Source organism: Ensifer sp. EB106-03-01-XG145, from assembly GCF_058792075.1.
In genome coordinates this window covers 343,688-396,065 of record NZ_JBYTEC010000004.1, presented here as the reverse complement: position 1 = coordinate 396,065, position 52,378 = coordinate 343,688, and the positions used below count along the sequence as shown (strand labels likewise).

Here is a 52,378-nt window from a genome sequence, read left to right as displayed (position 1 = left end):
TGAGCTCATTTGACGGCCCGTAGATCAACCTCAGATCGCTGCAACTGAAAAAGCCATGGGGCGTGGACGTCGCATACATTCCATCTGGTCGATCAGGCGCGCGGTGCGCTCGGAACGCTTTCCGCGAAGCTCCCGCCTCAGCTTTTCGATCGCCAGCTCCAGTTTGGCGATCAACGCCTCGCTGTCGGACAACATCGCCTGCGCATTGGCGGCTTGCGCCACCGCGATGTCTCGCTCGGCGACGACGGTATCGCGCTCGGCAACAACGACGTCACGTTCAGCCTGTAACATCTCACGCTCGGAAAGCAGCGCCAGATAGGCGCTCGCAAGGTCCGCAGGAAGATCCACAGGCTTCGAGGTCATGAAGCCAGTCGATCAGATTCATTCAATATTTTCAATGCAATAATGCTATCCGACCCGTGTCGGACGCCAGGTTTCCTGCGGATTGCGCCAGTCGATCCCGGACAACAGATAGGACAATTGCGCCGGTGAGATCGCGACCGCCCCGCCCTCCATGTTCAGCCAGATAAACCGGCCCTTCTCCAGCCGCCGGGTAAAAAGGCAGGCGCCCAGACCATCATGCCAGATGATCTTCAAAATATCCGATCTGCGCCCCCGGAAGACGAAGAGATGCCCTGACAACGGATCATGCTGCAGAACCTCTTGCACCCGAAGCGCCAGAGAGGGAAAGCCACAGCGCATGTCCGTATACCCCGTCGAAAGCCAGACCTTGACCCCTGTTCCCATCGGAAACGGATTCATCGCAGCGCCTCCAGGCCGCGCAGGATCCGAAGCAGCGCTTCAACGTCGACATCGCGGTCCACGATCACACGACGACCGTTGGCGCTGACAACCTCCATCCGGCCGGCGTTCGGCAATGACCCTGCTGCCGGCTCTACCTCTGGAACAAGCAGCGCCGGCACAAAGCCGCCCACAGGCGAAGCAACATCCAGTTGCCACGCTCGTGCGAGCCGGCGCCATTCATATAACTGCGAACGCGATATTCCATGTCGCCGCGCCGTCGTCGCACACAAGCCAGGTTCCGAATAGCTCTCCGCGACAATCTGCAGCTTCATCTCTTTGCTGAAGCGTCGCCGCCGGCCGCAATCGATAATCTCAAGTCGTTCCATTCCGCACTGTCCGTATTGACGTCAATAAGGACAGTCAGTGCCAAATCCGACAATTCCTACAAGGCGGCCCACCTCGGATGCGTACATTAGATGTCGCCCCCTCGAGGCTGTAGGGACTTTTTTTTGGAGCGGGCTAGAGCAGATCCTGCGATCGATGAATCGATTGTGAAGTGACGGCGCAGGCCGAAGCTGATTCAACATCCACTTTGGAGAGGTGGATGATGGCACGAGCCTTGAGCGATGATCTTCGATTGCGGGTATTGAAAGATGCGCTATGGGACGCAGTCGGCGCCTTGCTACCCCGGTTCACCCCTGGAGAATGCGCCAACTACTTCAGAGCTGCAGGATATGACCCGGATTGAACAGGATCTGCTCTAGACGGGACAAACGAATTCGTCGCCCGACTAAAATTTGAAGCGATTCCTCTTCCCGTGCACACGCGCTTCACCTTTCCCTATCGTGAGGGTATTCTAATAAATCATCGAGCAGGGCTAGCTATCATCTTTCCTCTCTCGCATTTTCCGCATCGAAAAGAGAAGGCTCCTATGATTTATGAAGAAGCGATGGCGACGGCTGAGATGGCGCAACACGAAATCCAGACCCTCCTCCACGACTATCTCGTGGCTGGCATAGTCAGCCGGGTGACGACTAGTTCACTCTGCGAGGCGCGGCCCGGAAATTTTCTTGCGGGCGTCAGAGTACATTTGTCCGTGGGAGGCAGGGAAGCGAGGTGCGTCTCTGGGGTAGTCAGAGGTAAAACACATCACCTTTCTTTGGCAGGCATACGCGTCACGATCCAGTCACGGGCATATCAAGGCAACGTATCGCCCTCAGGCAACTCGAAAATGTAAACACAACGTAGGAATTTACTCCGTCTGTGGCATGTTGCACCACTCGCAGCGAAGGCCAAACATTCACGCACCTCAGAAAGTATGTGACGTACCGCTTCACCAAACTGATTGGGCTCAGGGTTCACCAAGCGCTTTACGCAGTCGGGAGTTCTCGTCCTCGAGCCGTTCAATTTGCAGAGCCCGTCGTTCAAGCTCGGGCTCCCACCAATCAACCTTCGTGTCCCAAAGGTCGTCGCTGACCTTCCGAGCTTTCGCTGTCTCTTCCTTCGCATCGTCAATCTTTTGCCGTAACTGCTTGATCTGTGAACCAGCAGCTGCAACCCGGGATCGCTCATGCAGGTAATCACCTCTAACCTTTGAAAGTTTGAATTGTAGATCTCTAAGCTCAAGGTCTTTCCTGATCCCAACATCTTCTACCCTTCTTTTAAGGGTTTCAATTTCAGTTTGCGCCTCAGCCAAGCCCGCTTCGAGTTGCGAAACCTCTTCCTTTAGTAGATCGTTGCTCCGAGAAAGCTCGTTTTTCTCGGCCTCCAAAACCTTGGCTGCTGCTTCTAGTCTATTCAGCTCCGGCTCGAACCAATCTTGTCGCAGCTCCGCCTGAGACTGCAAATCATTGGTAAGCTTTTCAATTTGAGGCTCCCACCATTCGCGCCGGGTTTTCTCATACCAGGCAAGCTTCTTGCGAAAGCCTTCCCAAGACGGTGAAGAAATTGACGTCTCTGAATCGACCTCTGCCTTCCCTTCATCCCCAATAAATTTCACGCCAACCTCCTGATACAACGAATATTCAAAAATTGATTTGTTCTTTCCGTAGGAGTTATCAAACATAGATAAATCCACACCGAGAAGAAATGATAGTATTCCAATATGCAATCTGTTGGTCTTGACCGACGCGTAACTCGCGAGAAACTGCGCAAGTCGAGAGACCGAAGCCTCTGTGAACTCTCGGTCATGCCAAAGGGAGCCGTTTAAGAACAGGGAGAGATCAATGTTTTCGTCTCGATCAGGCGCGAACGTCTGCTCATCGTCCTCGCGAAACGCCATAAGCGTGCCATATGGAGGCGTTCCTTTTTGCGCCTCAATCCATATCGGGTTCAGCGCAAATGCCAAGTCGTGGCAAAGATGCACTCTGGAAGGTGGCATCCCACTGGCCAGAAGTTCATCGTAGGTTGTTCGCTCTCTGGCAAAGATCGTCAACTGATCGGCGTATCTTACAAACTCACTGCCAAAATCCTTGATTGTGCTTGGCAAAATGCACGCTGTCCCACCGCTCTTTAGAAGCTGCAGTAAATAGGAACCGAGTTCATAATAAAGCCCTCTTACCATTCCGCCGCCGCCACCCAGCACCAAATGGTTTCCCGCGTCAGCGATAGATTCACGGCTAAATCGGGCACTGCGGAAGTTGAGGCCCCATTCGTCAAAAAGATGGCTATTGCCTAATGCGATGACGCCGTCACCAAGATTTCCGGAGTTGGGTACATAGGTGGCATCAAGTTCGATCGCTTCATCGAGAGCCTTTCTAAGTGCGACATTTCCCAGAATTTCCCTTCGTTGCCGTTTCACTTGCCCGATCCGCTCTAACTCTTGTTCGCGAAGACATCCGCCACCCGCTTACCGAACGCAGCCCGACTGTGACGCTCCGCGATCAAGGCCCGCGCGGACGCTCCCACGTCGGAAATCGAGGATGCAGCCGAAACCATTTCACGAATAGTGTCGACATAGGCTTGAGCATCAGCATCGTCGTCTCCGGTTGCGTCCACGATCCACCCAGTTTCTCTATGAACAACCGCTTCGGGAATACCTCCAACGTTTGGAGCAACGACGGGCATTCCAGCCGCCATCGCCTCAAGAACGACGTTGGGCAATCCATCGAAGTGGGATGTATAAAGAAATGCTGTGTACCCACTAAGATCAATATCAAAGAAGTTCTTATACGGCCCCAAATAGGTTAAATTAGCACGTGCCTGAATTGAACTCACGTCCTGTCCTGGGTCACAGCGCCCATATACGTCAATTTCCACATTCGGCATTTGTTCCTTCAGCTTATCAGCAATGCGCAAAACTAACTGTGGTCGCTTTTGTGAAGAAATACGTGACGCCCACAGCAGCTTTATTCTGGCCTCTCTAGAAGGCTGTATCCACGCACGCGTAGGCAACTCACATTTTGTGTAGATGCACTGCCAACGCTCTTCGAACGTTGAGAATAACTGACGGTCCGATTCGACCAACGCCTGGTGATCAGAAATGAATCGATGAATATATCCGATATTTTCACTAATTGATTGGAATGCGCTTCCTTCACGCCAAATATCGCCTTGCGACACATACATCTCATCGCAAAAGCGGTAATAGATAACCTCGTTGTCTTGGATCAACCGCCCAAATTTACTCAAGAACCGGTGGGTGTATCCGCTTGCCTTAAGGTGGACACGCATCGCCTTACCCGCGTATTGGATAAGACGCAATGTCACAACATCGATGACATTTTCATCCCCGCCACAGATCTGATGCAGATCAAGGAAATCGGATTTGGGTGGCAACAGGTCGAGCCAGCTATGCGTCTCAAAAGCCTCTCCGCTCAAAAATAAGAAACGCTCTCCCGCGTGGTTTTCAACGAGCTCCTCGAGAAGGGAAAGAATGTACTTTTCCCCACCCCCGGTAGTTAAAAACGGCAGAACTACAACATCAGTATAATCTCGCTGAAGCAACTGAAGGCACGCAGTTCTATACGCTAACCCCATAACGCCTTGCCCATGCAGGTTGGAGAATATACTCGTCAACGGCTCCGGTGAATATCCCACAGCGGGGTCAATCTTGTTGGCGTAGTATGCGCTGGCCTGCGTTGCGGGGTTCTCAAAGAACTCCTCTCTTATGATAGTTACACTTGGAGGAGACCACTCACCATTCGGCACAATATCGCTCCATTCATCGGTAAGCGCTATGAACCTACTCGGCTCCAACAGGCGGTTCGGATGAACAAGGCGTGATGAAGTTGCATTGGCTTCTCGCAGGAGGCTGCCGGCACGCTGCCGATAAAAAAGAGTTGTATTCGGGGCGACGAGTAACGGTATACCCGCTGCAACCAATTCTGAAGTAAAATGCCAATCCTCGTAAGCGTAATCCTTGCGGTGGTCAGCATGCTTATAAGGATGAGCGCGAGCATAATCGGTAGGAATGAAAACGCGAGAAATGTAAGGATGGTAGTCGAAATAGGCTAATGTTGGCACAAACCGACTATCGAAATACTTGCACAAATGGCTCGTGTCTCCAAAAGCCAGTAAGTACTCAGGGAAAACTGCGACATCTCCGCCATGTTTCTGCGCAATGTCAAACAATTCGTAGAACATATTAAACGATATCAAATCGTCCGCATCACATGTCGTAACATATTTACCGTTAGCTACCGCAATCCCAGAGTTGCGAGAAAGCCCAAGCGAGCCGTTGGAAACCTCAATGATTTTAAACGCATCGAAATCCGCGAAACGCTGAGGCTCAGCCCATCTGCGGGTACGATCGTCCGAGTTGTCGAGGACTACAATCAACTCGAACGTCAACTCACTGCGTTGTCGAGCGTACTCCACAGCCTCCACAAGTGAGAGCAACGTCCTTTGAAGGTAGCTTGCTTCGCGATGTACGTTGAGTACAATCGAGACATCAGGGGATTGGGTCGTATTTGTTTGCAATAGATTAGTACGGCGACGCCCCCCCCATGCTGGGCTCGTAATTGAGGGTAACTCGACCCTATTGAGAGCGAGCGGCAGGCGCGGCCCAGGCGCTTGGCGCTTGGCTCGGCCGACTTCCACTTCTCCAAGAATTTGCCCATACACTCGCTCAGGAAGCCGATGGAATGGATCTGAACCTCCTTGAATACGGAGTTCAACAGCGTGAGAGTTTCCGTCGAGCAACTGCGGTGGCAACGGGAATGCGAAGGCGCAGTGACCATCCCCCTTTCCGACCGTTCTTAAATCGGGTCGAAAATCAGCAGCCATGACACTCCCCAGCACACTCCCGCCCTCGGCGAACTCAATGTGCAAACGTTGCTGTGGAACTCCAGGAAGCCAAGCCCATCCAGTAATTTGATGATGCGTCACCGCATCGATATGAAAATCGACCAGTACCGCCAGCTTCATCGGAGGAAGACTGTAGAACGGCTTTTTTGCCCCGCGCACACGGAGATGTAGGGTACGTAACTGCCCATCGCAAATCTCCTCAGGAAATCCAAAGCAAAACGCGTGAGCACCGTCCCCAACTTGCGCGTCCTTTAAGTCTTGCCGAAAATGATTTGCAATTACTGTCCTTACGACCCGTCCCGCCTCAAGGAGTTCTATCTCAATCCTATTCCTCGGGTTTCTCGGCGACCATACCCAGCCTGAAATTTGCCGGCTCGTTGCGACGTCAATACTGAATTTTGTCTTTTGGTAGCCAAAGTTAAATTTCATCAGAAACCCTATTCCCAAAAATCTGCGCAGCCATAAGGGGTAAGGGACCTTCATCCTCACACTCGGACGCGCCCTTCATGAAACAACGCGGCTGGTTTAATATATTGCGCCCGTTGTTTCCACCTGCTGAGCAATTCGCATAGGCTCTAAGAGGACAAAGCCGCCTCCCCCAGAGCGGCCACTCCCCAATCTCCATGCTAAGCAATTTCAAATCACTAGGATCCGCGCGGGAAGCGTTAGCCGGATGCATAAATCAGACTCAGCGAAATGAGAAAGGCATAGCAAGCAACCGTAAAGTCAACTGAACTGCTCAGCAAATTTCAGAATATACTTTCCATATGCGGTTTTCTCATACAATTTCCCAAACTCAATAAGTCTATCTCTAGAAATAAACCCACTTAGATATGCGATCTCCTCTATGCATGCAATATTTGTACCCTGTCGATGCTGTATAACTCGAACAAATTCTGCAGCCTCCAATAAGCTATCGTGAGTACCGGTGTCGAGCCAAGCGAAGCCGCGAGACATTTTTTCTACAAATAATTCCTTACTCTCCATATAAATCCGGTTCAAGTCGGTGATTTCATACTCACCCCGCGAGGACAGTTTCAAGCTTTTTGCGTACTCAATGACCCTATTATCATAGAAATATAATCCCGTTACTGCGAACCGCGATCTCGGCTGATGTGGCTTTTCTTCAAGGGATAACGCCTGGCCGGCAGACGAAAGCTCCACCACTCCATATCGCTCTGGATCTTCGACTTCGTACGCAAACACTGTTGCTCCCGTTTTTCGTGAGCATGCTCTCTCAAGCAACTCACTGAGACCGGCACCAAAGAATATATTGTCTCCAAGGATCAAAGCTACGTTGTCAGATCCAATGAATTCTTCGCCGATTGTGAAAGCCTGAGCTAACCCTTCGGGCCTTGCTTGCAACGCATATGAAATCCGAAGGCCCCAGTTTGAGCCGTCCGCGAAAATACGTTTGTAGCTATCCAAGTGCTCAGCAGAGGATATAATTAATATCTCACGGATCCCCGCCTGCATTAAGACAGACATTGGATAATAGATCATCGGCTTATCGTACACAGGGATAAGTTGCTTGTTGATTGCAAGCGTGGCGGGATGCAATCGCGTACCCGATCCTCCGGCCAGAATGATACCTTTCATTTTAACATCCTTATAGATTCGCGTCGGTCGACAGAAGCCTGAAGACGTCCTCCAACGCCGTTGGCCAGTCTCGCGGCTGAACACCATAGTCGCGTTTCAACTTTTCTGTAGAGAGTTGTGAGTTCCTTGGGCGCCGCGCCGGCGTCGGGTAATCTTCTGTGGCGATCGCCTCAATTTTTGGCACTTTGAAACCTGCCGCTTCCCGCTTGGTAAACAAATCGAGCGCGAATGTGCACCAAGTTGCGGCGCCACTATTGACGAAATGATAGGTGCCCACTGGCGCCTTAAGATCCTCAATCAGACGAACGACAATTTGGCGGACAACCGCCGCGATGTCGGAAGCTGCGGTAGGGCACCCCATCTGGTCGTCAACGACCTTGACCAATTCCCTCTCTTTGCCGAGCCGCAACATGGTCTTGACGAAATTGGAGCCGTGCGCGCTAAAGACCCAGGCGGTCCGTAGAATGACGTGACGAGGATTGCCCGTACGAACCGCCTGTTCGCCCGCTTCCTTGGAAGCGCCGTAAACGCCGAGCGGAGCGACAGGGTCGTCCTCCGTGTAGGGTTCTATTTTCGAACCGTCGAACACGTAGTCAGTCGAAAGGTGAACGAGTGGAATTCCTGCAATTTTAGTCGCCGCAGCAAGTGCTGCAGGGGCCAGTGCGTTAATCTTCCAGGCCGTCAGGACCTCGCTTTCGGCTTTATCGACTGCCGTATAGGCACCACAATTAATAACCGCGTCAAACTCGCCCTGGGATATGTACGTGCCAATACTATCAAAATCCGACAGGTCGAGTTCCTGACGCGTCGGCGCAACCAGCTCTGTGTCGGCGGGCCAGTGGCAGTTGAGGAGCTCGGTTCCCACCTGCCCCATGCCGCCCGTAATCAGAAGCCGCCGCATTTTCATGTGCCCAAGCCTCTTCGCCGGGCGGGCTGGCTCCGATCAAGAATTTCTGACCACCAGTCTCGGTTGTTCAAGTACCAGGCGACAGTCTTCTCAATCCCGCTTTCGAAGCTCTCAACGGGTTCCCAGCCGATCTCATTGCCAATCTTAGTTGAATCGATTGCGTAGCGTTGATCATGCCCGGGTCGATCGGCAACATATGTGATTTGGCTGGCATAGGATTGCCCGTCCCCACGCGGCTGCAGGCGATCCAGGATTTCACAGACGGTCTTCACCACATCGATATTCCGCCGCTCGGATTTGCCGCCCACATTATAGGTTTGGCCGGGGATACCCTTCTCGAAGACGCATTGCAACGCGCGAACATGATCTTCCACGTACAGCCAATCGCGAACATTCGTACCGTTGCCATAAACAGGAAGATGCTCGCCGGCGAGGGCCTTCACGATCATGAGCGGGATGAGTTTTTCAGGGAAGTGATAGGGGCCGTAGTTGTTCGAGCAATTGGTGATCAAAACGGGCAGACCGAATGTGTGGCCCCACGCCGAAACAAGGTGATCCGACCCCGCCTTGGAAGCCGAATAGGGGGAACGGGGATCGTAGGGCGTTGTCTCGGTGAAATAGCCGGTTTCGCCAAGCGAGCCGAAAACTTCGTCCGTCGAAATGTGGTGGAAACGGAACTGAACACGACGCTCGCCCTCGAGCCTGCGCCAGTAGTCTAGCGCTGTTGCCAACATCGTGTACGTGCCAACTACATTCGTCTGAATGAAGGCGCCTGGGCCGTCGATCGATCGGTCGACATGCGATTCTGCGGCGAGATGCGTGATTACGTCGGGCTGGAAGTCCTCAATAGCGACCTTCACCGCACGTTCGTCACAGATGTCGCCCAGCTTAAAACCGTATCGCGGCGAGGCAGCGACTGGGGACAACGAGGTCAGTGTACCCGCATAGGTCAGTTTATCGAAGGTCAAGACCTCGTGTTCGGTATTGTCGATGAGGTGCCGAACCAGAGCCGATCCAATGAAGCCGGCGCCGCCGGTGACGAAAATGCGCATTGTCAGTCCTTCTGAAACTTACACTTCGACCAATTCAAGAGGAACGCCATCGTAACGGAAGGGGCTGTCAAAATCGCGCAGCAGCGGCTGACGCTCGTCCTTTGGGCTCAAGATCGGCTCAGTGCCTTCAGTTAGAGGCCATTCGATGCCGATCTGAGGGTCGCTCCAAAGGAGTCCGCCATCGTTCTCCGGCGAGTAGAGACTGGACACCTTGTAGGTCACTTCAGTCGAGGGTTCCAGTGTCACGAAGCCATGTGCGAATCCCGACGGAATATAAAGTTGCCGCCCATTCTTGGCCGAGAGCTCAGCACCGACCCACTGTCCAAACGTCGGCGAACCACGGCGAATATCGACGGCGACATCAAAGATCCGTCCATGGATACAGCGGACGAGCTTTGCTTGCTCGAATGGCGCTGTCTGAAAATGTAACCCCCTCAACGTCCCAACAGGGACCGAGAGCGAGTGATTGTCCTGAACGAACCGGTCGCTGATCCCGTACGCCGAGAAGGTTCTCTCATTGTAGACTTCGGAGAACCATCCGCGATCGTCACCAAAACGTTTGGGTTGTAGCAACAATATCTTAGACGTCATTCAGGAACGGTCCGCTTTTCCATCATTCGAAGTCGCATTGCGCCTTCAGAGAGCTGGCCAATTGTTTCTCAGGCTTTAAGGGCCTCAAATCCCGTATCTGCTGCCAACGCCATTTGCAAGACGGCCTTATGTGTTGCAATTGCGGTAATGCCGCGCCCTCCAACATCGTCAACGAGCCGAAAGATGATTTCACGCCATTGTCCGGCATCGTAAGGAAGAAGGAATTCGTCGCCCTCTGTGGCATAACCAAAGACCACGCCCTGCGAAAAGATTCCCGCCGCCTTGTATCGCGCCACATCAATGCGTTTCGTAGGTGCACGGCTGTCGTTCACATGTGAAGGTTCCAGCGGAACTAGCATGATATCGATCCGTCGGGCGTTCGCGTCAGCTAGATACTCCCTCCACGGCATCGGCTCGCGGATCTGCACACGTTCGAGCCCCTGCCAGATCGCCTTGGCACGCCGATCCGCAAACACTTCGAACCGAACCTTGGGCCGTTCGCGCAGAACATCTGCAATGATTGGCCTCAGGAAACGATGCTCCTCCAAGTGCACCCCGGTCGCATGATAGGCGATCAAGGCCTCATGGTTTGGCTGATTTTGTCTGTCGCCATGGCATCCCGCCGCCTGCCAAAGCGCCAAGGGCGGCGCCGGCGGCAACACCTCGGCCTTTGCACCCGCCAGACGGGACGCAAGGTGCGGCGTGGAGGCCCAGACGATATCCAAATGCCGGTTCAGGCGGCGGAGTGGCCAAAGTGCCCGGTACCAAAGGAACAACCGATAGAAAAAATCCGCATCCTTACCCGTCACGACGGCAGGGATGTCGTCGTCGAGGAACAGCCCCACTCCGGAGAGAAGTTCCGCATTGCTCTCGATCCAGCGCAGGACGGACGGAGATGCGTAGCGACATATGATGACGAAGGCTCCATCGGCCTCCAGGGTCGGCACTTCGCGGCCGCGGATATCCGCAACCTCATAGGGCGGCATGTCGGGCGCCTGAAGGCGGGCTGCGAGGTAATAGTCAAAGGTTGGGTTCGGTATCCGGCCGAAAACGATGATCCGCTTCACCGGCTGCCTCGGGCCACCCGTGGCACCCTCCCGTAGCCGCGGTTGAGGCAGCCGCCGCTCGATCCAGTGGGCCAGCCGTTCACGCACGCTGCTCAAGCGCTCGACCTCGCATTAACATCTCTAGGATGTGCCTCGAGAGCGAATTCTTCGGCAATGAGCGAGAGGTTCGGATTGTAGTATGGATCGGCTTTCAACGTGTCGCTCCAACGCTGATGCATGGTTCGCTCCTCGCGCGCAAAGCGCTGAAGCTTCTGCGGCGTATCGTCGGCGCCACGCGAGACGCTCTCTCTATGCAACATAGCCGCCTCCGGCGTCCAGACAATACGGAAACCTGCTTCCCGTAGTTTCAGGCAGTAGTCCACATCGTTGAACGCGACCGTCAGATTCTGCTCGTCCATGCCGCCAAGCCGGTGCCATAGATCCTTGCGTGTCAATAGACAGGCCGCGGTCACGGCCGACATATCACGACGTTGGCTCAGAAGCCCTTTGTCACCGTGGCCCTTCGGGTCAAGAAAGTGAAAGCTGTGTCGTGCGACTGTTCCGGCACCGAGCGTCACACCCCCATGCTGGACGAAGCCATCGGGAAACAGCAGCAAATTTCCTGCGGCGCCGACCGTCGGATCATCGAGCTCGCCTGCCAGGCACTCGAGCCAATGGCAATCAATCGGCTCAACATCATTGTTCAACAAGAGGATGAGGTCGTGCCGGGCGGCATGGACGCCAATGTTGCAGGCACGGGAAAAGTTGAAAGCTCCGGGAAGTGGTATCCGACGGATAAAGCCTGACTGCTCATATTGCGAGAACAAGGCCAGAGTCGCTGGTTCGGCGCTATCATTGTCGATGACGATGACGTCAAGATCCGCCGGGGCTGTGTTCTCGAAGAGACCTTTCAGACAGGCCTCAAGCAAGTCGGCCCTATCGCGCGTCGGAATGATGACACTGACTGCCGGGCGTTCCCGTTTCGGCTGAACAATCGTCTCGCGATGGTCGCGCCGGCGGCACGATGGTCCTCGATGCAACAGAACTCTCGGCAGATGCATAATCATTCCGGACGACACCTGAGCCATCGCGAGAACAATTTCGGTGGTGGAAGCGCTTTGCAGAGAAACGCCATCGGGGATGGAGGCCAAGCGAAGAACGGCGCCTTCCAGGGGAAGCCATCCCGAGCGAGCGAGTGGCTCATTCCAGGCTGGCTTGAAGAAGGGGGTAACACGCACGCCGCGGGCGTCGATATGATCTTCGTCGCAGTAAACGACCGCGACATCTGTAGAGAATGCAAACGAACGCGCCAATCGCTCCAGCGCCTTTGGGGCGACGCGCATTCCTGCCGGAAGCCGCAGCCATAACAGATCGTCGGTCGCCTCGCCTCGCTCCAGCAACCGGTCGATCTCTGCCGCGGACGCTTCCTGAAAGTCTCGCCATGTCTGGGTTTCGAGCGACTGCCTGGTCTCCACGACGGCGGCCACATCGATGCCTTCGATCGAAACGAGGATCCGTGGCCTTCGCGGCCACCCGCGCGCATCGTCTCCCGTCTCGCTCGCCTCCGCCAGCGCTTGGGCGTCCACCCAATCGCGATAGTCTGGGGCGGAAAGGGCGTCGCATTGCCGAACGAACCGAAACTCGGCTCCCTTTCTGTTACCCACGAGGAACAGCCTGATAATCTGCAGGAACGCCAGGGTCCGCCGGAATGCGATCAGGAGTGCCGCCTCGGCGAGAGTCAGACGTCGGATCTTGATCTGCGGTTCAGTGCTTGCTGAGTCGTTTGCAGTCGCGACGTCGGGCACCAAAGCCACTGCATCAAGCTGCACGGGTGTCCACCCGTAGAAGCGCCCCCGCCCTCGCCCGTCCATCAGGAACGAACGGAAGACCGTATGGGGCGTCCGGTCTCGGCGTTTGAAGGCAAGCTGTGGGCGGCGGCCAAGCCGGTTGTCGGGATCGCAGACCGAAAGCGTAATCGGTCGATCTGCGTAATGCGCCGGGCCACGCCTCAACGCGACCTCAATTTCATCCTGCGATGGCTCGACCATCTGCTCCAATCCATCACCGCCTGACGGGTATTCAATTCTCAGTCGAGCCATTGCCATCGCAGAAAAATGGATTGGAACGCAAGCCGCCTCAGTCGGCAGCAGAGGTCTCAGCCGCTCCCGTCACCGTGGACGCCTTCCGCAGATTGAGCGCCGGTGCCTCCCCTTCAAACGCCTCCACACGCCGATCATAATTCGGCGCGACAGTTCCCATTACCCGGTCCCAGAATGAGAAGTAGTTCGCGTAATTGTATTTGAACTCGGCGTGGTGCTGGTCGTGATAGGTGGTGCAAAGCATCGGCGAGGGATACCGCGCCGTTCGTGAGGCGAAGTATTCGAAGCCGGCGTGGCCGAAGGTGCCGTTGATCTGGTCGAACAGCCGGTGCGCCAAGAGAATGATCGGCGGGAACGGGACGAGGAAGACGACCACCGCGTAATAGCCCTGAGACAGCGCCGTATCCACGAGGCCGATGGAATCGTTGCTCCAGGCCGTGGGCGCGACGCTGCGGTGGTGGAGCACGTGGTATTTGTAGAAAAGCTTCGTGTGCAGCAGGCGATGGGCGAAATAGAACCAGGCGTCGAAGAGCACCATGCAAAGTACGAAGAGCGGAACGGCCGTCCACCAGCTGAAGGACCAGGGCGAGAACAAGGTCCAGCCCTGATACTGGGCAAAGAGACCGATCGCCACGGACGTGCAGGTGACGAGGATCGAGGCCATGCTCTGGCGGATCTCGATGGCCTTGCGCTTCTCGCCGCGCCGCCCCTTCTGGATGCGGCGGTCGGGGTTGCGGTCGTTGAGCCAGGTGATGCCGTAGCCCAAGATGAAATACAACAGCACGGTCGCCGCATAGATCGCGGCAAGCAAGGCAACAAAGGTGAGACTGTCCTGGATAAGGGCGCTCAAATCGGTATCCGTCGCGGAGATAAGTTGAATTGGTGCGTGGACTATACCAACCGCCCTCTCCGGCGCAAGTCGTTCGGTCCTAGCCGCGCTCGAGCTCTGTCAGAAACGCGCGCAGTTCCGCCTCCTCGATGCCGATGAGATGCCGCTGCTGCGGATAGACCCCGGACCGGATGTCTTCGGCAAACTCCGAAAAGGCGGCAATCCGCTCGCGCTGCAGGCGGTCATACTCGGCAGCGAAGTTTCGATAAGTCTTGGCATGGCGCGGCACGTGGCCACGATTGCTGCCGAGCACGTCATCGGCGAACAGATACTGGGCGTCGCAGCCCGCCCCCGCCCCCATCGACAGCATCAGCATCGAGGTTCGCGCGCTGATCGCCGATGCGACGTCGCCAGGGACGACCTCGATTTCGGCAGCAAACGCTCCAGCTTCCTCCAGCGCCTTCAGCTGCCGCCAGATCTCGAGCGCGCTTGCCGCCGTCTTGCCTACTGCGCGGAACCCACCGGTCCAGGTGGCCTTGGATGGGATGAGTCCGACATGGCCGCAAACCGGAATGCCCTCTTCCCGCATGCGCCGAACGGTCGAAAGACCGGCGGCGCAGTAGACGGCATCGCCGCCGGCCTTCAGCGCCTTGAATGCTGCACGGATGTATTCTTCGGCCGAAACGTAGTCGCCATACTCAAGTCCGGGAAAGGCAAAACAGGTCGGCGCCACTTCCCGAAACTGCGGCCCCAGAAGTGCCGGCGGTACGGAGACGAGGTCAATGCCGGCGGCTTCCGCCGCTTCGGCTTCGTCAAGCGTTTCCACACGCAACATGGTGAGCTGGCGCTTGCCCTTCATCGAAAGGAGGTCGGCAACGGTCGGGCGGCGGCTTTTCATGAGAAGTCTCCGATATCAGTGATCAAGTAAGGGGTAGCAAAAGGCTCTCGCACTAGGCGGCAAGCAGGGCCTTGAGTTTGGTTTCCGGCGAGATGAGCGCCTGGGGGGCGGGCCGCTTTCCGGCCGCGATCAGCATTTCCGCCAGCCGGATATCGCGCGCGACGGCATTTCCCTGGCCGATGCCGGAAGCGGCAAGCAACCGCCCAGTGTCGTCGAGATGGAAAAGAATGAAGGCACCATCTGCGAGATCACGTCGCACGGTCACAGTCGCGCCGTCTGCAAGTCCGGCAATCTGCAGCGTCAGGTCATATTGGTCGGACCAGAACCACGGCACGCTGGTGACCGTCTCGTTCGCACCCAGCAGATTGCCGGCGACGAGTGTTCCTTGGTCCTGCGCATTGCGCCAGGCCTCAAGACGCACGCGGCGGTCGCCATAGTGACAGAGCGGATAGGAGCAGCAATCGCCGGCCGCGAATATGTCGGCATCCGAAGTCCTGAGCGTCGCGTCGACGGCAATGCCGTTTTCCACCTGAAGGCCAGCGGCTTCTGCAAGTTCCGTGTTCGGCGATGCGCCGATGCCAACGACCAGGAAATCTGCATCGACCGATTGTCCGTTCGCAAGCAGGATCTGCACACCGTTCTCATCAGTATCGATGCGATCGATTTTCGTGTCGCAACGTATGTCGACGCCTTCCGTGCGGTGCCGCTCTGCGACGACGGTCGCGATCTCAGCCGGCACGCCGCGTGAAAGGATGCGTGGCAGCCCCTCGATCAGGACGACGTCTGCGCCGAGACTGCGCGCCGTCGCCGCCAGTTCCAGCCCAATAAATCCACCACCGATGATGACAAGCCTCCGCCCGGACAGAAGTTCGCGGCGGATTTCTTCTGCGTCGGCATGCGTTCTGAGCGTGCGAACGCGCCGAGACACATCATCGGTTCCGGGTATCGTTCGCGCTCGGGCGCCGGTCGTCAGCAAGAGCCGATCATAGGCAATACTGCCGCCGTCGACGAGTTCCACGCGTTTGGCGACTCGGTCGATGGCCTTGACTGGGGTATCGGTCAGTACGTCGATCCCTGAAGCAGCGTAGCGCTCGGCATCGGCGACATATTTCGGTTGAAGCTGTTCCTTAAGGCCCTCCTTCGAAAGCGGCGGTCGTTCATAGGGAAGATGCGGCTCTGCGCCGATCAATGTGATTGAGCCGTCGTAGCCCCGCTCCCTCAGGGCAAAGGCGGCTCTTGCGCCACATTCACCGGCACCAACAATGACAATTCCACCCATCTCAACCTCCCTGCCCGCTCTTGCTGAGTTCTTCGCGTTGAAGCCGCAATCAAGCGATCGCGATGAACACGCTTCCTGCCTCGACCTTCACTGGATAGGTCTTCAGGTTGACGCAGACCGGGGCGCCCTTGGCCTGGCCGGTCTTGTAGTTGAAGCGACCGTTGTGCTTCGGACATTCGATGATGTCGTCCATAACGAGGCCGTCCGCCAGATGGATGTGCTCGTGCGTGCAAAGCCCGTCGGTTGCGAAGAATTCGTCGTCAGGACTCCGGTAGACCGCGAAGGTGCGCCCTTCGTGATCAAATCGGATGACGTCTTCCTCATCGATTTCGTTCGCCGCGCAGACTTCGACCCAGCTTCCGCTCATCACTTTCTCCCATTCCTAATTTCGTTGGCTATTCGGCTGCATGCACGATCGCGTCGCTGTGAAATTCTTCCCGGTAGGGCTTCGCCGTCGCCGGCAGTTCACGCTTCAAGAAATAGTCCTCGTTGCGCAACTGCCGCAGGAAGGCCGGGATCATCTCGCGATAGCCATGCAATATCGAGGGGTTCGGCTCCGGCAGGTCGTGCTTGATCATGGCGTGCAGCTTCGGAAGGGCGTGATAGGGCACCATCGGGAACATGTGGTGCTCCACATGGTAGTTCATGTTCCAATAGACGAAGCGGCTGACCGGGTTCATGTAGACCGTGCGGCTGTTCAGCCTATGGTCCGTGACGTTGTCGGCGAGGCCGCCATGCTGCAACAGCCCGGTCAGCACATGGTGCCAGGCACCGTAGAGCCGCGGCAGACCGATCAACATCAGCGGCAGGATCGAACCGAGGTAGAGCGAGAGCGCGATCGTTGCGGCGTAGATGGCAAACCAGATGCGGGCAACGAGGATCGCCTTCGGCTGTTCCATTTCCGGGATGAATGTCGCTTCCTCGGAACTGATGATGCCAAGCGTGTTGCGAACCATGTCGACCATTGCATGCCAGACATCGAGAATGCCGAAGAAGTTCAAGACCAGGCGCAAGAGATCCGGCGGCCGCATGACGGCGATCTCAGGATCGCGGCCGACAATGACCGTGTCTGTGTGGTGGCGGGTGTGGCTCCAACGCCAGGTGACGGGATTGCGCATGATCATGAAGCTGGCGATCTGGTAGACGGCGTTGTTCATCCACATCGTCTTGAACGCGGTGCCATGCCCGCATTCGTGCCAGCGACTATCGGAGGCCGAGCCGTAGAGAACGCCGTAGGCGAGGAAGAACGGAGCGGCCCACCAGGTGCCCCAGAAGGTGATGCCGAGCCCACCGAAAAGAACGAGGCAACCGAGCCAGATCACGGTATCGCGGATCGCGGGTCCGTTCTCACGCTTCATCAGTTCCTTCATCTGCTTGCGCGGGATCTCCGTGTGATACCACTCCGCCGCTGAGAGGCCGTTGGCGACAGCCGCCTGGGCATCGCGCCCAACCAGACTGTAATCTCGCTTCGTTGGAACCATCGCCATTTGCTCTCCTCCCTGCGATCCGGCCAGTTTGGCCAGGAGCGTCCGATGTCGTGCAATGACGATAGGTTGACTTTTGCTAGGTCTCAATGCAGCAATGATATATTCTCTCAAATGATGTCATCCACTGCATATCATCTGTGATGTAAACCTATCAGGAGAAGCGATGAGCAACCGTCCGACCATTGCCGACCTCGCACGGACCGCCGGCGTCAGCGTCGCGACTGTCGATCGCGTCCTGAACGGACGGCATCCGGTGCGAGAGGAGACTGCGCGCCGTGTCTACGAGGCAGCCAAGTCTATCGGCTACCACGCGGTTGGCCTCATCCGGCAGCGTGTGTTCGAAGACTTGCCGCAATACAGACTTGGCTTTGTGCTGCAGAAGCCGGAGCAGTCCTTCTACAAGGCGGTTGCCAAGGAGATCGAAAACGCGGCGCTTTCGCTGTCGAATGCACGTGTCTTCGCCCAGGTCGACTTCGTGGCAAATTCGACACCGACGGCGATTACGGAAAAGCTTCGTGCGGCTGCGGCGCGAAACCAGGCGATTGCGCTCGTCGCTCCAGATTATCCGGCGGTGACGGCCGCGATCGAGGAACTGAAGGAACGCGGCATTCCCGTCTTCTCGCTGCTTTCGGACTTCGCGGCCGGCGTGCGTGAAGGTTATGTCGGACTCAATAACCACAAGGTCGGCCGTACCGCGGCATGGATGATCGCCAAGGCAGCCAAACGCCCCGGCAAGGTCGCGGCCTTCGTCGGAAGCCATCGCTTCCTCGGCCACGAACTTCGAGAGATCGGGTTCCGCTCCTATTTCCGTGAACATGCACCGGATTTCGAAGTGCTTGATACGATGGTCAATCTCGATACGGCCGAGATCACGCACGAGGCAACACTGAACCTTTTGCAACGCCATCCGGATCTGATCGGCTTCTACGTCTGCGGAGGGGGCATGGAAGGTGCCATCTCTGCGATCCGCGAGGAAAAGCTGGAAGGCAAGCTTATTGCCGTCGTCAACGAATTGACGCCGGAGTCCCGGGCGGCCCTCGGAGATGATGTCGTCACGCTGGCGATTTCAACGCCGACCGCGACGCTTGCGCGCGAAACGGTCAATCTGATGATCCAGGCGGTCGATAAGGGCCCGACGGGTGCCCCAGGGCAGACATTCCTGCCCTTCGATCTCTTCACGCCTGAAAATATCTAGCGAAGGATGATAGAATCCAATCATTGACGAAAGGCAATATTGCAGCAATGCAAGTCCTTTGCGTCACTCGCTCTTTGACTGTCCTCCAGCAGTTGGTGAAATGTCTGCGACGCTGTAAATGGAATGAACGTTCTATTTGCAAAGCGTGACCCGTCCCACTGGAGGAGACATTCCCGTGACAACCCTGCCCTTCGCCCTCAATCATATGACGACGCCCGGCCTTCCGCTCGGCGCCTTCTTCGAACTTGCCAAATCCCTCGGGATCTCCTCCGTCGAAATCCGCAACGACCTCTCGGGCAATGCCATCGTCGACGGCACGCCCGCAACGGACGTGGCGGCGCTTGCCTGTCGCAATGGCATTACAATTATCTCGATCAACGCTTTACAGCGCTTCAACGAATGGAATGCGGCGCGTCAAGCGGAGGCGGAAGAGCTTATCGCCTATGCGCGCGATTGCGGCGCCAAGGCCCTCGTGCTCGTCCCCGTCAATGACGGCACGGGCCAGGCGGACGGCGAGCGACAGGCAAACCTTCGTGAAGCGCTTGCCGCGCTGAAACCGATGCTTGAATCGGCCGGAATTGTGGGCCTTGTCGAGCCGCTGGGCTTCGAAATCTGCTCTCTGCGCTCGAAGAGGGAGGCTGTCGAGGGGATCAAGGCGGTCGGAGGAGAAAGTACCTTCCGACTGGTGCACGATACGTTCCATCACCACCTCGCGGGAGAACCCGCAACCTATCCCGAGATGACCGGGCTCGTGCATATTTCCGGCGTAACCGACGGTCGGGTCGCGGTTTCCGATCTGCGCGATTCACATCGCGTTCTGGTCGATCAGGACGACCTTCTCGACAATGTCGGCCAGATCCGGCGCCTGCGCGCCGAGGGCTATGCAGGGCCGCTTTCCTTCGAACCGTTTGCCGCCGAAGTCCACGCGGTCGCAGATCCGGCGGCTGCGATCAGGCAGAGTGTGGACCACATTCAAACCCGGATCTGATCCGCCGCGGCCTGGCTGCGGCAAAACGATGGGAGCGCCGCAACAGGTCTTGACGGCGCCCCATAAAATGGAATACATATTCCGTACTCGCAATTTACTGGTTCGTTTATTCCGTTTTATCCGAAGGCGTAACGGGAGTGGCGCTTTCGATGTGAATGAGCGCAATCCGGCAAGGATTGCGCTCCCGGCAGGAGAAGGTGTCGCCGGGCACCATTGTGGAGGAGAGTGACAATGAAGAAATTCGTGCTGGGTACAGCGCTGGCCGTGATGATGTCGGCGGCCGCGCATGCCGAAACCATCGGCGTGTCGATGGCCCTTTTCGACGACAACTTCCTGACGGTCTTGCGCAACGGCATGTCCGATTACGCCAAGACGCTCGACGGCGTCGAACTGCAGATCGAGGACGCGCAGAATGACGTTTCGAAGCAGCAGAGCCAGATCCAGAACTTCATCGCAGCCGGCGTGACCGCCATCATCGTCAACCCGGTCGATACCGATGCGACGGCAGCCATGTCGAAGATTGCAGCCGACGCCGGCATTCCGCTCGTCTACGTCAACCGCGAGCCGGTCAACGTCGACACCCTGCCGGAAAAGCAGGCTTTCGTCGCGTCGAACGAACAGGAATCCGGCACGCTGCAGACGCAGGAAATCTGCAAGATGCTTGGCGGCAAGGGCAAGGCCGTCGTCATGATGGGCGAACTGTCCAACCAGGCCGCCCGTATGCGCACGAAGGACATTCACGACGTGCTTGCGACCGACCAATGCAAGGGTATCGAGATCGTCGAGGAGCAGACGGCCAACTGGTCGCGTACGCAAGGGTCGGACCTTCTGACGAACTGGCTCTCGGCCGGCGTTGAATTCGATGCCGTCATTTCGAACAACGACGAAATGGCGATCGGCGCCGTCCAGGCGCTGAAGGCCGCTGGCCGCTCGATGGACTCGGTCGTCATCGGTGGCATCGACGCGACGCAGGACGCACTCGCCGCAATGGCTGCGGGCGACCTCGACGTAACGGTGTTCCAGAACGCAGCCGGCCAGGGCCAGGGCTCGGTCGATGCCGCACTGAAGCTCGCCAAGGGCGAGGCCGTCGACAAGAAGGTCTATATTCCCTTCGAGCTGGTGACCAAGGAAAACCTCGACAAGTATCAGGCCAAGAACTGATCGCCTGCGGCGGGAGCGCAGAATCACCTGCGCTCCCGCTCAAATATGCAAGTCCCGCTGCGGATGTCTGCGTCCTTTTGGATGCGACCTGCGATTAAATGGGCTGGTCACCCACCAGCGACGAGGACTTTCCGCAACAGCCGGAAACGACGGGGGAGGCAAGGAACATGACGCTCAGTCCGACAACGATGGCAGCCGTGCGCGCCAGCGGCGCCGTGCCGAAGGCCGAATATCTTCTTTCGGCAGAAGGCATCCGCAAGGAATTCCCGGGCGTCGTCGCCCTTGACGACGTCGAGTTCAAGCTGAAGCGCGGCACGGTCCATGCGCTGATGGGTGAAAACGGCGCCGGCAAGTCGACGCTGATGAAGATTCTCGCCGGCATCTATACACCCGACAAGGGCGAAGTCAGGTTGAAGGGCGTCGACATCAGACTGAAATCGCCGCTCGACGCACTCGAAAACGGCATCGCGATGATCCATCAGGAACTGAACCTGATGCCGTTCATGACGGTGGCGGAAAACATCTGGATCCGCCGTGAACCGAAGAACCGCTTCGGCTTCGTCGACCATGGCGAGATGAACCGCATCACCGCCAGGCTGTTCGATCGCCTGAAGATCAAGATCGATCCGGAGATCGAGGTCCGCCATCTCTCCGTTGCGAACCGACAGATGGTCGAGATCGCCAAGGCGGTCTCCTATGAATCCGACGTGCTGATCATGGACGAACCGACTTCGGCGCTGACGGAGCGTGAGGTCGCTCACCTGTTCGAGATCATCCGCGACCTGCGCGAACAAGGGATCGGCATCGTCTACATCACCCACAAGATGAACGAGCTGTTCGAAATCGCCGACGAGTTCTCGGTGTTTCGCGACGGCAAATTTATAGGCACCCATGCCTCGAGCAACGTAACCCGCGACGACATCATCCGCATGATGGTTGGCCGCGAGATCACCCAGATGTTTCCGAAGGAGGAAGTGCCAATCGGCGATGTCGTCCTTTCGGTAAAGAACCTGACGCTCGACGGTGTCTTCCGCGATGTCTCCTTCGATGTCCGTGCCGGTGAGATCCTCGGCATTGCCGGCCTCGTCGGCTCCGGCCGCTCGAACGTCGCCGAGACGCTTTTCGGCGTGACGCCGGCAAGTTCCGGCACGATCTCGATCGACGGGAAAACCCTTTCGATCAATAGCCCGAACACCGCAATTAAGCACCGCATGGCATTCTTGACCGAGGACCGCAAGGACACCGGCTGTCTTCTGATCCTCGACATCCTCGAGAACATGCAGATCGCGGTGCTGCAGGATCGCTTCGTCAAGGGCGGCTTCGTCACCGAAAAACAGATTACCGCCGCCTGCGAAGAGATGAGCCGCAAGCTGCGCGTCAAGACGCCGAACCTGCAGGAGCGCATCGAGAACCTCTCCGGCGGCAACCAGCAGAAGGTGCTGATCGGCCGCTGGCTGCTCACCAATCCGCGCATCCTGATCCTCGACGAGCCGACACGCGGCATCGATGTCGGTGCCAAGGCGGAAATCCACCGCCTCGTCACCGAACTCGCGCGAAACGGCGTCGCCGTCATCATGATTTCTTCGGAAATGCCAGAGGTGCTCGGCATGAGCGACCGCATCATGGTCATGCACGAGGGCCGCGTCACCGGCTTCCTCGACAGGGCGGAAGCAACCCAGATCAAGGTCATGGAGCTCGCCGCAAGCTGAGCGGGAAGCGACCCGACGAAAGGGAGGAATGAAAATGGATACCAATGTCGCCGCACAGGGCGCGAGCACATCGCTTGCCGGCGCAAAGCGCCGCCTGCCCGCTGAATTCAACATCTTCCTCGTATTGATCGGCATTGCGCTGGTTTATGAGGTGCTGGGCTGGATTTTCGTCGGACAGAGCTTCCTGATGAACCCACAGCGCCTGACGATCATGATCCTGCAGGTCTCGGTGATCGGCATTATCGCCGTCGGCGTGACCCAGGTCATCATCACAGGTGGCATCGACCTTTCCTCGGGCTCCGTGGTCGGCATGACGGCGATGATCTCGGCAAGCGTCGCTCAGGCCTCCACCTGGCCCCGCGCGCTCTATCCGTCGCTGACCGACATGCCGGCGATCGTTCCGATCGGGCTTGGCGTTGGTATCGGCCTCCTCGCAGGCTTCATCAACGGCCAGCTCATCGCCCGCACCAAGATCCCGCCCTTCATCGCCACGCTCGGCATGATGGTGTCGGCACGCGGTATCTCCAAGTGGTACACCAAGGGCCAACCGGTCTCGGGCCTCACCGAACAGTTCAACTTCATCGGTACCGGCATCTGGCCCGTCATCGTCTTCCTCGTCGTTGCGATCATCTTCCACATCGCGCTACGCTACACCCGCTATGGCAAGTTTACCTATGCAATCGGCGCCAACGTTCAGGCAGCCCGCGTCTCGGGTATCAATGTCGAAGCGCACCTCATCAAGGTCTATGCCATTGCCGGCATGCTGGCGGGCCTTGCCGGCGTCGTCACCGCTGCCCGTGCCCAGACCGCACAGGCCGGCATGGGTGTCATGTATGAACTGGACGCGATCGCCGCGACCGTCATTGGCGGCACGTCGCTCACCGGCGGCGTCGGCCGCATCACCGGCACGGTGATCGGCACGATTATCCTCGGCGTCATGACCTCGGGCTTCACCTTCCTGCGCGTCGACGCTTACTACCAAGAAATCGTCAAGGGCCTGATTATCGTCGCGGCCGTGGTGATCGACGTCTACCGACAGAAGAACCGCAAGAAAGCCTGAACCTCCAAAGAAGACTTCTCCTCCCAGTGAAGCCAACTGGCCGGGATGATGAAAATCATCCCGGCATTTTCTTTTTCGCCGGCAGGTATTTCGTCCGCCTTATGCCGTTTTCCACATATGCTTGGCGCGCAGAGCTGCCCCGGCGCGAGCGCTCTGGCAAAATCTCCGCCAATGCACTATATGCCAGATGTCCAAAACTATCGGAGACTTATCATGTTGTCGCAGCGCAAGCTTGCGAGCCAGTTTCAGCCGCGTTTCGTTCTACAGCTTTGGAACGCGATGCTGCGGGTACAGACCCGCGAAACAGCTTCCCTCTTCGGCCACCGCGGCCGCTAAGCAAACAATCGAAAATGCCGCAACCATTTTGGGCGTGTCGACCTGACGGCCTGCAGATGGTTTTGCTCATCCGGCCCGCAATCGCGGCGCCGGACAGAGCCGGCCCGACAGAGCCGATCTGTGACTATCCCGCTGGAAAGAGGATGGTCACCTTGAGGCCCCGGCCATCGGCCCCCTCGCTGAGACGGGTCGTCGCGCCGTAGAGTTCGGCAATCTCCTCGACGATCGGCAGACCAAGCCCAGAGCCCGGCGCTTCGCTGCCTCCGCGCTCGAAGCGACGCAGCACCGATTCTCGCATTTCCGGCCGAATTCCCGGCCCGTTATCCTCCACCTCGAGCGACACCGAACCGCCTTCGGCGAGTACGCGCGTTGTCACCTCCGCACCCCGGCCGGCATAAAGCAGCGCGTTGCCGATCAGGTTCTTCAGCATCTCAGCCACCAGCAGCGGCTCGGCGCGAATGAAGGCTTCGCCGTCGCCATCGAAACCGAGATCGATATCCGCTTCGCCTGCTGCGGGTACATGTTCTGCCGTGATGTCCCGCACGAGATCGACGAGATCGACGCACCCCAGCATCCGCGCCTCATTCTTCCCGGCCGCGTCGATTTTCGCCATCAGCAGCAATTGCCCCAGGATGCGTTCGGCATTGGCGACCGCTTCATCGGCCTTTTTCACCGCGCCATGCGTTTCCTCGATCGACCCTGCGCGCTGCGCCAGGGCGAGTTGGGTTCGAATAATCGCAAGCGGCGTGCGGAGTTGATGGCTGGCGTTGCCTGTGAAATTGCGCAGCGCATCGAGGGCCGACTGCAGGCGTCCCATGAAGGAATTGACGGTATCGACGAGCCCCTGGACTTCGTTCGGTACCCGTTCTCCGATCGGGTGCAGATCATCCGGATTACGCTCCGAAATCGCATCGCCGAGCCGATAGAGCGGGCGCAGCGAAAACGTGACCGCGATCCAGACGATGACTGCAGCGCCAGCGATCATCATGCCGAGGCGCAGCGCCGAGCGGAAAAGGATGGTCTGCGCAAGTTGCCGCCGCGCGATCGTCGTTTCGGCAACGGTCACGACAAAGGGTACCGAATTGATCCCGGTCGAGGCGGAACGGCGAAGCGCTGCGATGCGGATCGGTTCGCCGCGGAAGGTAGAATCCGCAAAGGTCGTGGATGTCCCCGGCTCTTCCGCAAGCGACGGCAACGTCTGGTAACCGGTGATGAACTGGCCGGGCGGTCCGTCGACCCTGTAGAAAACGCGGTCCTGCGCCGCAGAGGTCAACATCTCCAGGGCAACATAGGGAATATCGACCTCGAGCGAGCCATCCTCCGCGACGACCACGCGTTCCGCGATCGCCAACGCAGAGCCGGCGAGCACGCGGTCGGAGACAACATTGGCGGTCGTCACAGCCTCGCGGTAGGTGTCCATGAGCGCAATGACGCCAATGACGACCGTCGAGATCAGTAGCCAGCCAAGCAGGCGCCGGCGGAGGGAGTAGACCGTCGCCGTCATTCCGGCCCGGCCATCTTGTCGAGGTAGTAGCCGATGCCGCGGGCCGTGCGAACTGTGAGGCCATGCGGCGCCAGCCGCTTGCGCAGCCGACTGACATATTGCTCGATCGCGTTGGAGCTCAAATCATCGTCGAACCCGGTCAGCGACTGCATGATCGCGTCCTTGGCGACGACCTTGCCGGCGCGCATGAACAGGAGTTCGAGAAGCCCGAGTTCGCGCGCCGGGATCTCGATCGGCACGCCGCCCGAGGAGAAGCTGCGCGTATTGAGATCGAGCGAAACATTGCCATAGCTCACAGTGGACGCCCTAAGCCCCGCCTGCCGGCGCAGCAACACGCGCACCCGCGCTTCGAGTTCGCCAACGTCGAAGGGCTTGATCATGTAATCGTCGGCGCCGAGATCGAGACCCTTAATCCGCTCCTCGGGCGCGCCCCGAGCCGTGAGGATCAGCACCGCCGCGCGATTCTGCCGGGCGCGCATCGCCCGCAAAACGTCGAGCCCGTCCATCTCCGGCAGGTTGAGATCGAGGATGACCAGATCGAAGGTTTCAGTTGCAGCAACCGCATGCGCCGACGTGCCATCACTGACAACGTCGACAGCGTAGCCACTGCCACGCAAAATGGCAGACAGACCTTCGGCCAGGTCCTGGTTGTCTTCAACAAGCAAGATACGCAAATATCGTCACTCCCCGAGCCACCTTAACCGCCGACGCCTTGCTTGTGAACGGTGACACACTGAGGCATTGTGGATTCATGCGGTTCTTGATTTCTCTTCTTTTTTTTGCACTTTGCCCCCGGCTGCTCCTTGCGGCGCCGATCATATTTCCAGCCCTTTCCGGCAACTCCGATGCGCGCACGCTGGTAGTCTATTCCTCGCTCGACGAGCCTCTCGCCAGGCCGATGATCATCGGCTTCCAAAGGGCCAATCCGGATGTCACTGTTCGCTACGAAGACATGCTGACCGGCGAGATCTACGACCGCATCATCAAGGAGACGGATGCCGGAATGAAGACGGCGGACTTCGCCTTTTCTTCCGCCATGGACCTGCAAGTCAAGCTCAGCAACGATGGCTATGCCCAGCGCAGCGACCTGCCGATGAGCGACCGCTGGCCCGCTTGGGCAAACTGGCGCAACACGGCCTATGCGCTCACCTTCGAGCCGGCCGTCTTCGTTTATCATAAGCCGAGTTTCACGACGGAAAAACCACCGTCCACGCGTTCCGAATTCGTCGACTACCTGAAGCGCCAGGGCGCCAACGTCTTCGGCCGTATCGGGACCTACGACATCGAGCGCTCCGGCGTCGGCTTCCTCTTCATGGCACGTGACCAGGAGCAGTTCGGCGATATCTGGGATGTGATCCAGGCAATGGGTGCCGCTGGCGTCAAGCTCTACTCCACCAGTGAGGCCATCCTTGAGCGGGTGGCCGACGGGCGCTTCGTGCTCGGCTATAACATCCTTGGTTCCTATGCGGCGGACTGGGCAGCGCGGCATCCGCATGTCGGGATCATGTTGCCCAAGGACTACACGGTGGTGATGTCGCGAATTGGCCTCGTTCCCCAGGCTTCGGCCTCTCCGGACCTTGGACGCCGCTATCTCGAATTCTTCATGTCCAAGGAAGGACAGACGATCATGGCGCGCGAACTCCAGATCGCCGCCGTCAGCCCAGAGGTCGCCGGAGAAAATACCGCAAACACCATGCAGGAAATGTTGGGCGCTCAATTGCGCCCGGTTCCCGTCAGCCCCGGACTGATGGTCTATCTTGACCAGGTAAAGCGCTCGCGTCTGATTGCCAAATGGAACGAGGTCCTGCGGCTCCACTGAAAACAGGGGCGCGCCAATTCGGCGGCGCCCTGAACGGGGACTTCAGGTCTTCTTGCGGGATCGACCGCTACGCTCGGCTTGTACCGACAGGTTCAGATCCACGGCAGCGCGAATGAGGGCCTTCAAAGCGTCCTCGTCGATCTCTTGGCCTTCGTGGATATCGATCGCCCGCCGGGTATTGCCGTCGAGGCTTGAATTGAAGAGACCCGAGGGATCTTCCAGTGATGCGCCCTTGGCGAAGGTCATCTTGACCACCGCCTTGTAGGTTTCGCCTGTACAGATGATCCCCGCATGTTCCCAAACCGGAACGCCTCTCCATTTCCATTCCTCGACGACCTCGGGATCGACCTCTTTGATGAGCTTCCGAACCCGCCCAAGCATCTTTCCCCGCCAGTCGCCCAGTTCAGCTATCCTGGCATCGATCCGTTCGGAGGCAGGCCCTTCTCCCTCCACCGCATCAGTCTTCGTCATCTTTCCCGTTGCTTTCTTCATCCGATCATCTCCACGCAGGTATCACACATCACGCGGGGTGCGCTCTGCACGACGTCACTGACATTCCGCTCACATACGTTCGCCGGGCAATTGACTCGCTTGTTTTACCCAATCGCTGAATTGCGCCTCATCGATCTCTTCCTTCTCATGGATATGGAAATAGCGCGCATTCTCCATCTTGGATTCGACGGGTGGCGGCGGGCTGAGGGACGCGCCATTGAAGAACGCGACCTTGATGTATTTCGCAAAGCAATGGATGCCAAGGAACCATCCGTCGCCCTCCATGCCATAGAGCGGCGAATTCCACTTCACGGCCTTTTGTGCCTTCGGGACGGCGCGCATGATAAGCTGGTCGAGATGGCGCCCGACCGCATTCTTCCAGCCCGGCATGGCGGCGATATAGGCCTGCACCGGCGCATCGCCATAGCCCTTGGCGATCTGGGGATTGCCGCCTGAAAGCAATTTCGGCTGATCTGCAACCGCCTGTCCCATCTCCTCTTTTTCGCCTTCCTTTTTGACTGACACTCGCGTCCGCGTGGCGTTTCCCTTTGTTGGTCGCTTCGATGTCACATTGGCGATCTTGGAGTTGGCTGTCTTGGTCATTGCTCCATCCTTTCGAACAGGTCTCGGGGCGAACAGGTCTTCGGGGTGGCCGGCGCGACACTACCACAGCTTGCCGTCCTCGCGATATCGCTGCCATCATACGTGGAACCAGCACCTCGGCGCCGAGATTTCGATTCGCCCATTTCCCGGTGGATCAACCTCTCCGAACTCGGCCACCGAGGCTGACAGAGGCTATCTCCCTCGTTGGCGCGGCCAAGAAACTAAGATTTCGTAAACGTCACGCACCGAAAAGCGCATTCGGGACTTGATGTCAGCTAAATGTCAGCTTTCTATGTTGCCTTAGGGTCACTGGCACCCGTGGAGGCGGGTCGCCGGTTGCGCACTGGGAGGAAGCCACCAATCCGGTCAAGCGACAAGGGTCGAAAGTACCCGTCGCCGTCTTCCCGTTCGCACTGAGCAACAACGTGCGCGGTGAAAACGCGCCTCACGGAGGACTGACCTTTGAAACATTTTTTCCTCGCAACGATTCTCGCCGGCGCCATGTCGCTGCCGGCCTTTGCCGCTGATTACACCATCATCGCACCGGCAAACCCGGGCGGCGGCTGGGACCAGACGGCACGCTCGCTGCAGACGGTCATGCAGCAGGAAGGCATCTCCGGCAACGTTCAGGTTCAGAACGTGCCGGGCGCCGGCGGCACCATCGGCCTCGCGCAGTTCGCAAGCCAGCAGAAGGGCAATCCGAACGCCCTGATCGTCGGCGGCTATGTCATGGTCGGCGCGATCCTGACCAACAAATCGCCGGTCACCCTCAAGGACGTCACGCCGATTGCGCGCCTCACCGGCGAATACGAAGCGGTCGTCGTCCCGGCCTCGTCTGACATCAAGACGATGGGAGACCTAGTCGAAGCCCTGAAGAAGGATCCGGGCGCGGTCTCCTGGGCCGGCGGCTCGGCCGGCGGTACCGACCACATCGCCGTTGGCCTGATCGCCAAGGCTGCCGGTGTCGACCCGACCAAGATCAACTACATCGCCTATTCCGGTGGCGGTGAAGCGCTTGCCGCAATCCTTGGCAGCCAGGTGACGGCTGGTGTATCGGGCTACGGTGAATTCGAATCGCAGATCAAGGCCGGCACGCTCCGCCTGCTCGCCGTATCGGGCCCCGAGCGCATTGCGGGCGTCGACGCTCCGACACTCAAGGAATCGGGCCTCGACGTAGTCGTCGAAAACTGGCGGATGGTCGCAGCCGCTCCGGGACTGTCGGATGAGCAGAAGGCTGCCGTCTCGGCCGATATCGAGAAGCTTGCGAAGTCCGCCGGCTGGCAGGAAGTTCTGAAGACCAAGGGCTGGCAGGACAGCTATCTCGCGGGTGATGCCTTCAACGCCCAGCTCGAAAAGGACGTTGCGGCAACCGAAGGTGTTCTCAAGGACATTGGACTGGTGAAATGACCAAGGGGCATCACCCTTCAACCACAACGCGTCGCCCGGATTGGGCGGCGCTCTTCATCGCGGTGGTTCTCGCCGCTATCGCTGGCCTCATTTTTTGGGATGTGTCGCGCCTGGCAGGCGCTGCCGGCTACTCCCAAGTTGGACCGACGACGGTCCCTTACGCGATCGCCTGCTGTCTTCTGGCTCTCGCTATCTGGACGGGCTTCGAAGCGTTTCGCGGCGATTTTCCGGAGCGTGAACGCCAGGAGGTTGCTCCGGTCATCTGGATCGTTGGCGGCCTTACTGCCCAGATGCTCCTGCTGAACGTCGCGGGCTTTTCGATCGCCACCGGCATTCTGTTCGCGCTGACCGCACGCGGTTTCGGCAAACGCAAGCTTTGGTTTTCTCTCCCCGTCGGCATCGTGCTCTGTTTCGTCGTCTGGGTGATTTTCGCCAAGCTCCTGCAACTGTCGCTGCCCGCGGGGCCGCTTGAACGCCTGTTCTTTTAAGAGGGCCGACGACCATGGCTACTTTTGATTTCCTGCTGCAGGGATTGCTGGTTGCTGCCCAGCCGATGAACCTGCTCTACGCGCTGATCGGCGTCACGCTCGGAACCGCCGTCGGCGTTCTGCCCGGCATCGGGCCCGCGCTGACCGTGGCTCTCCTCCTGCCCGTTACTTATCGACTTGATCCCGGCGGTTCGCTGATCATGTTCGCCGGCATCTACTATGGCGGCATGTATGGCGGCTCGACCACGTCGATCCTCTTGAACACGCCCGGCGAAAGCGCGTCGATCGTGACCGCGCTCGAGGGCAACAAGATGGCCCGCGCCGGACGCGGCGGCCCGGCGCTGGCGACAGCTGCGATCGGCTCATTCGTCGCCGGCCTCATCGCCACGCTCGGCCTCGCTTTCATCGCGCCCTATATCGTCAAGTTGGCCCTGGTCTTTGGTCCGCGCGAGTACTTCGCGCTGATGGTGCTGGCGTTCGTCACCGTTTCCTCCGCCTTCGGCGATTCCACCCTTCGTGGTTTGACCTCGCTGTTCGTCGGCCTCGCACTTGCCGTCATCGGCATCGACCAGCTGACCGGCCAGGCTCGCCTCTCCTTCGGCGTACCCGAACTGCTCGACGGCATCGAGGTGACGACGCTCGCGGTTGCCATGTTCGCCATCGGCGAAACCCTGTTCATTGCCGCGCAGGGCGACAAGGGCCCCGACAAAGTCGAGGCCGTTCGTGGCTCCGTCTGGATGAGCGCCAACGACTGGGCGCGTTCCTGGAAGCCCTGGCTGCGCGGTACCTTCATCGGCTTCCCGATCGGCGCAATGCCGGCTGGTGGCGCCGAGATCGGCACCTTCCTCTCCTATGCTGCAGAAAAGCGTCTGACGAAGCATCCGGAAGAGTTTGGCAATGGCGCAATCGAGGGCGTTGCAGGTCCCGAGGCCGCCAATAACGCCTCGGCCGCCGGTACGCTCGTTCCGCTGTTGACGCTTGGCCTGCCGACGACAGCAACAGCGGCAATCATGCTCGCCGGCTTCCAGCAATATGGCCTGCAGCCGGGCCCCCTGCTGTTTGCGACCAATCCGCAACTCGTCTGGGGCCTGATCGCCAGCTTGCTCATCGCCAACTTCATGTTGCTGGTCCTGAACCTGCCGTTGATCGGTCTTTGGGTGAAGCTGTTGACGATCCCGAAGCCGTGGCTCTATGCCGGCATCCTGCTGTTTGCGACGCTCGGCACCATCGGCGCCAATCCGTCGGTCTACGAACTCGGCATGCTGCTCGCTTTCGGCCTGCTCGGCTATGCCATGCGTGTCTTCGGATATCCGATCGCTCCGGTCGTCGTCGGCCTGATCCTCGGTCCGCTGGCCGAACAGCAGCTTCGCCGGGCGCTCGCCATCAGCCAGGGTGACTACAGCGTGCTGTTCACCTCGCCGATCGCGGCCGTGCTCCTCATCATTGCGGCAGCAGCCCTGATCGTACCCCTGATCCTGCGGGCACGTGGTCGTGGTGAAGTCCTTTCGCAGCTTGCGGCGAACGAAGACTAATAGCGCCTCCTCCCAAGGCCTATCCGCGGGCCCGGTCGATTTGACTACCGACCGGGCCTGCTTCATTTGCATGGCTGGCGTGCCGGATTGTGCATTGCAACATGACACGCCAACCCCCATCTTCTGCTCATCGATTAGAAAACGAAAGCGAGCAAGACGATGGCTACTACAACTTACCACAAGGGTTTCATCGGCCGTGCGTTCGCAGTTCTCGGCGCTGCCAGCGCTGCCGCCGCCGCTGTCGAAGGTCACCGCCGCCCGAAGGCAAGCGACCTGCGCACCCTCGGCATCGACCCGGCGAACTTCCCGGACACGCGCCGCGGATAACGAATTCCAGCGCCTAATAGGCGCCTTATCCTCCCAAGGATGAAAAACGGCTCGGGATCGGAAGATCGCCGGGCCGTTGTGCATTTGTGGGGTAGAGCCTCGACGCGCAAAATCGGACTGCTTCCTTTGCATGGCTGGAGTGTCCAATTGTGCATTGCAAAAAGACCGGCCAGACCCCATCTTTTGCTCGTCAAAGAGAAAACGAAAGCGAGCAAGAAGATGGCTACCACAACTTACCACAAGGGTTTCATCGGTCGTGCGTTCGCAGTTCTCGGCGCTGCTAGCGCTGCCGCCGCCGCTGTTGAAGGTCACCGCCGCCCCAAGGCAAGCGACCTGCGCACCCTCGGCATCGACCCGGCGAACTTCCCGGACACGCGCCGCGGCTAATGAATTTCAACGCGCCTAAGGCGCGCCATATCCTCCCAAGGACAAACGGCTCGGGATCGGTAGATCGCCGGGCCGTTGCCATGTTGGAAAAGCGCATCCCTACCTCATCGAGCTTCGTCGGACGCCTTCAACGCGTTGGCGGCGTACGCAGGACATAACGACGCGTCGCGCTACGTCGCCTCATTTCTTCGCGCGATAGATCAATACCGGTATCGTCGAATGAGCCAGCACCTTGGCAGCTACGCTGCCGAGCATCAGGCTTCCGACGCCACCGCGACCATGCGACGCCATGATGATGAGATCGGCATCTTTGTGTATCGCCTGGTCGATGATTGCTCGGTAGACCTCGTGGCTGCTGACCTGCTCCGTCTGGCACGCCACGCCTTCCGCCTCTGCCTTGCGCGCCAAAGCCGCGAGCATTTCCGCGGCATGCTTGCTGACCAGCGTCTCGTATTCGTCGCGCGTGCCTGACAACTGCTCGGGATCGACCGAAAAGAGATGGAATGGTTCGGTAACGGCAAGGATGGTCACTTTTGCGCTGGCCTCCCTCGCGAAGGCTATGCCTGCATCGACCGCGATTGTTGCCAAGGGCGAACCGTCGGTGGGTATAAGAATATTGCGAAACATGGGATCCTCCTTCTCCAAGTTTCATTCAAGCCTACCGCCATCAGCGGCTTATTCCTTGATCCCGATCAACGTTCCGGACTTCAGCAGGGAGGCAACGAGTTTGCCTAAGGGATGGCTTGCCGGTTCCCACATTAAACGGCCGCGATCGCGAGATCGCCACGCAGTTTTCCGTTCTGGCGAGGCCGTTTAGCGGCGTTTGCCGAAACGGAAGAAGTCCCGCAGTCGCCGGCGCAGGATATCGGACCAGGGCACGTCGGCATTGATCGCCTCGTAGCCGGCTTGCGTCAGCGAGAACTCGACACGGCCACCGTCTCCTTCTCTTCGGGTAATGTATTGCATGTTAAGGGCGCGAAAGACCGCCGCATGCAGTTCTCGTGGCCAATAGACTTCGTCGGCTGGCACCCGATAGGCACCGGCCTTGTAAAGCTCCTCAAGCACATTCCTTAAATCACTGGCCAGCATTGAATGTTTATCGGGCGCGGCGCGCGGTTTGGCAATGCGCGGAACACTCAACAGATAGGTCGAGGTTTCCAGCGAACGATCGCGCCGTCAGGACCCCTCGGTAGGGAGCAAATTATGTGAGGCAACGGTTGAGTATTCGGGAACAGTTTCGACGAGGCAATGCGCCGCGACGCGACATTTCGCTCGATCGAATGATGCGCATTGCTCCTCACATTGATCAATTTTCGCCTCGATCGCACACTCTGACGCACCTGCGTCAGTTGGCTGAGGATAGAGACCCGCGCTTTGTTCCTGTTTGGCCTGCGTGACAAACAACGCTACGTAGCGTAGTTCAATCTTTGGCAGCGAAGCGTCCACGGCCGCAGCCTATAGCGCGCTTGATGCCTGGACCGATGGCCGACACTACGGCTTCTGGTTCGAGGTGTTTCTCTAAAGCGCGGGCTCATGTAGCCCGCGGCTACATCCTTGGCGTCGGCCCTTTCAGGCCACCGCTCTCGGTCGCGCCCCGCGGAACAAAGCCCACGGAAAAGCCGAACAGGCTACCGATCCTCTGAAGCGTCTCGACAGTTGGATTAGCCTTCCCCGTCTCGATCTCCGCGACCTGCCTCTTGGTAATCCCGGTGAGCTTTGCGAATTGCTCTTGTGTCAATCCCAGCGATTTACGGATCTCGACCACCCCGTCCGGGAAGCGGAGCTCCCCGGACGCAGCCCTTTCACGAAGGCGGGTGCGGAGCACGCTGATCTCCTCCCTCGTCGGTTTCTTCCACCTCGGCATATCCGACTCCCCTCACCCTCGGCGCGGTCGTTCACCCGCGCGCGCCGATAACGCTCTTGGCAATGGCGGACGCGTTTTGCATCGCCCGGTCGATGACCTCCTGCGGAATCGCGAATTCATAAATACGTTCAACCACGCCGATCAGGCGCTCGCCAAAATCGGCCAGCTCATCCAGCAGCCTCTCTGCGGTCTCGGGACTTTCGGGAAAAACGGCTCGGCACACCTCAGCCCAGTCTGGCGCCGTGTCGCGATGCGTGTCCCGCATTGCCGCCCAACGTGTCGACCTCGAGATCCCCTCCACAGCGAGCCGCATCGGAGCGAAGTCGTATAGCGGGGCGATCGACACGCCACCCAGCGGCCCTTTCGAGATCGCGGTATTCCGACCGTGATTATCCGGATTTCCGAATGCCTGATTGGCGATGTCGCGCTTCACGTATTCGGCGATATCTCCGTATGGATCGGTCGAGTATTTCCGCAGGACATCGATATAGTCCTCATGGTTCGCCAGGTGTCCGTACGCCGCGACACCGATTGCAGATACCATGCTCTCTTGACCGTATCGAAGCATCGCTCCATCTGTGACCTCGCGGTCGAACCGGGGGATCATGAGAACGCCCTCGGCATATGTCGACGGCTCATGAACCTTGAGGCCGAGTTCACGGGCAATGACAGAGTATCCGGCCTCTGCTTCGAGGATCAATCGGTCACGCTCTTCACGGCTCCTGAGGAGCTTTACGATGACATGACGGACTGCCTCGTCGTCTTGAACGAACGCGTCAGCGTAGTAGAGGCCATCGTTAGCCATTGTCAGCGCGACCTTGGGCCATTCCCCCTGAAGTCCGCTCGAACCCGACGCGATCATTCCGAACCGATCCACGACTTCGATAAACCGTTCGGTTCTGCCGAGGATATCGTCTTCCGTAACTCCCGCTCGTTGTACCGCGGCCAAGCGCTCCCGCTCGGCGACAGCGGCTTCGCGGACGCGGATGTTTCCGATCGGATTGCCGGACGCACGCAGCAGCAACGGAACGTCCGACGCGCGATCGTCAACACCCAGCCGCATGTGTTCCGCCAGCTTCCGGCGCGCGTGGCCCTGGGGCATTAAGTCCAGTAGAAACGGCGGCCAGGTCGGGAGGTACCGGTTCTCCAAATCGACCGGATATCGGACGGAAAGCGCACGGGCGTCATGGACCTCTCCGGAGGCGTTGCGGTCTGCCGCGGCGAATGCAATGAAGTAGTCAAGGTCGTACTCGACGACAGAAGAACCGAGATGGCCCCTTTCTTCTTCGAGCAGAATGAGACGCGCACTCGACCGCCATTCTCCCTGCCAGAACGTCTCAATCGTCAAATCCACGTAATGGACCCCTATGCTGGGTTTTTAATAGCAGCTTTTCCGTTTAATGCAACCAATAAAGGGGTTTTTACTTTTGATCGGCCTGCCTTTTTCGTTCCCATGGGCGTGCGCCTCGATCCATTCGCCATCTCAATCGTCGCAGATCGGTGAAAATGTCGTCGTCAGACTAACTGGGGGGCCGAGGTGCGCCCTCATGACAAGACAGCCGCAACCGGAGAGGCAACTACCTTTCAGATGCAGAATGGTTCGTTTCCAGCGGCGAGTAACCCATCGATCTCACCGTGCGAATGATGTCCGGTCAATGACGATTCAACGCCCGCCTTACATTGGAACTCGACAGGAGACCTTCAAGGCGCTACTGCACATTGCACAGATTGACGTCGCGCCACCCCCACGCTCCCACAGCATCGGTCATCCGCTAGGTGTGATGTAGATTTCTGTTGCGCGAAACCGACCATCCTTTCGGTTGCATTGGACGATGACGTCGATCGAGACCCTCAGCAAGCTATTGATGTCTTCGCGATCCAAATTGCGGCCGCCTTCGGATTCCTTCACAAGCATCGTCAACTGTTGCAAGGCGAGCTTGGCGGAATCGGCATGCACGGTGGTGATTGATCCGGGGTGGCCGGAATTGACGTTGCGCACATAGTAGAAGGCCGTGCCGTCACGCAACTCCTGCAGCAGAATTCGGTCCGGTCGCATCCGGAGACAGGATTCCAGTAGGTCCTTTGGGCCTGCACCCGAGAGTCCCTGAGCACCCTTCGAATAGAAAAGGCGTACGTGGTTGGGCTGCGGAATAACCAATTCGGGAGTGTCCTCGATCGAAATGATCCGCTCATGATTTGGAATGTGCTTGATCAACGCTTTCGACAGTGTCGTCTTGGCTGATCCCGTTGCACCGGAGATGATGATGTTCTTTCGAGCAATGACGGCTTCGCGCAGAAAATCCTTGAAGCGACCGGCTCTGTACAGCTCCAGCAAATCATTGTCCGGCGTCGTGTTGCAGTCGTCCGCTGCTTGCGTCTCGGAAAAGAACTCTCTCTCTTCCAGATCATCGAGCGTGAACGTAACCGAGGACGGCTTTCGTATGGTGATGCTGACCGTGTTCCTGGAGGTGGCAGGAGGAATGACGATCTGGATCCGTTCGCCCCCCGGCAGTGTTGCCGACAGGATCGGCCGCGTCTCATCGATAGACTGTTGGGAAAAACTGGCCACGGCTCGGGCAAGGCGCAACAGCTTTTCGAAGGACAGCTCCGGCAGATCATGGGTCCGCCAACCACTGGCGCCTTCTGTCAGCACCTGCCCGGGCCGATTGACGATCACTTCGTAGAGCGAAGGATCATCGAGGAACGGCGTCAATGGCAAAAGCAGCTCACGAACGACCGCTGCGTCAGGACCTTCGGTCATCGGCCCAGCCTATTTCGTGACGAGCATCGACCGCGGCCGGAAGTCCCCAAACGCGGCCCGGTCAAGAACCTTGTTCCTCGGCTCGGTTACCCGCAATCCGTAGACATCGGAGAAATCGAGGTCATGCGCGACGAAGATCGAGACGAGTTCGCCCTGATGTTTGTTGAGCGTCGGAGGAATGTTGATTGATTGCTCGACAGCGATTGCGGCCGCCTGCTGGCCGGCGCTTGTCGTGTTTTGCGCGTCAACGTCACTGTCCTGCAGGCGGCTACTGGCATAGCTCGTGGCGTCGCCGACGATGGAAAGGAGAAGCGCACTGCCGAACCGCTCCCACCAGTGGGTGTCGACATAGCCGTCGACGCCAGCCCTGCCGAGCGCATCTGTCGCCGACGAAGCTAATGTGACGATGACGCCGTTCGGGGTCTTCGCACGGTTCCAGAGCACGAAGAGGCGCTTTTGTCCTCGCTGGAGGCCGCCGCGGTACTCGCCGACTACCTGCGTGCCCTTCTCCATCAGCACGACCCGGCCATTGTCCGAGAGGACATCCCTGTTGATCACGCAGCTTGTGAAGCCGGGCTGATCAGATGCTAGTGCCGTCTCCAGGACACAGGGTATTGCGGTTCCCATCCCGACGATGAAGTTCCGATTGCCGAGCGTGCCGGCGCGCGAGCCCTCAAGCTTGGTCGGCCGTAGCAACCCGTTGAACCGCTGTTCATCGGCATTGGCCGCATTCTGGCCCATCATATTTCCATCGAGCGGCAGGAAATTGGTGTCCTCGGACATAAGTGGATCTGCGGTCTCATGGTGCGATGTCGTGTTCTTCGGTCCACCGCTGAAGGCCATGACCGGAGCCCGGCGCGCCGAGTCGAGCAGCGGATCTTCGTCCTCCACCTCCTCAGGCGCGAGAGGGGTCGGGAGCTTCATTTCCGGTACTTGCTGAACCGGCTCCACCTTTTCCTTAACCGGCTCGAAATTAGCCGTTTGCCGGATGACAACCCGCTCAGGTCTCGTTGTGTCCGCCGGAGTCTTCTCGCCGCCCATCGACCACAGGGCGAAGGCGATAAAGGTAACAACGGCCAGCGCAACCGCGCCGCGCTTCAAGACGGGATTGCTGTCGATCCTCCCGCCGGAAACCGTTTCGGCACGTTCCCCCGGTATCCGGCTTTCATCTTCCTGAACCATGACAGCTTCCTATCGCGTCACGCCGGCGTCGGTTCGAACGATGCGCTCGACCGACGGCGAGGTCGTGTTGGTGTCCGGGTTGATACCTGCCCGATCGTAGGCCTCATTGAAGACGCAGAGCACGTCCCGTCCCCTGCGCAGGATGAACTTCCGGCCGATCGCATGGGCCAGGACAAGATTGCCATCTACGGATTTCGGCACCAGGCTTTCACTGCCGTCTGAGTTCTCGATGTAGATCGCGGGCATTTCCTGATTGCCGACGAAGGCAAACGTCGTGACCTTGCCATTGTCGTAGACCGAGTCCGGCTCCAGCGCCTGGGAGCCTTGCGCCGAGTAGCGCCAATTTCGTGGACCATAGGCCTCATGAATGGCCAGCACCTTGTCGGCCTCCTTCGCCTGCGAAGCGATCGCTCGCGCAGCCGCGGCCTGGCGCTGCCGTTCAACTTCGTCGGCCGGATAGCGGTATTTGACGTAAAAGTAGGTGTTTTGCCCCACCTCCACCGCGCCATCTCGCACTGTCAGTTCCATTTGGTAGCTTCGGGTCGAGCCGTCACGCCGGGTGGTGACGACAGAGAGATTGGTGACCGGCTGATTTTCCCGCGGTTTGAGAAACAGGATGTTGCCCGCCGGCGCGACCTCCCAGGCCACACTATTGCCGAGCGCAACATGCGCGATCTCCTCGTCGGCCGCGAATTCCACCTGCACCGAAGAACGCAATGAGCCGATGATTCGGGTGATGTTATAGGGCTGGTAATCGACAAAACGAACACGGCTGTCCTGCGACGCGCCGCGCGGGATTTCGAGGGCGAGCGCCGTTGAGGCGAAGGTCGTAAGGAGGAGGGTGGCGATGAAGATAGTCCGCATCAGTTGATGGCCTCCGGATCGGCTCGGTATTCGCCGACCGCAAAACCGAGAGGATTCACCAGCCGATCCGTCGACGACATCGGCGCGTTTGCATAGGAGAAGGTGAGTGTCGCAACCCAATGGGTTGTCCGGACTTCTTCCCCGCGGGTGATCGTGCGCATGTAGCGGACGGATACGACATGCGGATTGATCAGCGAGATCGAGGCGATGCCGATGCGTGCGGTGGCGCCGCGCCCGTAGGTGTTCTGTGGCGACTCCGGATTGCTGCCGCGATAGAGCGCCGAAAAGCGAGTCTGCTCCGGCTGCGTCGACAGCAAGGCGACGGTGCGGAAGTTCTCCTCCGCCTCGCTCCAGACATAGCCTTCGCGAGCGCGCACGTACTTCGCGGCAAAGTACTTGGTTACGGCCTCATCATACGTACCGGCCGTAGACGTCAATGCCGAGACGACATCGACGATTCCCGTCGAATTGTCGACCCGCACGACAAACGGCTCAATCGTTTTCAGCGGCGCGAGGCCGGCGACGGCAAATATCGAAGCACCCGCAAGGATGCCGGCCACGATGGCCACGGACCAGGCGATGCGTGCCGAGCGCTCGACCTGGATCATGCGGTCCTGGTCGAAACGCCGCGCCCTCTCGAAATATGACTTGAGTTCGTCCCCGGAGACCATAGCGTCACCCTTTGCACGAACGATAGGAAGCGTCGATGTCGAGATGGGCAAAGGCGGGAGGTTCCCTGCCCTCTTCGACATAAGCTGTGGCGACGGAGTGAGAGGTCGCCGGTCCCACATCGGACTGTTTCTGTTTGAGGCTGCTATTGTCTTCCCACTGCCACATCGAGCGATTGAGGGGGCGGCGCGAATAGCCATCGCATTTCGGGAGCGGATACGTCAGCGATGCGCAGCCGCTTAAGGCGACCACTATGCAGAGCAGCGGAAATGTTCTGATCATTCCTGAAGAGCCTTTTTCTTGTTCGTGCGAAAAGCGTCACGATCCGGAGCCTTTCGAGCTGAAGGTTCGACCAATGGCGCGGACACCCCGTCCGGTCGCACCGGCGGTATGGGACGCCGCCCAGGCGAGCGTGCTTTCGTGGGCGTCGCGTGCAGCGCCGTAGCCGTAGGTCAACGACGCGCCGCCGGCGGCAAGCGCTGAAGCGATGTTCGGAAGCTGATAGAAGACATAGAGAGCAGCGAGGCAGATGGCGCACAGCGCGGTTGGACGCATCAGCACGTCGCTGTATCCTTCGATCGCCGTGAAGGTGGTGTCTATGCACGTGATCAGCAGAGAACCGACGGCGATGACGAGGACCTGGAGGATCACGAAGTTCGCAAGCTGTCCGAACCAGGCCTCGGTGAAGCGACGCGTCGCCTGGAACATGGCGAGCGCCACGAAGATCGGGCCGATCGCGAGCACGATGGCGAGCGCCAGCCGGGCATAGAGCGATACGATATAGCCAATCGCCGCGACGATGAAGCTCGCGCCAATGACCATCATGCCGCCGATGCCTGTCACGACATCGACCGGCCAGGAGGCGCGGGCCCAGATCTCCTTGGCACACGCGTGCCCCTTGTCGAGCAGGCTGTCGAAGGTCGATGCACTTGGTGCTGCGCCCGCGTTCAACGCCTGCGAAATCTCACGCGGCAATCCCTCGAAGAAGATGTCGGTGACATAGGTCTGGTATTCGTCGGCGTCCCTCACCAGCATCACGATGATTGCTAGCTTGATCGCCCGAAATGCGAAGTCGAGGATCGGTTCCTGGACCGAGCCGCGGAGCACGAGATAGCCGTAAAGCACGACATAGAGTGTGATCGCTGCTGTCAGGGGGCCCGAAATCCACTCTGAGACGTTCGAGGTCCCGTCGGAGACGAAGGTCTCCAGCGGAGCCTTGAACTGCTCGTCGACAAAGGCAAAGACCTGATACATGCCTCAACCTCCAAAGTACCTTTCACATCCGTTTAAGACGGGCCTTGAAGTCTGCGGCTGCTGCGTTTTGGCAATTCGGGGTATTGCCTAATTCACCAGGATTGTTGCGGCACGTCGCGATGATTTCGGACAGGAGCGCCTCGTCGGCCATGAGTTCGTCGACAGTGTAGATTCGCTCGGCTTGCTCGGAGCAGCTGACCAATAGGACAGCTAGAAGAACGACATGCCTCTTCATTGCAGTGCCGCCCCCATTGCGTCCAGGCGCCGGCGCCAGTCTTCCGCCTTGCGCTGCTCGTCAATCTGGGTCTGAGCCTGCTGGACCATTCGGAGGGCCTCCATACGCAGTATATCGGTCTGGAGGAAAGCTGTTTCCGCCTGAAGTCGCGCCTGAAGGTCGGCAATGTCCTTGGCATCGCCCGCCGTCGAAATCTTCTCGCGCAGCTGGTCAATGCCATCGACGCGCTTGGCCGCGGCATCGTAGATCTGCTGCGCTAGGCTCATCTGCCCGGCATGCTTGTTCTGAATGCGCGAAAGCTCCTGCGCGTAGAAGTCATCTGCGCTGGTCCGATAGGTCGAATTCCCCTCAAGGAACTTTGAGGCCGTATCGCCGAACACGCCCGTGCCGCTTCCTTTCAACAGCCCCTCGATGACGTTAAAGTCCCCGGGCAGCGCCTTGCGGACGGCAGGATCGTTCAAGACGCCGGCAACATCCGCCATGTCGGTGATCTTGTTGAGTGAGCCGTAAAGCTGCTGCGCCTGCTCGATCTGCTGGTTGAGCACATCGAGCTGGGCTTTCAGTTGGGCGATACTCTCGAGGTGCTTGGCGATCGCGGTCCGGTCGATCACCGGGATCCCCTGCCCGGCTGCCGTGCCGGCGGAGAGAATGAGCGCGGCGGTCATTACCGCGCCGTGAATTCGATAGGAAGCCATTAGCTCAAACTCCTTCTTTGCTGAAAAATCGGAAACCAATCCGCGAGCCGGTCGCCAACTTCTGTGCGGATGGTATCGGCGAGTTCGACATTCGCGGTGCGGCCTGAGAGGATGGCGAGTTCGTCGTCGAAACCACCGAGGTTCAGTTCCGCGACGACGCTATTGTGCCCTTGCTTCAATATGAATCGGCGGCTCTCGACGGAGAGCTCGCGTGCAATGAGTTCGTACTCCCGCTCGGTGAGCTTGAAGCCGTCGACATAGTCGGCGTGGTTACCGCGGGCATTCGGTAGGAATATCTGCGTCGGACATTGCTCGATGATCGTATGAGCGATCGGCGATACGATCGCATCGCGCGGGCTCTGCGTAGCAAAGAGCATAAGGCCGTTTTGCTTGCGGATCGTCTTGAGCTTGTTCTGTGCGAGATCGCGAAACCCTTCGTCCTGGAGCGCCTTCCAGAACTCATCGATAACGATGATGATGCGCCTGCCATCGATCAGCTGCTCGACCCGGTGGAAGAGGTAGGCCATCAGGGGCGTGCGGATTTCCTCGTTGTCGAGGAAGTCGGTCATGTCATAGCCGACAAACTTGCCGCCGAAGCCGATGTTCTCAATGATGTTATCGAAGACCCAACCGAGCGGCCCTCCTCTCTCCCACCGCCGCAGCCTCGCGGCGATACCATCGGGATCGGTGTTGTTGAGGAACGTCCTGAGTGCGCCGATCGTCCGGCGCTCCACCGGCAGGTCGGCAAGGCCGTCGATGGCCGAGGCGATGTCGCGGAGTTCGGTCACAGTCAGCTCCCGTGTTGCCGAACCGACAAGCCTGCCGATCCAGCGCGTGAGAAACACCTTGTTCTCCGGCGTCAGTTCAAGTGCCTTCAGGGGAGCGCACCCGGACGGGGCACCATTCTTGAGCGGCAGATAGGTGCCGCCGGCGGAGCGCACGTAGAGATCAGCTCCCCTGTCCTTGTCGAAGAACACCACATGCGGGTCATGTTTCTCGAGCTGGGACAGCAAGAAGTTCAAGAGCACGGTCTTGCCGGCACCGGACGGTCCGCAGACGAATGTGTTACCGAGATCGCCATAATGGAAATTGAAGTAGTACGGTGACCCCGACGCCGTCTTGAAAAGGGCAACGGCAGGTCCCCATTCGTTGCCGTCCTTCCGACCGATCGGGTAGGAGTGGTATGGCGCGAGCGCCGCGAAGTTGCGGGACGTGAGCGCGCCGGACCGGGCGCGATAACGGAAATTGCCCGGCAACTGCGCCCACCAGGCAGCCTCAAGGCCGAGATCCTCACGCGCAACAACTGCACCACCACTGGTCAGACCGGCGCGTGCCTTGGCGAGATTGTCGATCAGCTCCTTCACCGACCGAGCAAAGACGGCAAGCGTCAGATGGTGTTCGCCAAGTACGAAACGATTGGACTCCAGATCGTCCAGCGCTTCATCGATCTCCTCAATCTGGGAGAACGCCTTGTCGCCGCTGCTGACCATCTGGTTCTGCTTGCGGCCCATGATGACGCGGGCGTCCGCCTTCGATACGAAGGAGAAGGATTGCGCCAGAATTACTTCGAAAGGACTGGTGAGCACACTGTCGAGCATGCCGGTCCGAGTTCTGGCCGGATATTCCTTGAAACTCAGCATGCCGGCAAAGCGACTTTCGGCCTCGTGGCGAATCTCGATCGTCTCGCGGCCGAAGATGACCCGATCGGAATAGATCACTGAGCCGATGCGACCCTCCGTCAGTGGAACCGGCTCCCGCCGGCCGCCGACGAGCTGGTGCAGCACCTCGCTCGGCTCCGAGAAGATCAGGCCTCTGTGCTCGTAAAGCGACAGCACGCGGGGATCGAAACGCTTCAACGCGGCCGTAACGTCGACGACCTTGTCTCGAAGCTGCTTGAGAGCCTCCTCGTCCAATTCGACACCCGCCCGACGGGACTGCAACAGACGCGACAAGAACGTCGCTGCCTTGTCGGCCGGGTCGCGTGCAGGAGACCAGTGGATCGTAAGATAAAGATCATTCCGGAACAGATCTTCGCCCACCATGCGCTCGCGGTATTTGTCGTTGAGCGCGGCCGAAAATGCGGTCGTGAAAGTGCCCACGGGATAGTCGCCGTCCCGGCGGCGAATGAGATGGGTCCACAAAGCGAGCCGCTCGTCGGCGATGTTCCGATAGAGCGTATTGAGGTCGCGATGGAGAGCGTTCAGATCGAGGGCGTCCGCGGTCTCGAAAGAGACGCCCTCTAATGCGATCATCACCATCAGTGCCCGGGAATCGAGCGCGATTGTCGACTCGTCGACGTGGCGGACGTAGGGGATGAAGGTCTCAGGACCGAGTTCGCGAGATCTGAGTGTGGCGAGGTTAGGCAAGTCCGAAGTCCCTTTCGTCGTAATTGCGCGCGAGCTTCAGGGGGCTAAGCGTCGCTCCGCCCCAATAGCCGCTGTTGCGGGACCGACCGCGTGTCTCTACCCAGGCCAGCAAGATGCGGAACATGTTGTGGTCGTGTTTGACGAGTGCGCGAAACAGCAGATGGAAGACGACGCCAACGAGCGCATAGGCGACCGAGCCTGCGACGATATAGAGGATGGTCGTCAGCATGATATTCACGCCCATGGCTTCCATCGTCACGCCGGCGATCATTGCCGGCCGGGTGCAGGCGATGAACAGCGTGTCTTCCTCAAGGATTGGCCGCGAACTTGCCATGGCGTCAGCTTCCGACGATGGTGTTCACGAGTTCGGTAGCGCCGAAGATGCCGCCAATGCCGATGATCCAGAACCCTGCGCGCCTCAGATCCATGTAGCCGAACATCCAGGCAATGCAGATCACGATCACCGCGATGACGGCCAGAAGCTTGGCGATATTGCCGGTCAGCATATCGACAATGTTCTGCAGCACGGTCTCGATGCCGGCGGCCTGCGCGAAAGCAGGTTCGACCATGGATGTAACGATGGCCACTGCCATGACGGCGGATGCGGCGATTGGGCGGATACGGGCGCTGAAAATCATTCACTCTCCTCCATTTGACTATTCTGAAACACGAGGACGGAGGACCTCCGTCTCGAACTGAAAACGTCCCAGGACGGCACCGACACCGTTCGATCAGCCTGGGCCTCGTCCTTGCGGGCAGCGTCGATCGCCTCGACAAGAGGCGCTTCGTTGAGCTCCCTCTCCCGCCCACCATCTTCGATCATGAGAGTCGTGATGTTTCTGGCGAGCCGGCTTCTTTCCCGGCGGACCTGCTCATCGTACCGGACCATCGCGCCGATAGAGGGATCGTCCCGTCCGTAGTATGAGTGCAGCATCACCTGTTCGGCCCGGTTCGGGTCCGCTCCGGCTTTCACCGCCAGCCGGTAATATCCGTCGAGAGTGGTCGCCGTGGCCCGAAGGTTGAGGCACGGGTCGAAGGCATCTGAAATCGAAAGGTTGAGCTTGCGGAGTTCTTCCATGCCGATGCCGCCGAGACCGAGCTGGATGTCCTGCCGGCCGGCTGCCAATGACGTGGCGATTGCGATCGCCTCCACCTTGGTCGTGGGCTGCCTGGAGAGTGGTGCGCCGCTGTTGATCCGGATGGCGAAGGGTTCGAACCGGCTTTCAAGGCTGACGATGGCGGCGAGTGTCTCGGCTGCAACTATGGGCGCGCACGTTTGCGCTAAATCGAGGAAATCAACTGGCATGCTCAGTACCACACTCGTTGCTTGCCAACACCGTCGATGGTCACGTCGATGTAATGGGGTTGCGGGCGGACATTCGGTCGCGTCGTCACGTAGCGCTGGCATGGCCTACGGCCGTCTCTCCGCCGCCACGCTGTCGACGATGTCATCCGATCATCGTTGGGGTAGCATTCAGCGTTCGAGACGGTCTGTGGCGTGGTCGAGATACAACTCACTTCGAGCCCGCGGTCTCCATACCGCGTCGTCAGGCGATAACCGTTATTACAGTAATAGGGCTCCGATCGGGGACCCGAGGTCTGAAACCCAACGCCGCTGCAGGTGGGAAAGGAGTGCCCTTTTGCAAGTGCGCGCCAGAGCTTGTGGATTGGCGCCCGGCACTCCGCATATTGCGTCGGACCACTCGGATTGGAAAGGCACAGGATAACCTGGCAACCCCATTCAGCCGCGCGCGCTTTACTGTCGAAAACAGGATAGAATGGCGCTAGACTGGCTGCAGCGACAAATGCCCGTGCGAGAGACTTATTCATGACCACCACCCTTCACTGACGCGATTGTGTGCAATCCTAACAAGCAGCGCAAATTGGCGACGCGTTTTACAATCATATAACTGATAGTATAAAAAATGACAAGCACACTCAATGTTCATTGGCAGAGCCAGCTGTTTTCGGCTTACGCTTTGCAAGAAGTTTTCGACAAACCGGTTGAGGGAGAGACGCCGCAATCGCGTTTGAAGCAGGTCGGGATGATGACGGTGCTCTATATGATGCATCAAAACCACGAAAAGCTAACCCTCTCGAATATAAGCCGAATTACCGGGCTGACGCGCAACGCTGTGGCGGAATCGATCGATCCTCTCATTGAGCGGGGCATATTGACCGAAACGATTGTGAAGAACTCGATGGGACGAGGAACTGCGAGGCAGTTTGAGTTCTGCTCGGACGTTTTCGATCGCCTAAGGTTAAGCCCGGAGCAGCGAAAACCTGGAACGTAGTAAGTTTTTTGCGACACTAACAACGGCCCACGGCGGCGGCGTTGGGTCGGGGCCACCTTTGGTCGTGGCCGCCAAGAAGGCGTTAGTTTGGGGGGCCAAAAACTTCAATTCGGCCATCCAGATCTGCTGTTCGACGGCCAGCGGGCGAATGCCTGCATCGCGGTATTCACTTACTGAGGCAGATTCCCAAAGAGGTACGCTATTCACCTGGCCCTACGCCGCAGCCCTTCCAGTAACGGTCGCAGTTTGTGCTTGCGCCGGTGCTGCTCGATGAGCCCATCAAGGTGCTCAAGCCACTGGTCGGACCGTCCGCAAACCTTATGCGCGCGTGCGGCAATGCCGAGCCACAGCGCGGCCGTCTCATAGCGACTTGATCTTCCTTCAGACATAATCGGATCGGCCATGCGGCAGGCAAGGACAATCACCCAATCGGGGTGATCGGCCAATGCCCGTTCAGCAAGCCGACTGAGCGTCGGGTCACGCGAACTGAAGAAGCGCGTTTCCTGCAGGTTTATGCAAGCAACGGCGTCGGCGACCAAGTCCTCGTCGAGCAGGATCTCGATCCGCTCATTGGCGTAAGGTGCGGCCATCAGCGTCGCAAGCAGCATTTCGCGCAATTTCGGCCAGTCCGACGGACCGGCGAGTTTCTCGGCCACGCGGAAATCTTCACGTGCAAGGCTTTCCTCAAAGGCTACGCGCGCTGCCCTGAACATCATATCCCGGTTGCCCGCCTCATGCGCCTTCTCGCGCAGCCAGCGGGCCAGCATTGCCCTTCCCGTTCTGTGACGCCAATTTTCGTCACCTTCGCCGCGCCCGTCTCGCGACAGCCCCCAGGCGGCAAGGTCGATCGCGGTATCCACCCCGCCGACAGCAGCGACGGCCTCGGCAAGCCGCATGACTTCACCATGTGTCGCCAGGCGCACATGGGCGAGGGCGACCGCCTCATCGACACGTCCCGTCTGCGCCAGCTTCACAACATGATCGCAGTGAAACCTCGCGGCACGGGAAAGATTGAGGAAATGCTCAGTACGCCCCATGGCTTCGAGCGCGGCGAGTCGGGCGCGCGTCAGATCGTCATCGAGCGGATCGTTACCTCCCCCGGGCGGCCAGCTCTGCCCAAGCCCTGCGAGCGTCGCCTTAAGGCCTGGCTCGTCCCAGCCCTGCATGCAAGCTGCAATGGCAGTAGCAAAGGCATCGTTGGCGCCGAATTCTGCGAGTTCACCCTGCCAGTCGGCCAATTCGTCGGCGAGGTCATCGCGCGCCTCCTGTGAGACACCATCCATGAGGGCGGCTTGAGCGATCAATTGGTCAAGCCGGGGAAAGAACTCGCGCGGGGTTTCATCCCAATCGGCATTTTCCGGCCAATATGCGGCCAGCCCCGAGGCCACGGGCTTCAAGATCGACAATGCATGGGCGCCGCGCCCTGCGGCAAGAAAGGGTTCAGCCGCGTCAATCAGTTGTTCGAGCGCCGCTTCATCGTTACCCGCAGCCCGCTCGCCCCAGCTGTGCCGATGCCGCCCCGAAGCGGTCGAACAGAAAAGCGCTTCGGCGCGACGACGAAACGGCACCGGATCGAGCAGCGTGCTTGCCTCGTCAGCCACCGCAACCGCGAATCTGGCATCGAGCCAAAGGGCAAAACCCTCGTCTCTCCCGGCGCGTTCGAGCACAAGCGCCTCAAGCCGTTCACGCGAAATCGCCCTTAGACGCTCCGCGCGCTTGTTCTCCGCCTTCATCTGCGCTCCTTAAAACTTCGACTTCAGATGCTTGGCGGCGATGCGTTTGGCTTCAAATCAGCTTTAGCTTCGTCGCCAGCGCCGTCGCCTGCGGGAGCGAGTAGGCATTGAGTTTCCTGCGCGCATTATTCATGTGGAAGTTGACGTTCCAGTAGCTCATGTTCTCGATGGCGGCAATTTCTCTCATGGACTTGCCCTCGGACGCCCACTTGAGCATAAGCGCCTGTCGAGCGGTCAGGCCGATGCTCAGTTTTGCTGTGGGTTCAATGTCCGTTTGCTCGATCCGCACATGAAGCTGGGCGACCGCCGCGGCGGCTGCTACCGGATCGATATCCCTTTTCAGCGAAAGGGAAGTCTCGCGCGAGGCCATTGTCAGCATTGCCATACGTCTGAACGCAGTCGCGACCGGAATGGTGATACCCGACCGAATGCCAAAACCGGCGGCATCCAGATAAAACTGCCGAACGCGCCTCGATCTGGCAGTTCTTGAATTTTCGGAAGACCAAGTGAACGCTTTCATCGTGGCCCTGGCAATCTGGATTACCGGATCGATCTCGTTGAAGCTCTTGGAGAAATACCAATCTTGCCATTCGGGATGATAATTCGACACGGCGAATGTTCCGATTGGTTGAAGATTAAGGTAGGCGTAATACTCGAAGCCGAGTTCTTCAGCGAGCTCGGTGAGCGCTTCGTTGAACATCTCCTTGGTACGCGCCACGGCGGAAACATCAGTTAGCTTCTGAAACCAGCTCTTCACCTTCTCCTCCTTTTTTTGCCCTCTCGTCTTACTGAAGCAATGCTCGGCCCAGCAACAGTCTGGACCTTTCGTCGGTTCCCATAGACCGGCGTGCGAAGCAGCCGGGGAGTTGTGCTCCTGCCTCAACTCGCCTTCAATATGAAGGTCCGAGGACCTCGTCGCCAACCCTGGCGGTGCCTACTCTAGTCGCCGTGCGCCGGCAGACGGCGCTTGGTGTTGTTTCTTCCGGAATAGTCGCCCACAGCTTTAAGCGATCTTGATGCCGCTGCCAGCGTACGGGCAATTTCTACGATCTCTTCACGGTTCGCGGTAGGGTCCTCCTTGTTCCAGGCAAGCCCCATGCCGATCGTGAAATCCACCCCCTCCACTTCCCGAAGGCGAAACGACTGGTGTGGCAAATCCCTGGTCCATTCCGGCACGAAACCCACGCCCATCCCGGCCGCGACCAGCGAAACCAAGGAGAGTGTGTCGTCGCAACTGCAGGCAACCTGATCGAGAAGGCCAAATTTTCTGAACTGCTCGAAGAAGTACTTTTCCGTGTAAGTTAGATTTGAGCGGGAAAAGGAGATGATTCGCTCCCGTTTCAGATCGCTCATTGTGACGGTTTCCGCCGTCTCAAGCCGGCCGCCAAGTGGCACTGCCAGAAGATATCGTTCGTTGGCGATGCTCTGCCAACGGAGCGACCCGATGTTTTCGACCGGCCGGATAAAGCCGAGGTTGATTCGGCCCTTCTCCAGGTCGCGGATGATTGCATCCGTGGAACCGCTACTCACGTGAATCTGGATATCGGGAAATCGCTTGCCGAGCTTGCTCAGAAAAAGCGGCAAGACACCGAAGGTCGCAGGATATATGGTTCCAATCGTGATCCGATCGACATTCTTGCCTGCAACGGCCCGGACGATCGCTGAACTGCTTTCGATTTCCCGCAGAACACGAATGCACCGCTCGTAGAACACTTCGCCGGGTTTTGTCAGTTGAACACGGCGCGTCGAGCGAATGAGAAGCTGGACGCCAAGCTCCTTTTCCAGCGCCTGGATCTGCAAGCTGAGGGCAGGTTGCGCCATAGACAGCGCCGCCGCGGCGCGGCCGAAATGAAGCTCCTCAGCCAGCGTCGCAAAACATCTCATCTGACGGAGTTCCATTCCCGGCCCTCTGCATCCGCGCAATCAATCTACAAGCCGGTAGATCATTCATTAATTTCCTCTGTATATCAATATGCTGTTTTTTTATAATCAAATGCCCATGAATTTCGGTAGTAGACGGCGAGTCGTCTTTATCCTATCGGTTGAATATGAAAACGAGCCTCGAACATCTTCCCGAGAAGAAACAGCGCGAGCTTGCCCGCGTTGTGGAGATCATCCACGAGGAGTTTGCCGATGCGCTCGAGGGTGGCTCGGCCGACTTCAAGAAACGCGGCCGGATCCTGAAGATTATCCTGTTCGGTTCCTACGCCCGCGGAACGTGGGTCGATGAACCGCATACGATGAAGGGTTACCGCTCCGACTACGACATCCTCGTCATCGTCAATTCGAAGAAGCTCGCAGAACCGGAATACTGGGATAAGGCAACCGACCGGTTGATGTGGGACAAGGCGGTGTCGACGCCGGTGGGGCTGATCGTCCATGGCGCCCGAGAGGTGAACAACTTCCTTGCGGACGGGCAATATTTCTTCGTCGACATTCTGCGCGAGGGCATCGTGCTCTACGAACTCGACGACCGGCCACTGGCCGAGCCGAAACGACTCTCGCCTGCCGACGCGCTCAGGGTCGCAAAGGAGCATTTCGAAAGACAATGTGCGAGCGCGAAGTACTTTTGTCAGTTGGCTCGGTACGCTATCTCTGACGAACAGAGAAGTCATGCAGCGTTCAATTTGCACCAGGCAGTAGAGACAGCCTATTCTTGCCTGCTCCTCACACTAGCCAATTACAGCCCGCCGTCGCACAACCTCAAATTTCTCCGCGGTCTCGCCGAGGATCGGGATCAACGGCTCGTCGAGGCTTGGCCGCGGGACCAGCATCGCTTTACCGCCTGGTACAACATTCTCAACGAAGCCTATGTGAAGGCCCGTTACTCCAAGCACTTCGAGGTCACCGAAGAAGCACTCGCCTGGCTCCTCGGCCGGACGGAACATCTCCACCGCCTCGTCGAGACAATCTGTCAGGAGCGGCTGGCGGAATTGGAATTGGGCTCAGCCTAGCTTCCAAATTTACATCTCCGCACGGCGTGCGTTGAAATGAGCTCAAGGCGCGATCAACCTCTGGATCGTGCCGCCCGAAGGCGTCCTTGACCATGCCCGAGACGTCGTTGACATCGCCGATGCCGTCGGCGCCCTGCGTATTCGTCAGCGACGAGGTCCTGTATACGTCCTGTTTCCAGGATGCATCAATTAGCGGTCCGCCTGGTGCATTGGATTTGCTGCTTGATGCAGGCGATCTCAACTGTCGAGCATTCGGCAATGCCGTTTACGACAACGCAGTGCGAGCATTGATCGGTGAATTCCAGGCAATCCGGATTGGCCTTGATGAAGTCCTGCAGGCTGGCATTCTCGATCGGCTGCCGCTCAGGAACAGCATCGGCACCCGGCGTATCCGCCGCATGAGCGGCGGTCATCCCCGCGATGGCAAGCGCCAGGCAAAGCGCGACACGAATGCTGGACTGCCTCATCCCTTGCTCCTCTTCAGCGTACATCCGACGCGACGTGAAACGGCTCTCCTCCGCAACTGCGCAATGTCAGAGAGTGCCGTCACAACAGCCGCCGTGCAATCGACCTCCCGCCGCTCTCACCCCAGTTCGTTGCGGATCGCCCGCATGAACACCCTGGCGCCGATGCCGATCAGATCGTCGGGAAAGTCATAGTCCGGATTGTGCAACCGCGCATGGTTTTCGCCGGCGCCGAGGAAGAACATCGCCGCTGGCGC

56 protein-coding genes and 1 pseudogene (1 of these 57 only partly in view) are annotated in these 52,378 nt (G+C 58.6%); 15 read left to right on the top strand and 42 right to left on the bottom strand.

The features are described from left to right. Positions 1-51: 51 nt before the first annotated feature. The 16 genes and pseudogenes from AC3WWH_RS14340 to AC3WWH_RS14265 all read right to left on the bottom strand — a co-directional run. Positions 52-363, bottom strand: a pseudogene (locus tag AC3WWH_RS14340) (IS66 family transposase); the annotation flags it as partial. A gap of 45 nt (positions 364-408) precedes the next feature. Continuing rightward, positions 409-762, bottom strand: coding sequence for an IS66 family insertion sequence element accessory protein TnpB (gene tnpB / locus AC3WWH_RS14335; protein WP_492377098.1), 354 nt, complete (start codon positions 760-762; stop codon positions 409-411). Continuing rightward, entirely contained in the window at positions 759-1,130 is a 372-nt protein-coding gene (tnpA, locus tag AC3WWH_RS14330; protein WP_113515400.1) for an IS66-like element accessory protein TnpA, read from the bottom strand. The genes tnpB and tnpA overlap by 4 nt, the downstream gene beginning before the upstream one ends. A gap of 965 nt (positions 1,131-2,095) precedes the next feature. Then, positions 2,096-3,544 (bottom strand): polysaccharide pyruvyl transferase family protein, encoded by a 1,449-nt coding sequence (locus AC3WWH_RS14325; protein WP_492377097.1) that lies wholly within the window; start codon positions 3,542-3,544, stop codon positions 2,096-2,098. A 14-nt stretch (positions 3,545-3,558) separates the two neighbouring features. Continuing rightward, entirely contained in the window at positions 3,559-6,420 is a 2,862-nt protein-coding gene (locus AC3WWH_RS14320; protein ID WP_492377096.1) for a glycosyltransferase, read from the bottom strand. Positions 6,421-6,717: 297 nt separating this feature from the next. Then, on the bottom strand, positions 6,718-7,590 hold the full coding sequence (rfbA, locus tag AC3WWH_RS14315; protein WP_492377095.1) for a glucose-1-phosphate thymidylyltransferase RfbA: 873 nt from the start codon (positions 7,588-7,590) through the stop codon (positions 6,718-6,720). Between the two features lie 10 nt (positions 7,591-7,600). After that, the gene (gene rfbD / locus AC3WWH_RS14310) at positions 7,601-8,491 is read right to left on the bottom strand and encodes a dTDP-4-dehydrorhamnose reductase (protein ID WP_492377109.1); all 891 of its coding nucleotides are present in this window, start codon (positions 8,489-8,491) and stop codon (positions 7,601-7,603) included. 2 nt (positions 8,492-8,493) lie between these two features. Beyond that, on the bottom strand, positions 8,494-9,549 hold the full coding sequence (gene rfbB / locus AC3WWH_RS14305) for a dTDP-glucose 4,6-dehydratase (RefSeq protein ID WP_492377094.1): 1,056 nt from the start codon (positions 9,547-9,549) through the stop codon (positions 8,494-8,496). Positions 9,550-9,567: 18 nt separating this feature from the next. Then, entirely contained in the window at positions 9,568-10,140 is a 573-nt protein-coding gene (rfbC, locus tag AC3WWH_RS14300; protein WP_492377093.1) for a dTDP-4-dehydrorhamnose 3,5-epimerase, read from the bottom strand. 68 nt (positions 10,141-10,208) lie between these two features. Further along, positions 10,209-11,207 (bottom strand): hypothetical protein, encoded by a 999-nt coding sequence (locus AC3WWH_RS14295; protein ID WP_492377092.1) that lies wholly within the window; start codon positions 11,205-11,207, stop codon positions 10,209-10,211. A 92-nt stretch (positions 11,208-11,299) separates the two neighbouring features. After that, on the bottom strand, positions 11,300-13,234 hold the full coding sequence (locus AC3WWH_RS14290; RefSeq protein ID WP_492377108.1) for a glycosyltransferase family 2 protein: 1,935 nt from the start codon (positions 13,232-13,234) through the stop codon (positions 11,300-11,302). A gap of 88 nt (positions 13,235-13,322) precedes the next feature. Then, the gene (locus AC3WWH_RS14285; protein ID WP_492377091.1) at positions 13,323-14,135 is read right to left on the bottom strand and encodes a sterol desaturase family protein; all 813 of its coding nucleotides are present in this window, start codon (positions 14,133-14,135) and stop codon (positions 13,323-13,325) included. Positions 14,136-14,214: 79 nt separating this feature from the next. Then, positions 14,215-15,012 carry a 3-methyl-2-oxobutanoate hydroxymethyltransferase gene (locus tag AC3WWH_RS14280; protein ID WP_492377090.1) on the bottom strand — a complete coding sequence of 266 codons (798 nt, stop codon included), beginning with the start codon at positions 15,010-15,012 and terminating at the stop codon, positions 14,215-14,217. 52 nt (positions 15,013-15,064) lie between these two features. Then, positions 15,065-16,291: an NAD(P)/FAD-dependent oxidoreductase gene (locus AC3WWH_RS14275; RefSeq protein WP_492377089.1), complete on the bottom strand. Its 1,227-nt coding sequence runs from the start codon at positions 16,289-16,291 to the stop codon at positions 15,065-15,067. A 49-nt stretch (positions 16,292-16,340) separates the two neighbouring features. Further along, entirely contained in the window at positions 16,341-16,658 is a 318-nt protein-coding gene (locus AC3WWH_RS14270; RefSeq protein WP_492377088.1) for a MocE family 2Fe-2S type ferredoxin, read from the bottom strand. A 28-nt stretch (positions 16,659-16,686) separates the two neighbouring features. After that, on the bottom strand, positions 16,687-17,778 hold the full coding sequence (locus AC3WWH_RS14265) for a fatty acid desaturase family protein (protein WP_492377087.1): 1,092 nt from the start codon (positions 17,776-17,778) through the stop codon (positions 16,687-16,689). Positions 17,779-17,941: 163 nt separating this feature from the next. Here AC3WWH_RS14265 and AC3WWH_RS14260 point away from each other — a divergent pair, with 163 nt between their 5' ends. From AC3WWH_RS14260 to AC3WWH_RS14235, 6 genes are all read left to right on the top strand, one after another. Beyond that, positions 17,942-18,973: a LacI family DNA-binding transcriptional regulator gene (locus AC3WWH_RS14260; protein ID WP_492377086.1), complete on the top strand. Its 1,032-nt coding sequence runs from the start codon at positions 17,942-17,944 to the stop codon at positions 18,971-18,973. A 175-nt stretch (positions 18,974-19,148) separates the two neighbouring features. Next, positions 19,149-19,961 carry a TIM barrel protein gene (locus tag AC3WWH_RS14255; protein WP_492377085.1) on the top strand — a complete coding sequence of 271 codons (813 nt, stop codon included), beginning with the start codon at positions 19,149-19,151 and terminating at the stop codon, positions 19,959-19,961. Positions 19,962-20,192: 231 nt separating this feature from the next. Continuing rightward, the gene (locus AC3WWH_RS14250; RefSeq protein WP_440636338.1) at positions 20,193-21,122 is read left to right on the top strand and encodes a sugar ABC transporter substrate-binding protein; all 930 of its coding nucleotides are present in this window, start codon (positions 20,193-20,195) and stop codon (positions 21,120-21,122) included. A gap of 167 nt (positions 21,123-21,289) precedes the next feature. After that, positions 21,290-22,831, top strand: coding sequence for a sugar ABC transporter ATP-binding protein (locus AC3WWH_RS14245; RefSeq protein ID WP_440636340.1), 1,542 nt, complete (start codon positions 21,290-21,292; stop codon positions 22,829-22,831). 34 nt (positions 22,832-22,865) lie between these two features. Next, complete coding sequence (locus tag AC3WWH_RS14240) at positions 22,866-23,891, top strand: ABC transporter permease (protein ID WP_440693053.1); 1,026 nt, start codon at positions 22,866-22,868, stop codon at positions 23,889-23,891. Positions 23,892-24,104: 213 nt separating this feature from the next. Next, the gene (locus AC3WWH_RS14235) at positions 24,105-24,227 is read left to right on the top strand and encodes a hypothetical protein (RefSeq protein ID WP_255571421.1); all 123 of its coding nucleotides are present in this window, start codon (positions 24,105-24,107) and stop codon (positions 24,225-24,227) included. Between the two features lie 124 nt (positions 24,228-24,351). Here the strand turns inward: AC3WWH_RS14235 and AC3WWH_RS14230 are convergent, their stop codons facing one another. Together AC3WWH_RS14230 and AC3WWH_RS14225 are read right to left on the bottom strand one after the other, a co-directional pair. After that, entirely contained in the window at positions 24,352-25,731 is a 1,380-nt protein-coding gene (locus AC3WWH_RS14230; RefSeq protein ID WP_492377084.1) for a sensor histidine kinase, read from the bottom strand. Further along, complete coding sequence (locus tag AC3WWH_RS14225) at positions 25,728-26,405, bottom strand: response regulator transcription factor (protein ID WP_058328685.1); 678 nt, start codon at positions 26,403-26,405, stop codon at positions 25,728-25,730. The genes AC3WWH_RS14230 and AC3WWH_RS14225 overlap by 4 nt, the downstream gene beginning before the upstream one ends. Before the next feature lie 77 nt (positions 26,406-26,482). Here AC3WWH_RS14225 and AC3WWH_RS14220 point away from each other — a divergent pair, with 77 nt between their 5' ends. Further along, entirely contained in the window at positions 26,483-27,550 is a 1,068-nt protein-coding gene (locus AC3WWH_RS14220) for an ABC transporter substrate-binding protein (RefSeq protein WP_492377083.1), read from the top strand. A 42-nt stretch (positions 27,551-27,592) separates the two neighbouring features. On the opposite strand, the gene AC3WWH_RS14215 is transcribed toward AC3WWH_RS14220, so the two are convergent. Both AC3WWH_RS14215 and AC3WWH_RS14210 read right to left on the bottom strand, forming a co-directional pair. Then, positions 27,593-28,042, bottom strand: a complete 450-nt coding sequence (locus AC3WWH_RS14215; RefSeq protein WP_492377082.1) for a DUF1801 domain-containing protein — start codon at positions 28,040-28,042, stop codon at positions 27,593-27,595. Positions 28,043-28,111: 69 nt separating this feature from the next. Next, positions 28,112-28,534: a DUF1801 domain-containing protein gene (locus AC3WWH_RS14210; protein ID WP_058323904.1), complete on the bottom strand. Its 423-nt coding sequence runs from the start codon at positions 28,532-28,534 to the stop codon at positions 28,112-28,114. Between the two features lie 573 nt (positions 28,535-29,107). Here AC3WWH_RS14210 and AC3WWH_RS14205 point away from each other — a divergent pair. The 5 genes from AC3WWH_RS14205 (at position 29,108) to AC3WWH_RS14185 (ending at position 32,786) form a co-directional block, all read left to right on the top strand. Next, on the top strand, positions 29,108-30,052 hold the full coding sequence (locus AC3WWH_RS14205; RefSeq protein WP_058323905.1) for a Bug family tripartite tricarboxylate transporter substrate binding protein: 945 nt from the start codon (positions 29,108-29,110) through the stop codon (positions 30,050-30,052). Beyond that, on the top strand, positions 30,049-30,540 hold the full coding sequence (locus AC3WWH_RS14200) for a tripartite tricarboxylate transporter TctB family protein (RefSeq protein WP_492377081.1): 492 nt from the start codon (positions 30,049-30,051) through the stop codon (positions 30,538-30,540). Before AC3WWH_RS14205 ends, AC3WWH_RS14200 begins: the two co-directional genes overlap by 4 nt. Before the next feature lie 14 nt (positions 30,541-30,554). Further along, complete coding sequence (locus AC3WWH_RS14195; RefSeq protein WP_058328681.1) at positions 30,555-32,072, top strand: tripartite tricarboxylate transporter permease; 1,518 nt, start codon at positions 30,555-30,557, stop codon at positions 32,070-32,072. Between the two features lie 159 nt (positions 32,073-32,231). Further along, positions 32,232-32,399: a hypothetical protein gene (locus AC3WWH_RS14190; RefSeq protein WP_089045897.1), complete on the top strand. Its 168-nt coding sequence runs from the start codon at positions 32,232-32,234 to the stop codon at positions 32,397-32,399. Between the two features lie 219 nt (positions 32,400-32,618). Beyond that, positions 32,619-32,786, top strand: coding sequence for a hypothetical protein (locus tag AC3WWH_RS14185; protein WP_089045897.1), 168 nt, complete (start codon positions 32,619-32,621; stop codon positions 32,784-32,786). Between the two features lie 180 nt (positions 32,787-32,966). Here the strand turns inward: AC3WWH_RS14185 and AC3WWH_RS14180 are convergent, their stop codons facing one another. Next, positions 32,967-33,413 (bottom strand): universal stress protein, encoded by a 447-nt coding sequence (locus AC3WWH_RS14180; RefSeq protein ID WP_492377080.1) that lies wholly within the window; start codon positions 33,411-33,413, stop codon positions 32,967-32,969. Between the two features lie 186 nt (positions 33,414-33,599). After that, positions 33,600-33,875, bottom strand: coding sequence for a hypothetical protein (locus AC3WWH_RS14175; RefSeq protein WP_492377079.1), 276 nt, complete (start codon positions 33,873-33,875; stop codon positions 33,600-33,602). Positions 33,876-34,209: 334 nt separating this feature from the next. Here AC3WWH_RS14175 and AC3WWH_RS14170 point away from each other — a divergent pair, with 334 nt between their 5' ends. After that, the gene (locus tag AC3WWH_RS14170; RefSeq protein WP_492377107.1) at positions 34,210-34,308 is read left to right on the top strand and encodes a Y4oE-related protein; all 99 of its coding nucleotides are present in this window, start codon (positions 34,210-34,212) and stop codon (positions 34,306-34,308) included. A gap of 24 nt (positions 34,309-34,332) precedes the next feature. Here the strand turns inward: AC3WWH_RS14170 and AC3WWH_RS14165 are convergent, their stop codons facing one another. The 15 genes from AC3WWH_RS14165 to AC3WWH_RS14095 all read right to left on the bottom strand — a co-directional run bounded on the left by AC3WWH_RS14165 (position 34,333) and on the right by AC3WWH_RS14095 (position 46,506). After that, positions 34,333-34,650, bottom strand: a complete 318-nt coding sequence (locus AC3WWH_RS14165; RefSeq protein WP_492377078.1) for a helix-turn-helix transcriptional regulator — start codon at positions 34,648-34,650, stop codon at positions 34,333-34,335. A 31-nt stretch (positions 34,651-34,681) separates the two neighbouring features. Next, positions 34,682-36,004: a type II toxin-antitoxin system HipA family toxin gene (locus tag AC3WWH_RS14160; RefSeq protein WP_440693068.1), complete on the bottom strand. Its 1,323-nt coding sequence runs from the start codon at positions 36,002-36,004 to the stop codon at positions 34,682-34,684. Positions 36,005-36,415: 411 nt separating this feature from the next. Next, positions 36,416-37,411, bottom strand: a complete 996-nt coding sequence (virB11, locus tag AC3WWH_RS14155; RefSeq protein ID WP_440660840.1) for a P-type DNA transfer ATPase VirB11 — start codon at positions 37,409-37,411, stop codon at positions 36,416-36,418. A 9-nt stretch (positions 37,412-37,420) separates the two neighbouring features. Next, positions 37,421-38,593 (bottom strand): type IV secretion system protein VirB10, encoded by a 1,173-nt coding sequence (virB10, locus tag AC3WWH_RS14150; RefSeq protein WP_058328674.1) that lies wholly within the window; start codon positions 38,591-38,593, stop codon positions 37,421-37,423. 9 nt (positions 38,594-38,602) lie between these two features. Beyond that, positions 38,603-39,457, bottom strand: a complete 855-nt coding sequence (virB9, locus tag AC3WWH_RS14145; protein ID WP_113511672.1) for a P-type conjugative transfer protein VirB9 — start codon at positions 39,455-39,457, stop codon at positions 38,603-38,605. Next, on the bottom strand, positions 39,457-40,128 hold the full coding sequence (locus AC3WWH_RS14140; RefSeq protein WP_113511674.1) for a VirB8 family type IV secretion system protein: 672 nt from the start codon (positions 40,126-40,128) through the stop codon (positions 39,457-39,459). Before AC3WWH_RS14140 ends, virB9 begins: the two co-directional genes overlap by 1 nt. Before the next feature lie 4 nt (positions 40,129-40,132). After that, positions 40,133-40,408: a hypothetical protein gene (locus AC3WWH_RS14135; RefSeq protein WP_082663648.1), complete on the bottom strand. Its 276-nt coding sequence runs from the start codon at positions 40,406-40,408 to the stop codon at positions 40,133-40,135. A gap of 36 nt (positions 40,409-40,444) precedes the next feature. Beyond that, complete coding sequence (locus AC3WWH_RS14130; RefSeq protein WP_113511676.1) at positions 40,445-41,380, bottom strand: TrbL/VirB6 family protein; 936 nt, start codon at positions 41,378-41,380, stop codon at positions 40,445-40,447. A gap of 22 nt (positions 41,381-41,402) precedes the next feature. Next, positions 41,403-41,615, bottom strand: a complete 213-nt coding sequence (locus tag AC3WWH_RS14125; protein WP_058328670.1) for an EexN family lipoprotein — start codon at positions 41,613-41,615, stop codon at positions 41,403-41,405. Next, complete coding sequence (gene virB5 / locus AC3WWH_RS14120) at positions 41,612-42,310, bottom strand: P-type DNA transfer protein VirB5 (protein WP_113511678.1); 699 nt, start codon at positions 42,308-42,310, stop codon at positions 41,612-41,614. The genes AC3WWH_RS14125 and virB5 overlap by 4 nt, the downstream gene beginning before the upstream one ends. After that, complete coding sequence (locus AC3WWH_RS14115; RefSeq protein ID WP_492377077.1) at positions 42,310-44,676, bottom strand: VirB4 family type IV secretion/conjugal transfer ATPase; 2,367 nt, start codon at positions 44,674-44,676, stop codon at positions 42,310-42,312. Before AC3WWH_RS14115 ends, virB5 begins: the two co-directional genes overlap by 1 nt. Further along, complete coding sequence (locus tag AC3WWH_RS14110) at positions 44,669-45,010, bottom strand: VirB3 family type IV secretion system protein (RefSeq protein WP_113511682.1); 342 nt, start codon at positions 45,008-45,010, stop codon at positions 44,669-44,671. Before AC3WWH_RS14110 ends, AC3WWH_RS14115 begins: the two co-directional genes overlap by 8 nt. A 4-nt stretch (positions 45,011-45,014) precedes the next feature. Beyond that, entirely contained in the window at positions 45,015-45,314 is a 300-nt protein-coding gene (locus tag AC3WWH_RS14105; protein WP_113511684.1) for a TrbC/VirB2 family protein, read from the bottom strand. Next, the gene (locus tag AC3WWH_RS14100; protein WP_113511686.1) at positions 45,311-45,982 is read right to left on the bottom strand and encodes a lytic transglycosylase domain-containing protein; all 672 of its coding nucleotides are present in this window, start codon (positions 45,980-45,982) and stop codon (positions 45,311-45,313) included. The genes AC3WWH_RS14105 and AC3WWH_RS14100 overlap by 4 nt, the downstream gene beginning before the upstream one ends. Before the next feature lie 2 nt (positions 45,983-45,984). After that, positions 45,985-46,506: a hypothetical protein gene (locus AC3WWH_RS14095; protein WP_113511688.1), complete on the bottom strand. Its 522-nt coding sequence runs from the start codon at positions 46,504-46,506 to the stop codon at positions 45,985-45,987. A 95-nt stretch (positions 46,507-46,601) separates the two neighbouring features. Here AC3WWH_RS14095 and AC3WWH_RS14090 point away from each other — a divergent pair, with 95 nt between their 5' ends. Continuing rightward, entirely contained in the window at positions 46,602-46,970 is a 369-nt protein-coding gene (locus tag AC3WWH_RS14090) for a helix-turn-helix domain-containing protein (protein WP_113511690.1), read from the top strand. Between the two features lie 203 nt (positions 46,971-47,173). Here AC3WWH_RS14090 and AC3WWH_RS14085 read toward each other — a convergent pair whose 3' ends face one another. From AC3WWH_RS14085 to AC3WWH_RS14075, 3 genes are all read right to left on the bottom strand, one after another. Then, entirely contained in the window at positions 47,174-48,637 is a 1,464-nt protein-coding gene (locus AC3WWH_RS14085; protein ID WP_492377076.1) for a hypothetical protein, read from the bottom strand. Positions 48,638-48,755: 118 nt separating this feature from the next. Continuing rightward, positions 48,756-49,460 carry an autoinducer-binding transcriptional regulator TraR gene (gene traR, locus AC3WWH_RS14080; protein ID WP_440660847.1) on the bottom strand — a complete coding sequence of 235 codons (705 nt, stop codon included), beginning with the start codon at positions 49,458-49,460 and terminating at the stop codon, positions 48,756-48,758. 182 nt (positions 49,461-49,642) lie between these two features. Further along, positions 49,643-50,602: a LysR family transcriptional regulator gene (locus AC3WWH_RS14075; RefSeq protein ID WP_492377075.1), complete on the bottom strand. Its 960-nt coding sequence runs from the start codon at positions 50,600-50,602 to the stop codon at positions 49,643-49,645. A gap of 149 nt (positions 50,603-50,751) precedes the next feature. Between AC3WWH_RS14075 and AC3WWH_RS14070 the strand changes: the two genes are divergently transcribed. Further along, entirely contained in the window at positions 50,752-51,657 is a 906-nt protein-coding gene (locus AC3WWH_RS14070) for a nucleotidyltransferase and HEPN domain-containing protein (RefSeq protein WP_113511696.1), read from the top strand. Positions 51,658-51,842: 185 nt separating this feature from the next. Here the strand turns inward: AC3WWH_RS14070 and AC3WWH_RS14065 are convergent, their stop codons facing one another. Together AC3WWH_RS14065 and AC3WWH_RS14060 are read right to left on the bottom strand one after the other, a co-directional pair. After that, positions 51,843-52,148, bottom strand: a complete 306-nt coding sequence (locus AC3WWH_RS14065; protein ID WP_492377074.1) for a hypothetical protein — start codon at positions 52,146-52,148, stop codon at positions 51,843-51,845. Positions 52,149-52,240: 92 nt separating this feature from the next. Beyond that, positions 52,241-52,378: the 3' portion of an amidohydrolase gene (locus tag AC3WWH_RS14060; RefSeq protein WP_113511700.1), read on the bottom strand. 1,017 nt of this gene lie beyond the right edge of the window; only the last 138 of its 1,155 coding nucleotides appear in the window; the start codon falls outside the window, past its right edge — the gene reads right to left on this strand; the stop codon is at positions 52,241-52,243.

Bases quoted from the DNA above. Each gene is read 5' to 3' on its own strand.
- tnpB (WP_492377098.1), bottom strand. From the start codon at position 762: ATGAATCCGTTTCCGATGGGAACAGGGGTCAAGGTCTGGCTTTCGACG.
- tnpA (WP_113515400.1), bottom strand. From the start codon at position 1,130: ATGGAACGACTTGAGATTATCGATTGCGGCCGGCGGCGACGCTTCAGC.
- AC3WWH_RS14320 (WP_492377096.1), bottom strand. From the start codon at position 6,420: ATGAAATTTAACTTTGGCTACCAAAAGACAAAATTCAGTATTGACGTC.
- rfbA (WP_492377095.1), bottom strand. From the start codon at position 7,590: ATGAAAGGTATCATTCTGGCCGGAGGATCGGGTACGCGATTGCATCCC.
- rfbD (WP_492377109.1), bottom strand. From the start codon at position 8,491: ATGCGGCGGCTTCTGATTACGGGCGGCATGGGGCAGGTGGGAACCGAG.
- rfbB (WP_492377094.1), bottom strand. From the start codon at position 9,549: ATGCGCATTTTCGTCACCGGCGGCGCCGGCTTCATTGGATCGGCTCTG.
- rfbC (WP_492377093.1), bottom strand. From the start codon at position 10,140: ATGACGTCTAAGATATTGTTGCTACAACCCAAACGTTTTGGTGACGAT.
- AC3WWH_RS14290 (WP_492377108.1), bottom strand. From the start codon at position 13,234: ATGGTCGAGCCATCGCAGGATGAAATTGAGGTCGCGTTGAGGCGTGGC.
- AC3WWH_RS14280 (WP_492377090.1), bottom strand. From the start codon at position 15,012: ATGAAAAGCCGCCGCCCGACCGTTGCCGACCTCCTTTCGATGAAGGGC.
- AC3WWH_RS14275 (WP_492377089.1), bottom strand. From the start codon at position 16,291: ATGGGTGGAATTGTCATTGTTGGTGCCGGTGAATGTGGCGCAAGAGCC.
- AC3WWH_RS14270 (WP_492377088.1), bottom strand. From the start codon at position 16,658: ATGAGCGGAAGCTGGGTCGAAGTCTGCGCGGCGAACGAAATCGATGAG.
- AC3WWH_RS14265 (WP_492377087.1), bottom strand. From the start codon at position 17,778: ATGGCGATGGTTCCAACGAAGCGAGATTACAGTCTGGTTGGGCGCGAT.
- AC3WWH_RS14260 (WP_492377086.1), top strand. From the start codon at position 17,942: ATGAGCAACCGTCCGACCATTGCCGACCTCGCACGGACCGCCGGCGTC.
- AC3WWH_RS14250 (WP_440636338.1), top strand. From the start codon at position 20,193: ATGAAGAAATTCGTGCTGGGTACAGCGCTGGCCGTGATGATGTCGGCG.
- AC3WWH_RS14245 (WP_440636340.1), top strand. From the start codon at position 21,290: ATGACGCTCAGTCCGACAACGATGGCAGCCGTGCGCGCCAGCGGCGCC.
- AC3WWH_RS14240 (WP_440693053.1), top strand. From the start codon at position 22,866: ATGGATACCAATGTCGCCGCACAGGGCGCGAGCACATCGCTTGCCGGC.
- AC3WWH_RS14235 (WP_255571421.1), top strand. From the start codon at position 24,105: ATGTTGTCGCAGCGCAAGCTTGCGAGCCAGTTTCAGCCGCGTTTCGTT.
- AC3WWH_RS14230 (WP_492377084.1), bottom strand. From the start codon at position 25,731: ATGACGGCGACGGTCTACTCCCTCCGCCGGCGCCTGCTTGGCTGGCTA.
- AC3WWH_RS14220 (WP_492377083.1), top strand. From the start codon at position 26,483: ATGCGGTTCTTGATTTCTCTTCTTTTTTTTGCACTTTGCCCCCGGCTG.
- AC3WWH_RS14215 (WP_492377082.1), bottom strand. From the start codon at position 28,042: ATGAAGAAAGCAACGGGAAAGATGACGAAGACTGATGCGGTGGAGGGA.
- AC3WWH_RS14210 (WP_058323904.1), bottom strand. From the start codon at position 28,534: ATGGGACAGGCGGTTGCAGATCAGCCGAAATTGCTTTCAGGCGGCAAT.
- AC3WWH_RS14200 (WP_492377081.1), top strand. From the start codon at position 30,049: ATGACCAAGGGGCATCACCCTTCAACCACAACGCGTCGCCCGGATTGG.
- AC3WWH_RS14195 (WP_058328681.1), top strand. From the start codon at position 30,555: ATGGCTACTTTTGATTTCCTGCTGCAGGGATTGCTGGTTGCTGCCCAG.
- AC3WWH_RS14190 (WP_089045897.1), top strand. From the start codon at position 32,232: ATGGCTACTACAACTTACCACAAGGGTTTCATCGGCCGTGCGTTCGCA.
- AC3WWH_RS14185 (WP_089045897.1), top strand. From the start codon at position 32,619: ATGGCTACCACAACTTACCACAAGGGTTTCATCGGTCGTGCGTTCGCA.
- AC3WWH_RS14180 (WP_492377080.1), bottom strand. From the start codon at position 33,413: ATGTTTCGCAATATTCTTATACCCACCGACGGTTCGCCCTTGGCAACA.
- AC3WWH_RS14175 (WP_492377079.1), bottom strand. From the start codon at position 33,875: ATGCTGGCCAGTGATTTAAGGAATGTGCTTGAGGAGCTTTACAAGGCC.
- AC3WWH_RS14165 (WP_492377078.1), bottom strand. From the start codon at position 34,650: ATGCCGAGGTGGAAGAAACCGACGAGGGAGGAGATCAGCGTGCTCCGC.
- virB11 (WP_440660840.1), bottom strand. From the start codon at position 37,411: ATGACCGAAGGTCCTGACGCAGCGGTCGTTCGTGAGCTGCTTTTGCCA.
- virB10 (WP_058328674.1), bottom strand. From the start codon at position 38,593: ATGGTTCAGGAAGATGAAAGCCGGATACCGGGGGAACGTGCCGAAACG.
- virB9 (WP_113511672.1), bottom strand. From the start codon at position 39,457: ATGCGGACTATCTTCATCGCCACCCTCCTCCTTACGACCTTCGCCTCA.
- AC3WWH_RS14140 (WP_113511674.1), bottom strand. From the start codon at position 40,128: ATGGTCTCCGGGGACGAACTCAAGTCATATTTCGAGAGGGCGCGGCGT.
- AC3WWH_RS14135 (WP_082663648.1), bottom strand. From the start codon at position 40,408: ATGATCAGAACATTTCCGCTGCTCTGCATAGTGGTCGCCTTAAGCGGC.
- AC3WWH_RS14130 (WP_113511676.1), bottom strand. From the start codon at position 41,380: ATGTATCAGGTCTTTGCCTTTGTCGACGAGCAGTTCAAGGCTCCGCTG.
- AC3WWH_RS14125 (WP_058328670.1), bottom strand. From the start codon at position 41,615: ATGAAGAGGCATGTCGTTCTTCTAGCTGTCCTATTGGTCAGCTGCTCC.
- virB5 (WP_113511678.1), bottom strand. From the start codon at position 42,310: ATGGCTTCCTATCGAATTCACGGCGCGGTAATGACCGCCGCGCTCATT.
- AC3WWH_RS14110 (WP_113511682.1), bottom strand. From the start codon at position 45,010: ATGGCAAGTTCGCGGCCAATCCTTGAGGAAGACACGCTGTTCATCGCC.
- AC3WWH_RS14105 (WP_113511684.1), bottom strand. From the start codon at position 45,314: ATGATTTTCAGCGCCCGTATCCGCCCAATCGCCGCATCCGCCGTCATG.
- AC3WWH_RS14100 (WP_113511686.1), bottom strand. From the start codon at position 45,982: ATGCCAGTTGATTTCCTCGATTTAGCGCAAACGTGCGCGCCCATAGTT.
- AC3WWH_RS14095 (WP_113511688.1), bottom strand. From the start codon at position 46,506: ATGAATAAGTCTCTCGCACGGGCATTTGTCGCTGCAGCCAGTCTAGCG.
- AC3WWH_RS14090 (WP_113511690.1), top strand. From the start codon at position 46,602: ATGACAAGCACACTCAATGTTCATTGGCAGAGCCAGCTGTTTTCGGCT.
- AC3WWH_RS14075 (WP_492377075.1), bottom strand. From the start codon at position 50,602: ATGGAACTCCGTCAGATGAGATGTTTTGCGACGCTGGCTGAGGAGCTT.
- AC3WWH_RS14070 (WP_113511696.1), top strand. From the start codon at position 50,752: ATGAAAACGAGCCTCGAACATCTTCCCGAGAAGAAACAGCGCGAGCTT.
- AC3WWH_RS14065 (WP_492377074.1), bottom strand. From the start codon at position 52,148: ATGTACGCTGAAGAGGAGCAAGGGATGAGGCAGTCCAGCATTCGTGTC.